This is a genomic window from Paenibacillus oenotherae (genome assembly GCF_019443105.1).
Lineage (GTDB): Bacteria > Bacillota > Bacilli > Paenibacillales > Paenibacillaceae > Paenibacillus_Z > Paenibacillus_Z oenotherae.
Genome location: NZ_JAHZIJ010000026.1, coordinates 1 through 57,671, shown reverse-complemented (window position 1 = coordinate 57,671; position 57,671 = coordinate 1). Strand labels below are relative to the sequence as shown.

The 57,671-nt window shown below is 50.1% G+C and carries 51 protein-coding genes and 1 pseudogene; 8 read left to right on the top strand and 44 right to left on the bottom strand.

Annotation, left to right across the window (positions count from 1 at the left end; genetic code table 11):
- Positions 1–59: 59 nt before the first annotated feature.
- The 4 genes from K0T92_RS22900 to K0T92_RS22885 all read right to left on the bottom strand — a co-directional run bounded on the left by K0T92_RS22900 (position 60) and on the right by K0T92_RS22885 (position 4,792).
- Positions 60–1,154: a sensor histidine kinase gene (locus tag K0T92_RS22900; RefSeq protein ID WP_246628374.1), complete on the bottom strand. Its 1,095-nt coding sequence runs from the start codon at positions 1,152–1,154 to the stop codon at positions 60–62.
- Positions 1,144–1,839, bottom strand: a complete 696-nt coding sequence (locus tag K0T92_RS22895) for a response regulator transcription factor (protein ID WP_219874861.1) — start codon at positions 1,837–1,839, stop codon at positions 1,144–1,146. The genes K0T92_RS22900 and K0T92_RS22895 overlap by 11 nt, the downstream gene beginning before the upstream one ends.
- 101 nt (positions 1,840–1,940) lie before the next feature.
- Positions 1,941–3,743 (bottom strand): ABC transporter ATP-binding protein, encoded by a 1,803-nt coding sequence (locus K0T92_RS22890; protein WP_219874859.1) that lies wholly within the window; start codon positions 3,741–3,743, stop codon positions 1,941–1,943.
- A gap of 125 nt (positions 3,744–3,868) precedes the next feature.
- Positions 3,869–4,792, bottom strand: a complete 924-nt coding sequence (locus K0T92_RS22885) for a serine hydrolase domain-containing protein (RefSeq protein ID WP_219874857.1) — start codon at positions 4,790–4,792, stop codon at positions 3,869–3,871.
- 195 nt (positions 4,793–4,987) lie between these two features.
- On the opposite strand from K0T92_RS22885, the gene K0T92_RS22880 reads away from it, so the two are divergent.
- Positions 4,988–5,794: an alpha/beta hydrolase gene (locus tag K0T92_RS22880; RefSeq protein WP_219874855.1), complete on the top strand. Its 807-nt coding sequence runs from the start codon at positions 4,988–4,990 to the stop codon at positions 5,792–5,794.
- A gap of 56 nt (positions 5,795–5,850) precedes the next feature.
- Here K0T92_RS22880 and K0T92_RS22875 read toward each other — a convergent pair whose 3' ends face one another.
- From K0T92_RS22875 to K0T92_RS22850, 6 genes are all read right to left on the bottom strand, one after another.
- Positions 5,851–8,031 (bottom strand): YhgE/Pip domain-containing protein, encoded by a 2,181-nt coding sequence (locus tag K0T92_RS22875; RefSeq protein ID WP_219874853.1) that lies wholly within the window; start codon positions 8,029–8,031, stop codon positions 5,851–5,853.
- 201 nt (positions 8,032–8,232) lie between these two features.
- A complete protein-coding gene (locus tag K0T92_RS22870) occupies positions 8,233–8,676 on the bottom strand; it encodes a GNAT family N-acetyltransferase (RefSeq protein ID WP_219874851.1) in 444 nt (147 codons plus the stop codon).
- A 38-nt stretch (positions 8,677–8,714) separates the two neighbouring features.
- Positions 8,715–9,248 carry a DinB family protein gene (locus K0T92_RS22865; protein ID WP_219874849.1) on the bottom strand — a complete coding sequence of 178 codons (534 nt, stop codon included), beginning with the start codon at positions 9,246–9,248 and terminating at the stop codon, positions 8,715–8,717.
- The gene (locus K0T92_RS22860) at positions 9,245–9,766 is read right to left on the bottom strand and encodes a hypothetical protein (protein ID WP_219874848.1); all 522 of its coding nucleotides are present in this window, start codon (positions 9,764–9,766) and stop codon (positions 9,245–9,247) included. The genes K0T92_RS22865 and K0T92_RS22860 overlap by 4 nt, the downstream gene beginning before the upstream one ends.
- A 138-nt stretch (positions 9,767–9,904) precedes the next feature.
- Positions 9,905–10,477 (bottom strand): GNAT family N-acetyltransferase, encoded by a 573-nt coding sequence (locus tag K0T92_RS22855; protein WP_219874847.1) that lies wholly within the window; start codon positions 10,475–10,477, stop codon positions 9,905–9,907.
- Positions 10,478–10,726: 249 nt separating this feature from the next.
- Positions 10,727–11,326, bottom strand: a complete 600-nt coding sequence (locus K0T92_RS22850; RefSeq protein WP_219874846.1) for a nitroreductase family protein — start codon at positions 11,324–11,326, stop codon at positions 10,727–10,729.
- Between the two features lie 180 nt (positions 11,327–11,506).
- On the opposite strand from K0T92_RS22850, the gene K0T92_RS22845 reads away from it, so the two are divergent.
- Positions 11,507–12,139 (top strand): PadR family transcriptional regulator, encoded by a 633-nt coding sequence (locus K0T92_RS22845; RefSeq protein ID WP_219874845.1) that lies wholly within the window; start codon positions 11,507–11,509, stop codon positions 12,137–12,139.
- A 7-nt stretch (positions 12,140–12,146) separates the two neighbouring features.
- A complete protein-coding gene (locus K0T92_RS22840) occupies positions 12,147–13,952 on the top strand; it encodes an ABC transporter ATP-binding protein (RefSeq protein WP_219874844.1) in 1,806 nt (601 codons plus the stop codon).
- 193 nt (positions 13,953–14,145) lie between these two features.
- Here K0T92_RS22840 and K0T92_RS22835 read toward each other — a convergent pair whose 3' ends face one another.
- From K0T92_RS22835 to K0T92_RS22780, 12 genes and pseudogenes are all read right to left on the bottom strand, one after another.
- Entirely contained in the window at positions 14,146–15,450 is a 1,305-nt protein-coding gene (locus tag K0T92_RS22835) for a hemolysin family protein (protein WP_219874867.1), read from the bottom strand.
- 195 nt (positions 15,451–15,645) lie between these two features.
- Positions 15,646–16,299: a DUF1266 domain-containing protein gene (locus K0T92_RS22830; RefSeq protein ID WP_219874842.1), complete on the bottom strand. Its 654-nt coding sequence runs from the start codon at positions 16,297–16,299 to the stop codon at positions 15,646–15,648.
- A 24-nt stretch (positions 16,300–16,323) separates the two neighbouring features.
- Complete coding sequence (locus K0T92_RS22825; RefSeq protein WP_219874840.1) at positions 16,324–18,267, bottom strand: tetratricopeptide repeat protein; 1,944 nt, start codon at positions 18,265–18,267, stop codon at positions 16,324–16,326.
- Between the two features lie 33 nt (positions 18,268–18,300).
- On the bottom strand, positions 18,301–18,954 hold the full coding sequence (locus K0T92_RS22820; RefSeq protein ID WP_219874838.1) for a DUF1266 domain-containing protein: 654 nt from the start codon (positions 18,952–18,954) through the stop codon (positions 18,301–18,303).
- 21 nt (positions 18,955–18,975) lie between these two features.
- Positions 18,976–20,880, bottom strand: a complete 1,905-nt coding sequence (locus tag K0T92_RS22815) for a J domain-containing protein (RefSeq protein ID WP_219874836.1) — start codon at positions 20,878–20,880, stop codon at positions 18,976–18,978.
- Positions 20,880–22,580: a molecular chaperone HscC gene (locus tag K0T92_RS22810; protein ID WP_219874834.1), complete on the bottom strand. Its 1,701-nt coding sequence runs from the start codon at positions 22,578–22,580 to the stop codon at positions 20,880–20,882. Before K0T92_RS22810 ends, K0T92_RS22815 begins: the two co-directional genes overlap by 1 nt.
- 185 nt (positions 22,581–22,765) lie before the next feature.
- A complete protein-coding gene (locus K0T92_RS22805; RefSeq protein WP_219874832.1) occupies positions 22,766–23,476 on the bottom strand; it encodes a DNA alkylation repair protein in 711 nt (236 codons plus the stop codon).
- 79 nt (positions 23,477–23,555) lie between these two features.
- Positions 23,556–24,551, bottom strand: a complete 996-nt coding sequence (locus K0T92_RS22800; protein WP_219874830.1) for an ABC transporter substrate-binding protein — start codon at positions 24,549–24,551, stop codon at positions 23,556–23,558.
- A gap of 157 nt (positions 24,552–24,708) precedes the next feature.
- A complete protein-coding gene (locus tag K0T92_RS22795) occupies positions 24,709–26,298 on the bottom strand; it encodes a helix-turn-helix domain-containing protein (RefSeq protein WP_219874828.1) in 1,590 nt (529 codons plus the stop codon).
- 42 nt (positions 26,299–26,340) lie between these two features.
- Positions 26,341–26,975: pseudogene (locus K0T92_RS22790) on the bottom strand (pyridoxamine 5'-phosphate oxidase family protein).
- Between the two features lie 37 nt (positions 26,976–27,012).
- The gene (locus K0T92_RS22785; RefSeq protein WP_219874826.1) at positions 27,013–27,891 is read right to left on the bottom strand and encodes an alpha/beta fold hydrolase; all 879 of its coding nucleotides are present in this window, start codon (positions 27,889–27,891) and stop codon (positions 27,013–27,015) included.
- Between the two features lie 384 nt (positions 27,892–28,275).
- The gene (locus K0T92_RS22780; protein ID WP_219874824.1) at positions 28,276–29,172 is read right to left on the bottom strand and encodes a phosphotransferase family protein; all 897 of its coding nucleotides are present in this window, start codon (positions 29,170–29,172) and stop codon (positions 28,276–28,278) included.
- Positions 29,173–29,280: 108 nt separating this feature from the next.
- Here K0T92_RS22780 and K0T92_RS22775 point away from each other — a divergent pair, with 108 nt between their 5' ends.
- On the top strand, positions 29,281–29,637 hold the full coding sequence (locus K0T92_RS22775; protein WP_219874822.1) for a hypothetical protein: 357 nt from the start codon (positions 29,281–29,283) through the stop codon (positions 29,635–29,637).
- 76 nt (positions 29,638–29,713) lie between these two features.
- On the opposite strand, the gene K0T92_RS22770 is transcribed toward K0T92_RS22775, so the two are convergent.
- From K0T92_RS22770 to serS, 5 genes are all read right to left on the bottom strand, one after another.
- The gene (locus tag K0T92_RS22770; protein WP_219874820.1) at positions 29,714–30,091 is read right to left on the bottom strand and encodes a hypothetical protein; all 378 of its coding nucleotides are present in this window, start codon (positions 30,089–30,091) and stop codon (positions 29,714–29,716) included.
- A 68-nt stretch (positions 30,092–30,159) separates the two neighbouring features.
- Entirely contained in the window at positions 30,160–31,452 is a 1,293-nt protein-coding gene (locus K0T92_RS22765) for a DUF4129 domain-containing protein (protein ID WP_219874818.1), read from the bottom strand.
- Complete coding sequence (locus K0T92_RS22760) at positions 31,449–32,543, bottom strand: DUF58 domain-containing protein (RefSeq protein WP_219874816.1); 1,095 nt, start codon at positions 32,541–32,543, stop codon at positions 31,449–31,451. The genes K0T92_RS22765 and K0T92_RS22760 overlap by 4 nt, the downstream gene beginning before the upstream one ends.
- A 49-nt stretch (positions 32,544–32,592) precedes the next feature.
- Complete coding sequence (locus K0T92_RS22755; protein WP_219874812.1) at positions 32,593–33,549, bottom strand: AAA family ATPase; 957 nt, start codon at positions 33,547–33,549, stop codon at positions 32,593–32,595.
- An 816-nt stretch (positions 33,550–34,365) separates the two neighbouring features.
- Complete coding sequence (gene serS / locus K0T92_RS22750) at positions 34,366–35,646, bottom strand: serine--tRNA ligase (protein ID WP_219874810.1); 1,281 nt, start codon at positions 35,644–35,646, stop codon at positions 34,366–34,368.
- Between the two features lie 381 nt (positions 35,647–36,027).
- Between serS and K0T92_RS22745 the strand changes: the two genes are divergently transcribed.
- Positions 36,028–36,723 (top strand): YukJ family protein, encoded by a 696-nt coding sequence (locus K0T92_RS22745; protein WP_219874808.1) that lies wholly within the window; start codon positions 36,028–36,030, stop codon positions 36,721–36,723.
- Between the two features lie 115 nt (positions 36,724–36,838).
- On the opposite strand, the gene K0T92_RS22740 is transcribed toward K0T92_RS22745, so the two are convergent.
- The 3 genes from K0T92_RS22740 to K0T92_RS22730 form a co-directional block, all read right to left on the bottom strand.
- The gene (locus tag K0T92_RS22740; RefSeq protein WP_219874806.1) at positions 36,839–38,647 is read right to left on the bottom strand and encodes an ABC transporter ATP-binding protein; all 1,809 of its coding nucleotides are present in this window, start codon (positions 38,645–38,647) and stop codon (positions 36,839–36,841) included.
- A gap of 43 nt (positions 38,648–38,690) precedes the next feature.
- Positions 38,691–40,439: an ABC transporter ATP-binding protein gene (locus K0T92_RS22735; RefSeq protein ID WP_219874804.1), complete on the bottom strand. Its 1,749-nt coding sequence runs from the start codon at positions 40,437–40,439 to the stop codon at positions 38,691–38,693.
- Between the two features lie 402 nt (positions 40,440–40,841).
- Complete coding sequence (locus K0T92_RS22730) at positions 40,842–41,357, bottom strand: ADP-heptose synthase (RefSeq protein ID WP_219874802.1); 516 nt, start codon at positions 41,355–41,357, stop codon at positions 40,842–40,844.
- 190 nt (positions 41,358–41,547) lie between these two features.
- Here K0T92_RS22730 and K0T92_RS22725 point away from each other — a divergent pair, with 190 nt between their 5' ends.
- A complete protein-coding gene (locus K0T92_RS22725) occupies positions 41,548–42,540 on the top strand; it encodes a YpdA family putative bacillithiol disulfide reductase (protein ID WP_219874800.1) in 993 nt (330 codons plus the stop codon).
- Positions 42,541–42,619: 79 nt separating this feature from the next.
- Here the strand turns inward: K0T92_RS22725 and K0T92_RS22720 are convergent, their stop codons facing one another.
- The 13 genes from K0T92_RS22720 to K0T92_RS22660 all read right to left on the bottom strand — a co-directional run bounded on the left by K0T92_RS22720 (position 42,620) and on the right by K0T92_RS22660 (position 55,607).
- The gene (locus K0T92_RS22720) at positions 42,620–43,141 is read right to left on the bottom strand and encodes a hypothetical protein (RefSeq protein ID WP_219874798.1); all 522 of its coding nucleotides are present in this window, start codon (positions 43,139–43,141) and stop codon (positions 42,620–42,622) included.
- Between the two features lie 50 nt (positions 43,142–43,191).
- Entirely contained in the window at positions 43,192–43,479 is a 288-nt protein-coding gene (locus tag K0T92_RS22715) for a hypothetical protein (protein WP_219874796.1), read from the bottom strand.
- 102 nt (positions 43,480–43,581) lie between these two features.
- A complete protein-coding gene (locus K0T92_RS22710) occupies positions 43,582–45,888 on the bottom strand; it encodes a thiamine pyrophosphate-dependent enzyme (protein WP_219874795.1) in 2,307 nt (768 codons plus the stop codon).
- Positions 45,889–45,927: 39 nt separating this feature from the next.
- A complete protein-coding gene (locus K0T92_RS22705) occupies positions 45,928–46,935 on the bottom strand; it encodes a 2-oxoacid:acceptor oxidoreductase family protein (protein ID WP_219874793.1) in 1,008 nt (335 codons plus the stop codon).
- Between the two features lie 239 nt (positions 46,936–47,174).
- Entirely contained in the window at positions 47,175–47,675 is a 501-nt protein-coding gene (locus tag K0T92_RS22700) for a ferritin-like domain-containing protein (protein WP_343223778.1), read from the bottom strand.
- Positions 47,676–47,817: 142 nt separating this feature from the next.
- The gene (locus K0T92_RS22695) at positions 47,818–48,252 is read right to left on the bottom strand and encodes a GNAT family N-acetyltransferase (protein ID WP_219874791.1); all 435 of its coding nucleotides are present in this window, start codon (positions 48,250–48,252) and stop codon (positions 47,818–47,820) included.
- Positions 48,253–48,805: 553 nt separating this feature from the next.
- The gene (locus K0T92_RS22690; RefSeq protein ID WP_219874789.1) at positions 48,806–49,723 is read right to left on the bottom strand and encodes a polysaccharide deacetylase family protein; all 918 of its coding nucleotides are present in this window, start codon (positions 49,721–49,723) and stop codon (positions 48,806–48,808) included.
- An 89-nt stretch (positions 49,724–49,812) separates the two neighbouring features.
- A complete protein-coding gene (locus K0T92_RS22685; protein WP_219874787.1) occupies positions 49,813–50,823 on the bottom strand; it encodes a phosphotransferase in 1,011 nt (336 codons plus the stop codon).
- 17 nt (positions 50,824–50,840) lie between these two features.
- Positions 50,841–51,518, bottom strand: a complete 678-nt coding sequence (locus K0T92_RS22680) for an MOSC domain-containing protein (protein ID WP_219874786.1) — start codon at positions 51,516–51,518, stop codon at positions 50,841–50,843.
- 247 nt (positions 51,519–51,765) lie between these two features.
- Complete coding sequence (locus K0T92_RS22675; protein WP_246628375.1) at positions 51,766–53,430, bottom strand: amino acid permease; 1,665 nt, start codon at positions 53,428–53,430, stop codon at positions 51,766–51,768.
- A gap of 73 nt (positions 53,431–53,503) precedes the next feature.
- Entirely contained in the window at positions 53,504–54,079 is a 576-nt protein-coding gene (locus K0T92_RS22670) for a response regulator (RefSeq protein WP_219874782.1), read from the bottom strand.
- Positions 54,080–54,172: 93 nt separating this feature from the next.
- Complete coding sequence (locus tag K0T92_RS22665) at positions 54,173–54,784, bottom strand: DUF3298 and DUF4163 domain-containing protein (protein ID WP_219874780.1); 612 nt, start codon at positions 54,782–54,784, stop codon at positions 54,173–54,175.
- A gap of 97 nt (positions 54,785–54,881) precedes the next feature.
- On the bottom strand, positions 54,882–55,607 hold the full coding sequence (locus tag K0T92_RS22660; protein ID WP_219874779.1) for a phosphonate ABC transporter ATP-binding protein: 726 nt from the start codon (positions 55,605–55,607) through the stop codon (positions 54,882–54,884).
- A 147-nt stretch (positions 55,608–55,754) separates the two neighbouring features.
- Between K0T92_RS22660 and K0T92_RS22655 the strand changes: the two genes are divergently transcribed.
- Positions 55,755–55,976: a hypothetical protein gene (locus K0T92_RS22655; RefSeq protein ID WP_219874778.1), complete on the top strand. Its 222-nt coding sequence runs from the start codon at positions 55,755–55,757 to the stop codon at positions 55,974–55,976.
- A gap of 95 nt (positions 55,977–56,071) precedes the next feature.
- Here the strand turns inward: K0T92_RS22655 and K0T92_RS22650 are convergent, their stop codons facing one another.
- Positions 56,072–56,209: a hypothetical protein gene (locus tag K0T92_RS22650; protein ID WP_219874777.1), complete on the bottom strand. Its 138-nt coding sequence runs from the start codon at positions 56,207–56,209 to the stop codon at positions 56,072–56,074.
- Between the two features lie 126 nt (positions 56,210–56,335).
- Between K0T92_RS22650 and K0T92_RS22645 the strand changes: the two genes are divergently transcribed.
- Positions 56,336–57,094, top strand: a complete 759-nt coding sequence (locus K0T92_RS22645) for an HAD family hydrolase (protein WP_219874776.1) — start codon at positions 56,336–56,338, stop codon at positions 57,092–57,094.
- Positions 57,095–57,671 lie beyond the last annotated feature (577 nt).

The following is a 57,671-nucleotide window of genomic DNA, read 5'->3' as shown; positions in this document are numbered from 1 at the left end:
ACGTTTCTATTAATAAAAATAACGCTGCCGCCTCCTGATATAAGAAAGCGGTAGCGTTATCAGCCTCGATGCTCCTTCAAGCGAATCGAGAACACCGTGCGCTCCAGATCGCTGAATGCGCCGATGGCGCCGCCATGAAGGTCAATAATTTGCTTCGCGATTGCAAGGCCGAGCCCCGAGCCTCCGGTATGGGCAGATCGCGACTTCTCTACACGATAGAATCTATCGAATATGTGCGGCAGATCGGATTGGGGGATGACCTCCCCATAATTAACAATATCTAGTGCAACGACGCCATTCTCAAGGTGGCCGGTAATATCCAGATATTCTCCGTCCTGACCGTACTTGATCGCGTTCGTAATGAGGTTCTCAAACACTCTTCGCAGCTTGTTGCCATCACCCAGCACAAACAATTGCGGGCTCGTGAAATGCAAGCGTGCCTGCAGCTTCGCCGACTCCAGCTGCAATTGGAACTGCTCTGTCATCTGATGAAGCATCTCCACGAGATTGATTCTGCTCGTCTGAAGCTTCATCTCATTATTCCGCAGCCTCGTATATTCGAACAAATCCTGAATGAGCTGGCTCATCCGCTCCGATTCCTCGTAGACCAGCGACACATAATAACGAAGCTCCACCTCATCACGGTACAGGTCCTGCTCAATGAGACCCAAATAACCTGTGATAGAAGTAAGCGGTGTCCGCAAATCATGCGAGACATTCGTAATTAGCTCGTTCTTGGTCTGCTGGGCTCTTCGTTCCTCATTCAGCGAGGTGTTCAGCCGCTCCACGAACCGGTTGATATTACCGGCCAGCTGGCCCAGCTCTTCATCAGAACGAACCGGAATTTTCAGCTCAAAGTCGCCTTCCGCGATCTTCTGCACATGCTGCGTAATTTGAACAAGATAACGCTCACTCAGAATTCGCTTGTCCCGCTTGAAGAAATAGACTGCAGCCATCAGAAAGATAGGAATTCCTGCAATAATATAGGTCTGCGGATAACCAATGTTCCGGTAGACCCACTGGAAGAACAGATTCGCGTTCACGGTAGCGAAGGAGGAGTAGAATAACAGCTTGCCCACCATAATGAGTGCAAAGAGTACAAATGTGGACGCTGCCACACTCCAGAAGATCGGAATGATCCATCTAAGCTTCAATTTTGTAGCCTACCCCCCACACCGTATGAATCAGCTTCTCGCCGTCCATCTCCTTGATCAGCTTCTCCCGCAATCTGCTCATATGTACTGAGACAGAATTGTTCGATTCGTAATACTTCTCCTTCCAGATCATCTCGAATATATCCTCTGAGCTGAATACACGTCCGGGATGGCTGGCAAGCAGATAGAGAATGCTGAATTCAATCGGAGTCAGCTTGATCGGTCTTCCATCAAATAGTACCGTGTGGGTAAGCTTGTCAATCTGCAGCGACTGTATCCGAATGAGATGATCCTGCTGCGACTGGGCAGGCGCCGCGTGGAAGTAGGCCCTTCTTAGCAGCGATTTCACACGCGCTACAAGTTCAAGCGGATTGAACGGCTTGATCATATAATCGTCCGCACCGGTCATCAGACCAGTAATCTTGTCCATATCCCCGTCCTTCGCGCTGATCATCAGAATCGGAGTCGTCCGATTCTCGCGAATCTTGATGCACACGCTAAGACCGTCCATGCCTGGCATCATAATGTCCAGTATAACCAGCTCGACGGTCTCGCGCTCCATAAGCTCCAGTGCCATTAGTCCATCACTTGCCTTGCTGATTGTGTAGCCTTCATTAGCAAGATAGATCTCAATCAGCTGCGCAATCTTGGGATCGTCATCGACGATCAGAATATGTCTGCTCATAATGCCCTTCCTTACTATCAAGCAATATCGTTCCATCTACTTGACGAAATAGTGATGCAAAGAGTTTAACGAACGGAAGAAATTTGTTCGGTGCGCCGGAATTACAAATTCACATTCTCCGGCAGCGCGGCTGCCAGTGATGTCGCCTCATTCAAGCGCAGCTGCTGTGTTGCGAATTCCCGGTACAGCTCATGCCTTTGCAGCAGCTCGGCATGTGTGCCGCTTCCCGTAATCGTTCCCTTCTCGACGAATATGATCTGGTCGGCATCAACAACTGTGGAGAGACGGTGCGCAATAACTAGCGTGGTCCGCCCATCCATCAGATTTTTCAGCGCCTCCTGCACAATAACCTCCGACTTGCTGTCCAGACTGGAGGTCGCTTCATCCAGCATAAGAATTTTAGGATTCCGCAGCAGTGCCCGCGCGATTGCAATCCGCTGCCGCTGGCCGCCGGAGAGCTTGACGCCCCGCTCGCCCACCTCCGTCTCATAGCCGTCCGGCAGCTCATGGATAAATTTATCCGCATAAGCCATGCGCGCCGCACGCTCCAAGGCCTCCTCATCGACCTTCTCGTCGATGCCGTAGCAAATATTGTCGCGTATCGTTCCCGCAATCAACGGACTCTCCTGCGAAACATAACCGAACTGGCTTCGCCATGAATGCAGCGTGAACGTATCGATGGCATCTCCACCTAGCTTAATCGTGCCTGATGATGGCTTGTAATAACGCTCCAGCAGGGAGAACAATGTTGTCTTCCCTCCGCCGCTTGGCCCGACAATTGCCGTGACTGAACCCGGATCAACCCGGAAGCTGACATCCCGCAGAACCGCTTCCCCGGTCTTGTAATGAAAGGATAGTCGATCGACTGTAATCGGCAGATCAGAGCGCTTGACAGCCACGCCAGTATCATGGTTCTCCTCTTCCCCGTCCAGCATCTCGATAATTCTCTCGGTTGCGCCGATTGCCTTCTGGAATTGCGTGAAGAAAGTGGTGATCTGGCTCATAGGCATCACAATCTGAATCAGATAAAGAATGAAAGCGACAAGCTCTCCCGCTGTCAATGCTCCCGATGAAACTCTCATTCCGCCGTACCCGACGATAATGACAAGCAGCATCATCATGACGAGGAACATGAGCGGCGCAATGAGAGCCTGTACCTTCGCTTCCCGCAGCCCAAAGCGGAACAGGCTTGTAATCCCCTTTTTGCCATTGTCGTATTCTCTGGCTTCCGCATTGGAGGATTTCACAAGACGAATCTCGGACAGCACTTGTGTGAGCACGGTGGTGAAGGATGCGGTCTCCTCCTGAAGCCCCTTGGAGATTTTGTACATTTGCCGGCCGAGCGGCACTAGAAACAAAGCTGCAAGAGGGACGACGCTAAGCATGACGACCGTCATCTTCCAATCCAGGTAGATGAGGACGACGATAGAGCCTACAACAGACAAGATGCCTGTAAAGAAGCTCGTCATATGATCGGAGATCAGCGTCTTGACGACTCCGGTATCATTGGTCATCCGGCTGATTGTCTCTCCGGTACGATGCTGATCATAGTAGCTGACCGGCAGCACGAGCAGCTTCTTCCACAGCCGGTCCCGCAGCTCTGCAACAATCCGCTGCCCGATCCGGTTCAACAAATAAATCGACAAGCCGCTCGCAATCGTCTGTACGACGAAAGTAACCGCGATCAGTGCGATCTGGCCCCAGCTCAGATTGCTAATGGAGAAGCCATCGACGAGATTCTTCGTAACTAGCGGGATGAACAGACCGACGAGAGTAGACGCAACACTCATAACAATGGCGATACTCATAATGAGGACCGATGGCTTGGTGCTGCGGATCATGCGAATAAACAGCCGCCAGTTGCCCTTTGATTGCTCTGTAATAACCGTGTTGGAGGATTCCATAACGTATTCCTTTCTGCAAGTAAAGTGGGATCGATAAACCTATAGACATCGCGACATCTACGATTACGGCACATCACTCCCAATAGTTGCATTCCATTGCAAAAAAGCTGCCTTGCAGCAGAAACTTACTGCTCTGGCAGCCTCACGGGCAGAACCGACAAGATCTGCTCGAAGAAGAGCTTCTTCGACAGCATGGCTTTGCTCTTCCCTTCCGGCTCCTTGCGGATGGCCGCGACCAGCTCCATCGACGGAACCACGAAGATATATTGTCCGCCATATCCCTTCGCAAAGAAGCAATCAGCTGCTCCGTTATGCGCTTTATCCGACAGCCACCAATGATAGCCGTATTCACCGAATATCGGTGGCTCATAATGAAGCAGTCCCTTATGGTGGAACTTGGTGGACAGCTCTACCCAGCTCTCAGGCAGCAGCTGTTCTCCGTTCCAATTGCCCCGCTGCAAATACAGCTGGCCGAACTTCGCCATATCCAGCGATGACAGATGAAGACCTGCTCCCCCCTCGCTTATGCCGCCAGAGCTGTTCCATCTCGGCTTGCGGAAGCCCAGCTTGCTGAATAGTTCCCGCTGCGCATATTCGAAGGCGGACATTCCCGTTGCTTTCGTCAGAACAGCTGACAGCAGATGGGAGCCGCCGGAGTTGTAGGTAAAGGCCTCTCCTGGCTCATGAGCCATCGGCTGGGCAAGAATATAGGATATCCAATCCTCGCGCCGCTTCATGCTCCAATAGGGCTTGTCGAAATCCGGCCAGTCCATTCCCGGAGTCATTGTGAGCAGATGCTTCAGCTTGATCGCACGCTTGCGTTCATCCGCTGACAGGCGGATCTCCTCGAAATAATCCGATAGCGGCTGCTCCACACTCTCGATTCGCCCCTGGGCCAGAGCAATGCCGATCAGCGCGGAGAGGATGCTCTTCGTACAGGAATAGACCGCGCCTACCCGATCGGTCTCCTTCTCATGCCATTCCCAGAGCAGCTCGCCGCTTTGCATAAGCACGACATCTTTTATTTTCCATTGCTTCAGATGGTCCATTGCTTCCAATAATTTGCGTTCGATGCCAATCGCCTGCCTTCCTCATTCCCAGTTATACACCAAGCAAAGGTGCAAAAGCAAAACGAAGCCGGCAGCGGCACTGTACTAAACTACAGCGTCATCAGGCTATATTTACCGTGGAATTATGCTATACTGAAGCCGTCAAACCAATGAAATCGGGAATCGGGAGGTTCTATGGAGAAGATAAGCGTGGCAATTAGCAATAAGGGTGCAGTACTGACGGGATATATACATGACCGTTCCACGGAGATGCCGCACAGGCACAACCGGCCTGCAATTATCATCTGTCCCGGCGGCGGTTACAGCTTTGTATCAGAGCGCGAATCAGATCCTGTAGCGCTGAGCTTTTTGGCCCAAGGCTATCAAGCGTTTATTTTACGCTATTCTGTTGAGGAACAGGCGCGCGAGCTGCAGCCCCTCATTGAACTCAGCACGGCTATGATGCTGCTTAGAGAGAATAATGAGCAGTGGAATATTGATCCGGACAAAATTGCGGTGTGCGGCTTTTCAGCAGGCGGGCATCTGGCAGGGAGCCTGGGTGTACTGTGGAACCACGAGCAGCTTCAATTGAAATTGGATACGAAGGGCGGACTGAACAAGCCGAATGCTCTGATCCTTGCTTATCCTGTCATCACATCGGGCGAATATGCCCATCGAGGCTCCTTCTACAACCTGACTGGCTATGACTATGATGAAGAGAACAACAGGTTCTACTCTCTCGAAAAAAGGGTATCGGAGCAGACACCGCCGACCTTCATATGGCATACGGGCGAGGACGATCTCGTGCCGATCGAGAACAGCCTGTTGTTTATCGCTGCCTTGAGAAGAGCGGGCATCCCCTTCGAGGCCCATCTTTATGAGAAGGGCCATCACGGGTTATCGATGTGCAACGAAGAGGTCGGGGAACGGATGAGCCATTGCGGGACCTGGTTCCAGCTTGCTGTCCACTGGTTGAATGAACAGTTCCAATTCTCTGCTTAGCATGTCCGTCTGCGCTTGAACAATCGGCTGTCCGCCGTCACAGCTGGACAACACGGCTATGCGGGCATCTGCTGCTCTTGCACCCGGCCCTCTCGCCGAATAAGAAAATAGACGAGTGTCAGTACGAAGAAGAACACGCAATAGATGGCCAGATGTCCGGCTTGCCTCCACAGATCAGAATAATCGCCGCTGGAGATCACATCCCGGAAGCCGCGAATGCTGTAAGTCATCGGCATCCACGGATGAATGGCTTTGGCCCAGCCCGGGAGCAGCTCTAGCGGGAAGGTGCCTGCGCTGGACACAAGTTGGAAGATCATCAGCAGCAGAACCAGAAACCGGCCCGGCTGGTCAAACCAGGTTACGGCAGCCTGACAGATGAACATAAAGGCGAAGCCTGTTATTATCGTGAATAGATAAAACAGTGGGATGCTCTGCACCTTCAATCCCAGAACAAAGGCAAGAAACGTGCAGACAATAAGCGACTGGGCCAGACTCATCATGCCGAAGGTTATCGCTTTGCTGACAAACAGCCGCATGCCAGCCGCATCCAAGGCGGAGGAGTTGCGCGGCGAGAACACCGTGGTGAAGATAAGCGACCCAGCGAATAAAGCGATGGATAGGAAGTAAGGGGCGATCCCATATCCGTATTTCTTAATATGACGATCATCGTTGGCCTTGACCTCGACAGGATGGCTGAACAGATTAAGGGTACGGTCATCAGCCTTTAATGCTGCTGTTTCCTGAGCAGCATGGCTTAATTTAACCGCTAATTCATCGGTTCCCTCCGTCAATTGAACAGCGCCGCCACTCAGCTTCACCCCGCCTGCATGAAGCTGCGTTGCACCTGCTGCAAGCTCCCCGCTGCCCTCGCTGAGCAAGCTCAAGCCCGCTTCAAGGCGCTGGCTGCCTGCGCTGAGCTGGCGAGCGCCTGCCGCAGCCTTGTCTATGCCTGTTTTGAGCGGAGTGAAGCTGGCGCTGTACTCTTTTAACCCGTCGCTCAGCTTGACCCCGCCGTTCTGCAATTGCCGGATCCCTTGAAGCAGCTCCGCTTGGCCACTGCTAATACTCTGACTGCCCTTCAGCAGCAGCTGCTGAGCCCGGTTCAACGTTCTGCTGCCATCAAGCAGCTTGGACTGTCCGCTCGTCAGCTCTTGTGAGCCTGCTGCCACAGCCTGGCTCATCTCAAGCAGCTTCTGGAGTTCCGAATCGCCCGCAAGCTCCGCATTGCTTTCAATCAGCCGTCGCAGTCCTTCTGCTACACCTGCCGATCCATCCTTCAGCTTCTCGCTTGCAGTGACGGAGGAGGCAAGTCCCGCTTCCAGCTGGCTGCTCCCTTTCGCAGCCGATTGCAGCCCTTCTGTTAGTCGATCAGCCCCATCCCTGGAATCACGAATGCCGGCTTCGAAGGCTTTAGTTCCCCCTACCAGCTCGTCTGCGCCCCTCTGAAGCTGCCCATTCGCAGCAGATAGCTTTGACACTCCATCGCCAAGTTTATTAGTGCCATTAACTAATTCCGAAACTCCGTTATGCAGCTTAACCGCACCGCTGTGAAGCTGGCTGACACTGCTGTTGAGCTTCCTGGCTCCAGCCTCCAGCCCATTCAAATTGTCAGCGACCTTCACCGCTCCATCTTTAAGCTCAAGAGCTCCTTTATTCAGCTTGGCTGCTCCTTCGCTGGCGTCGCCTAGCCCGCTTGATAACGTTTGAAACTGGGTAACGATACTTCGCGAATACGCTTCTGTCAAATGCTGCGAAAGCTTCGTCCGCAGCTCCTTCGTTGCATTCTCGCTAATTTGCCCTGCTACAAAATTATAATAGCTGTTGGACTCGTAGATAAGCTCCGCCTGTTTGGGCATGTCACCCGTCAAGGATGCCACATCCGCTGAAAACTCGGTTGGAATGGTAATGGTCGCGTAATAGACATTGTTGACCATTCCAGCCCGCGCATCCTCCTCGCTTACGAATCGCCAGCCGAAGCTGCGATTCTTCTTGAGCTCCTCGACGAAGTCCTTGCCGACCTCCATCTTCTCTCCCTCAAGGACCGCTCCCGTATCCATATTGACAACTGCTACAGGGAGCTCATTCAGCTTGCCGTAAGGATCCCATGCCCCTTTAATCAGGAAGCCGGCATACAGAACCGGGATACAGGCAACGGCGACAAAGGTGACAATCAGCATCGGGCTCTTGAGAAACAGACGGACATCCTGGACAAAAACATGAAACGGATTGTTACGCATACGTTAGCTCCCCCTCTCCTTCATTCATCGAATGCGAATATAAGCAACGCCTTCCTAATTCCACCATAGATTACCCAGCAATGTGCATTATCATGCGAAGGGTAGACCCCAATAACCGCAAGCAGCAGAAAGAGAACCATCCCTGGTCGGATGGCCCTCGCCTTCGCATTATCGTTCAATTTTAAGAATGTCGTCTACTATTCATAAATCCTTTTTCAGATAGAAGCGCTTAATACCGCCCGAGTATCCCTCTAATGTGCCGAATATTTGGAATCCGTGCTTCAAATAAAAATCCGGCGCCTGAAAGCTGAAGGTGTCCAGATGCAGCATTCCGCAACCCTTGCCCTTGGCTATTTCTTCTGCTGCATGCAGCAGCTTGCCCCCATAGCCGCCCTTGCGGTGGTTCTCATCAATCCACAGAATGCCAATGTACAGCACGGAGCAGAAGATCTGGCCGAGCACTCCCCCTTGAACCTGGCCCGTACGATCCTTCAACAAGACGTTGACCGTTTCGTAATCTGCAAGCCCCGTAGATGCTGGCGCCTGCTCCCGGTTAAAGCTGACGAGCTGATCACGTACATAGTTGACCTCTTCCTCGCACCATTCAGCGGTAATCCATAACGATGACCCGTCATCATGATTCATGCTGTTCAATCCTTTCAATTTCTGTTGAGCCGAGAAAGTTAATGGGCATATCCCGCAATATTCATGCCGCCTGCCTGCATCAGCTTGGTCATATATACGATTTGCCCGGTATGGTAGCCATAATGCTCCGCTACAGCGAACAAGTGATTCCGAATCGGCCTTATATAATAAGGCTCAGTCTCGGCGCCACTTCCAGCCATCATACGCTGCCAATCGTCCGCGTCATAATAGACCTGAACCTCCCGCAATAAATCCTCATTCGTCAACTGACCGAGGATGATTGCCGATTCTTCTCTAACAGCCTTGAGCTGATCCAAGATCTCCGCCTTTGACTTGCCGCCGGCAAGATTGAATTCCTCCGAGCGTTGCCGTATAAAAGGTTTCCCGCCAATTCCGCTGACGAAATGCTGGTATTCATTGCCCGCCAAATGGAAGCATAGATTGGCCACACTATTCGTATCAGGATGAAGCTTCCGCCATACCTGTTCTTCTGTCAGCCGGTTTAAGCTCGTCTCAATTCGGGCAAGCTGCTTATTCATCTGATTCAGTACATCATCCATTAATGTTGTCATATGGATTCCCCCAATAAGGTAAAGAATAATAATAGCGACGGGAATAATAAAACCGCAGTAGTAATGGCAAGGATCGTCTGCGCGACGGGAGATATACTGATCATTTGGTATATGTAATAGATCAGGGATACACATAAGCAGCCGATTAGCACGGGCCACAACTTATGATCAATATCGATAAATCCCACCCAAGGAGCGCACAACCCCATTAATAAATACAACATCAATTTCCAATACCATTGTTTCAGCTTGGCTACGGACAAAAAAATCTCAATGAGCAGTGCAGACAATAAACCATAGGTAAAAAAAGGAATCGCCAAGATAAAACTAGCCGTGACTATGAACAAAGCAAACGAGACATCGTTGTTACTCCAATAATAAGCGGTACTCAATAATAAAACCGTTATCCAGGCGCATCCTGTCCCAACGAATTGCCGCACTGCAAACTTGAAAAATTTGCTGCTCGTAACAGAACTGCCTTCTGCGCTCCAATCCGCCCCCGACACCGTCTGATTCATATATTCAAGACCACAGCTCCAGCAATAATCAGAATAATCGTTATGTACACATTCCGAGCAGAGATGCTTCTTGCATCCTAAACATTCCCGAATACTTGAATTATCCTCGTGATAGTAACAGTTCATAGATCTCCCTTATCAAATGGCCAGCCCCAGTCTATCATTCAAAGATTGCTTAACTCTGTCCCATTCCGAATCTATAATACTGTAAACAATATAATCCGTACGATTGTATTTCTGCCGGAACAGTCCTTCCCTGACCGCACCCAGCCGTTCAATCGCTCGTTGCGACCGTTCATTGTCAGGCGTTGTAATGATCTCCACCCGAACGACCTGCAGTGTCTCGAATGCGTATCGCAGCATTAAGTATTTGGCCTCTGTATTAACACTTGTTCGCCATACGTGAGGTATGAGCCAGGTAGAACCAATGTTAAGGTTGCGATTCTCTTCCGATATGCGCAAATATCTTGTCGATCCGATAATTCGCTGCAGCTGTTTGTCATAAACGACATAAGGAAATTGCTCTCCTCTTTCTCTCCCTTTCAGCGCCCCTTCAATAAAAAGGCTCATATCCTCCATACTTGCTATCTGGAGAGGATAATTCAACCATATCTCGGGATGCTTGGAGCATGCATACAATTCCGTTAAATGATCAGCCACAAGGGGGATAAGCTTGACTCTTTCTCCTTCCAGCTCGTTAAATTGCATCATAGATTCACATCCCGCTATCGTTGATATTCGTACCGTTCTATCTTGCTCGCAAGAGCATCTCTTGAGCAGCAGCCTGCCCGTTCATTTCAATCGTTCAACTTCTATATTCTGCTACTCCAATACTACCACGGCCGCCTGTCAACTTCCAGCTTATTCCACTCAAATTGTCCTATAAAATAACAAAGAAGCCTGATTGCTCAAGCTTCTTCTCCTATCATCGGCTTATGTGTTACTCGCGGCCGCTGCTCCTTACTTAAATACCTTCAGCCTCTTCTCCAGCGGCTCGAACGTTTTCTCTCCCGCCGGTGCGGTCGGCTTGCCGAATGGCATCTCTGCGATCAGCTTCCAGCTCGAAGGAATGTCCCATTCCTTGCCCACTTTCTCGTCGATCAATGGATTATAATGCTGCAGCGAAGCGCCATAGCCTTCCAGCTCCAGCGCAGTCCAGACAACGAATTGAAGCATGCCTGAGGAATGCTGCGACCATAACGGGAAATTATCCTTATAGGCAGCATACTGCTCTTGCAGACCTTGAATGACGGTCTGATCCTCGAAGAATAGCACCGTTCCGTATCCGCTGCGGAAGGCCGCCATCTTCTCAGCTGTTGACGCGAAGCTGTCCGCAGGAACGATCGCTTTAAGCGTCTCCTCAGTAATATCCCACAGCTTGTCATGCTTGTCCTTCAGGAGCAGCACTACACGAGCGCTCTGCGAATTAAAAGCAGATGGTGTATGCAGTACTGCCTCACCAACCAGCTTCTCCAGCTGTTCATCGCTAATAACGGAATCTTTGCTAATTCCATAGATGGTGCGCCGTTTCTTTACCGACTCAAAGAATGAATGGCTCATATGATCAATCTCCTTTGCCAAGATAATCAGACTTGTTCATGTTACCCTTTTCAGCAACATTTTAACCACCTATGCTCAGGCGAATCAGGCGATCGGGCTGCCGATTTGACACAATACGATATATCGTTTAAATTAGATAATACTTTACGATATATCGTATTTAATCTAGGAGGGTTTTCAATGTGGGATGGAACAAATGATCATTCCCGTTCACAACATAACCGTGACAGCAGCTCCTACGATCATGAGGAGCATGACTGCTCACGCGGACATTACCGTGGAGGAGGCCGTCGCAGGTATTTCGGCAGAGGCGGTGTCAAATTCGCGCTTCTTGAGCTTCTAACACAACAATCGATGCACGGTTATCAAATGATGAAGGCGCTGGAGGAGCAGTCTGGAGGCTTGTACATACCAAGCGCCGGCACGATCTACCCTACACTGCAGATGCTGGAAGATCGTTCGCTTATAACGGTTTATGAGAATGAGGGCAAGAAGGTCTATCAGATTACGGATGAGGGCCGCTCCCTTCTGGGGCAGAAGCCGGAAACGGAGGAATCCTGCGCTTATGACCGGAGACCTGCCAGGGGCGTTATCGCTGCGGATGACCTGTACAGGCATGAGCGAGTCCGAAGAAAGCTTGGCCTGTCGGCAGACTCCTATAAGCTGATCCAGCAATTAGCCGCTGCAGAGCATATGACGGAGGGTCAAAGCCATTCACAAGAGCAGCTCCGACAAATCGTGCACGATATTCAAATTCAACTGGCGGCGTTTCTTGAGCAGCATTCCGATTCGGGCCGCACGGAAGCGGAGTGAGCCCACGATGCAGCACGGTATTCCCAATTATCGCACGGTTCAAGGGCAAGCAAAGCCAAAGTCAGGCAGTATCTGGAACATGTACAAACGGATCTTCTTTCAAGTGCGCTCCCAGTGGGGACTGCTCGTTATTGCCGCCGTCTCCATTATTGCCGTGTCCCTGCTTGAATTTGTTATCCCGCAATTGTCCCAATATACCATTGACCGCCTTATCCCCGAAAAAAGGTATGATGGCCTTGTATGGATTGCGCTAGGTGTGCTTGGGACAGCGGTTCTGCTCGCCATCTTCAACTATTTAAGCAGCATAGTTATGGCAACCATTGGCCAGAATGCAGTGTACCAGCTGCGCAATCAGCTGTACCGGCATCTCCAAATGCTGGATGTCAGCTTCTTCGACCGCAACCGGACAGGCGATCTCATGTCGCGCGTTACTAGCGATGTCGGCATGCTTCAACAGCTCGTCTCTTCAGGCATGATGTCCATCGTAACCGATCTGTTCACCTTTATTGCTGTAGCAGCTTATATGATGTGGATGGATTGGCAGCTTACGCTTGTCGTGCTGGCGACCTTCCCGGTCATGATTATTACGACACGCTTCTTCTCCAAGCGAATACGCGCCGCATTCAAGAAAATTCAGGAGTCCGTAGCCGAGGTTACGAATCATCTTCAGGATACATTATCCTCCATCAGACTGATGAAATCGTTCTCCACGGAGGAATATGAGACGGAACGGTTCGCAGTCAGGAGCCGCAATAATATGAACGCAAATATTGCTGCCGTCAAGCTTCGTGCAGTCTACGAGCCCATTATCGACATGCTTATATTCGCCGGACTCGCCATCGTGCTTATACTCGGTGCCAAGGGAACTATGGACGGCAAGCTTACAGTGGGTACGATTGTCGCCTTTCTCGCCTATTTGCGGCTGCTGCAAAATCCGGTACGCCGATTCAGCCGGACCTTGAATACGATTCAGCAATCTGCGGCAGCGTATGAGAGAATTATGGAGATTTTGGAGACGAAATCAAAGGTTGTAGAGAAAGAGAATGCACTGGAGCTGGCCAATGTGCGGGGACATGTTCAATTTCACGATGTCAGCTTTGCCTACAATACGGGAGTACCTGTTCTCGACCAGTTCAACTTCGAGCTAGAGGCGGGCAAAGTGACTGCCATCGTCGGTTCATCCGGAGCGGGCAAGTCAACAATCACCCATCTAATGACTCGTTTCTATGACCCGCAGCAAGGATCGATCACCATAGACGGCCACCCGCTGACAGATGTCGGGCTTGCCTCACTGCGAAGGCAAATGGGGATTGTTTCACAGGATATTGTGCTGCTTAACGGCACGATACGCGAGAATATGGTGTATGGCAAACCGGATGCAACCGATGAGGAGGTCGAAGCTGCTGCACGGGCTGCTCATGCGCATGACTTCATTATGTCGTTCCCTCTCGGTTACGAATCCCCGATCGGTGAACGCGGGGTCAAGCTCTCCGGCGGCCAGAAGCAGCGGCTTTCCATTGCGCGAGCTATACTGAAGGATCCGCGGCTAATCATTCTCGATGAAGCGACCTCCTCCCTTGACACGGAATCGGAGAAAGCCATACAAGATGCATTAGTCCATCTATTGGCGGACCGGACTTCCCTTGTCATCGCCCACCGATTATCAACGATTCAGCGGGCCGACCGCATCTTTGTCCTCGACAAAGGACAGCTATTAGAATCCGGCACACATGAATCCTTGATTGCCAATGGGGGCAAGTACAAGCAGCTCTACGAGCTGCAATTCCCGCAGAAGCAATCCGAACCCGTATAACCCGCAAGCGAGGGGGTGATACCACATCCCGCGCGAGCATATATGCTCGCACAGATTGGTACAGGTTTGCACAAGTTCGGTACCGTACGCAGCTCCCACAGGACACAAAAATGCGAAAACGCAGGGAGTCTTCGAACAGTCTCCTTAGAACAGACGAAAGGGAGCCCCGCCATGGGAGCTCCCTTTCTCAACACTATTCCTCAGCGGACGTGTCGTCGTCATGCTTAATAATTTCGATTTTGCGAATCCGATTCTTATCCCGCTCGCGTATGATGAAGGTCAGGGAACCGTAACGCCATTCGTCCCCTTTCTTCAATTCAGACTGCTTGCTGTATAGCCAGCCGCCGATAGAATCAACATCCTCATGCTCCAGATGAGTGCCAAGCAGATCGTTAAGCTGATCAATCAATAGAACACCCTGCACCAAATAGTGGTTATCGCCCAATACTTCGAATTCCTTATTCTCGTCCTGGTCGAATTCATCCCGGATCTCCCCGACGATCTCCTCCAGAATATCCTCAATCGTAATAAGTCCGGACGTTCCACCGTATTCATCCAACAGCAAAGCGATATGGACCTGCTCCTGCTGCATCTTCTTGAGCAGCGATTTGACCGGCATGACCTCGGGTACGGCCATAACCGGCTGAAGCAGAGACTTGAAGTCGAAGTCCGGGTTGTTGTCATAGCGGAGAAAGAACTGCTTCGTGTTCACAATGCCGATAATATGATCCTTATTCTCAAGCGCAACCGGAAAACGCGTATACTGCTCTCTTTTAATAATCGCCAGATTCTCCTCCAGCGTTTTGTTCGCATACAGACAGGTCATATCGGTGCGGGGCACCATAATTTCGCGGGCAAGCAGCTGGTCAAAGGTGAAGATCCGGTTCACATAACCGTACTCCGTCTTGTTGATCTTGCCGCTCTGGTAGCTCTCTGACAGAATAATGCGAATCTCCTCTTCAGAATGCGCTTCCTCATGCTCGCTTACCGCCTTCATGCCGAACAACTGCACGAGCTTATTCGCAGATCCATTAAGCAGCCATATGAACGGATACATAAGCTTATAGAAGAAAATAATGAGCGGGGCCGTCAGAATTGAGATCTTCTCCGCTTTCTGAATAGCCAGCGTCTTAGGTGCGAGCTCCCCCAGAACGACATGGAGGTATGTAATCGAAATAAAGGCGATCCCGAAGGATAAAATATGGCTTAAGCTCTCTCCAACCGCCAGCTTCTCGAATAATGGATGCAGCATTTTCTCCACTGTCGGTTCTCCCAGCCATCCAAGTCCAAGCGCCGTAATCGTAATTCCAAGCTGACAGGCTGACAAATAACCATCCAGATTAGCAGTTACCTTCTGTACAGCAAGCGCATTCTTCTGTCCCTCCAACACCATCTGATCCACTCTGCTGGAACGAATTCGAATAATTGCAAACTCCGTAGCGACAAAAAAAGCGGTTAACACAATTAGCAGTGCAACCAAAAACAAATTAAGAACCATCATCTACCTTCCTTCATATCGTTATCATGATGACAATCGGGTAGTACGTATCACCTTATTGTATCGCATCCTGGCTGACGACACCAGGTTATGGAAGGACGACAGATGATTTTACACCACAAATTCGACAACTGGATGACAATATTGTGTCCAACAGGAGGCAGTTCCAATACGCCTTGCACTTTGGTATCCCGCTCAGGACCGCCATATATCCACACGGTTAAGGGGACTTTGCTTGGAGGATAACAGCTTGTGAATGGCAGCCTTGTTGCGCCGGACATAGTCACTCGACAGATTCGAGGAATTATATATGCAGCCAACAGCAAACCCGAGCATATAATCATGACTATTGCTGTAGCTTTTCTCAAGCATGTCATACACCTGAGCGATATACCTCCACTTGTCCGATTCTGTCAAGTAGCCTAATGTGAAGCCGGCGCAGCATTTGAATACAATCCAGGAATAGTCAAACGCCGCAATTCCGCCAGAGGGCATGCGTTGTAAATACTGGTGGGCAATCTCCAGCTTATGTCTGGCCAACGCATCATCCTTGATTGACGCTATAAAGGGATTGCGCTCTGACTCCTTCATGCGCGCCAAAGTATTGCAATTATGCCTGAATGACGCCCGATGTCCTTCCTCCACGAACCAATCAATATTGTCTGCCGGGTCATCATCCGTATCCAGACCCCAGCTGTCAAGCAGCTTGCCCAGATCCTTCGCATGATTCAAGATAAGCTCCGGTTGAATCAGATAATAATCACTAGTACTTTCGATAAAGAGCGGCGAGGCAAGCGCGTTGATATAAGGCTGCAATTTTGCCCGGATCTTGCGATCATCGTAATTCATTGTATGTGCACCTCTTGCGTTTTATCAATTATAGGCGATGAATCTCCACGCTCTCCGGAATTCCTGCAGAAACGCTTTATAGGAGATATAGACCAGGAACACAAGCAGCAGTGTCATCGTGATCTGGACAGCCTTGTCTCCCCCGGATTCCTGACTCTCTCTGGAGTCGATATAAACGTTCATTAACCGCTTGCCAGCGGAGCCCGATTTCATCACCTCATCGCGAAACGCCAAGCTTGCTTGATCCCATGGCATACTCATCAGCTCGCTGCGAACGAGACCTTCGAATTGGAACTCCGGCTTGCTCATCATGGCGTCCCTCTGCTCCTTGGTCATAATAACCATAACAGCCGTTTCCGGCTGAAGATTGCCAATGCAAAGGTAATCCGCTTCACCGCTGTCAGTATTCTGTGCTTCCATCCTGCTCAAGAATGAATTGACATCGTTAACGGTTTCACCGGTATCCCGCTCGCCATTTATCCGCTCGCTCCATTTCCCTTGATAGCCGGTACAAGCAGCTTCGGACAATGTCAGCCTCACAGCCTGCGTTTCGAGCGGCACTTTCATCAGTTCTTCACGATTCGCTATCACCTGCGTATCATCGATATAGCTCATACAAGCGATGAATAAGATGAATTTGAATATAATCAACAAGATAAGCGTCAGCCAGCTGCGGGAAATGAATAGGCGCACTCCTCTTAGAAACCGTACGGCAAAGGGTATTCTGCCAAGCTCTTGTCGCAGCCCCTTCAACACCTCACGCTTGCCGGGGCCTCCGTTCTTTCTAATTTTGCGCTCCTCTTGCGCCTTGAGCTGCATCAATGCAAGAATCGCAACGGCATCATCCCGATCGACCGCCAGGAGACGTTTGAACATTTCCTGAGCCTGTTCCATATCACCCATCTTCCAATAGCACTGCCCCGCAAGAGAGAGACCATCCCTATCATTAGGCCCAAGGTTGAGGATGAACCTGAGATCGCGCAGTGCTTCCGCTAGACGGCTGCATTCGTAGTAAGCAGCTGCCCGGTTGTAATAGCCGTTCAACGCATTGGGATCAAGCGCAATACGATGGCTGCAGCTGGCAAGCCATCGTTCATGGTCTCCCATGCGCTTGAAGCATTCGATCTGCAAGAGGACCAGCTCCAAGTCCTCGTTGAATATAGCCGCAGCCTGCTGCAGCGATTTCTCCGCCTTCTCCAGTTCATCATTCAACAGCGCCAGGCAGGCCGCTTCCCGGTGCCGCAAGTACGTCTCATAATCAATATTTCCCGCTCGCAGAAGATAGGAGTAATCCATATTCAGCTCATTGGATTTGGCAGACATATACGCATACACAGCAGGGAATTCATGAGCAAGCTCTTCATTCTGGCCCAAGTCCTGGTTCGACCAATGAAAGGTCCCGTCAAGCAGTTCCCAGATCGCCGCTGGCAAAAAATAATGGCCCTCCAGAAAATGCAGCAGCCTGTCCGAAACTGCAGCTCTCATGGAGGCATTCCATACAATATCCGCATTCAGCAGCTCCAGCCAATTGGCCTTGTTCATCCGGGATTGCATATCGTTGTAGATATGCTCCACCGTATGAATGAACAGGTTTAATTGACTCTCAGGGTCGGGCTTGTTATCCCATTCCAAATAATAACTGTTGCGAAGTTCGGCGGGAATCTCGTCTTCCGCTTCCGCTTCATAATCGGATGACCCCGAATAAGCGGCTCCCTGTCCGGCGTCATCGCCAGCAGAGCCTTCAATATCGCGGCCAGCTTCATCCTCTGAATCCTTGAGCGCCCTGGTGGAACTGCTGTGACCACTTTGCTTAGCCAGCTTGATCGCCAGATCATAAGCTTCTCTTAGCCGTTGATATCCCTGCGGATCATCCTCGGGATGATGAATTTTCAACAGCCTGGCATAGGCTCTCTTGATGCTCTTGACATCGTCCGTCGGCTCAATGCCAAGGATATTCCATACCCTCATTGGTCGTCACGTCACCTCTCGAACTGGCTCATTCTAATGCTTCTTATCGATACTGTTCAGCGGATTCGCACTGGAGTTCAGCAGTCTGGCAAGCAGAGCTTTATGATCACTGATGCAATTCCAGGATAGATCGGCTGCGTTGTACACGGCTCCAATACTGTAACCGATGATGTAGTCCTTCCAACTGATATAGCTGCCTTGAATCAAATCTACAGTATCGGAAATGTAGTACCACATCTCTGATTCCGTTATAAAGCCCAGCTTGTGACCCGCGCAGCTGAGGAATACAATCCATGAATAATCATAGGCCTTAATTCCGCCAGGCGGCATGCGCCGCATATAGTAATGAACCACAGTCAAGCGATGCCTTTCTCTGTCACTCTCGCTGCTGGTCTCGATGTAGCCTCTCCGTTCTGACCCCATCATGCCTGTCAGTATGTTGTGCGCGCTCTCAAATTCCTGTCGTGTTCCTGTACCCATCAGCCACTTCATCTTTTGAATCAATGCAGTGGTATCCCTAATCGCCCATCGGCTCAGCATCTCATAAATTTGACGGTCAGCATTCGTAACCGAATTTAACAAATCATACTGGCAATGGTCAGCACCTACATAACAGAGCTGCGTTAACGGATTTACATAGGGCCGCAATGAAGCTGGCCGTATTGGACGATTGCTGCTATTCATCATGGCATTATTCCCCGCTCTCCATCAGCTCCACCGCAATCGGCTCCATAGAAACAGAAGCTTCCTTAAGATCATAAAAATAAGAACAAGCACGGCAACAATTAGAATAAACTGGACAAAGGAAAGGAAGCCGCGGCTCTTGCCCGCCTCTGAAGAATCGATAAAAGCATCTGTTGCGAAGAACTCCCCATGATCCTGGGCATACATGCCGGACAAAGTCGTATCGGATGACTCCAATTCCCAAATAACCGTCGGCAGAAATTCACGAACAGTTCCTGTTACTTCAAGACTGTAGCGATGAAGACCTTTTATTCCCTCTACCAGCTCTGAGCTTGCGTTAAACATAATCCCGACACCATCCAGGTAGCCTACACAAATATAGCCTTCATTCGGCCTCGGCTCCTGATCGGAAGGGGACTCAAACATATTGCCGTCCTTAAAATATACTTGCCTGTCCGTCTGCTTTAATGTTGTCCACTCTACATCCCGCAGTGTTACACGAATCAATGGCTCGCTTTGCAGATATGCGATGATATTATAGTAATCGTCAATCGTTCTGATCTCGGTTTCGGCCGGAAATGCCAGAGGTGACCGCGGGCTGTTAAGGAGCACCAGAATGACAATAATGACAGCAAAGCTGAGCCATTTGCGCAGAAGCAGCTGGAGAAAGGCCTTTCTCCCCATCACCAGCATTCGTCTCAACCGCAGGTTCCTTTCACGCTTCTGACGGATTGCCTCCTGCTGCGAATGGTGTGCGCCTTCATAATTGTTCATCTGCACCTGAGACAGAAAAGCGCCGATATCATTCTCATTCAAGGCAAGGATACGGTCAAACATCTCTTGTGCCTGCTGCTGCTTCTGCAGACTCCTGCAGCATTGCCCTGCCAGATCCAGCACATCAATATCATTCGGCAGACGCGCAAGAAGCTCTTCGATAACCGGCAATGCCTCCAACCATTGTCCGCTCTCGTATAAGAGACGCGCACGATAATAGCAGGCCTCATCATAGTGATAGACTTCCAGCACGCTCAGATTGCAGTTCGCTATAGCAGCCTCGGCATCGCCCAGCCTCCGATAATATTCAAGCTGCAGCCTGACAAGCTCGCCATCACCTTCGAATATTGCGAAAGCCTGATCCAGCGCTCCCTTCATTGCCTGAAGATCTCCATCCTTCAATGCCCGGTAAGCGGCCTCGCGCTGGCGGAGATAAGCTTCATAATCAATATTGCCCCCACTCCGCAGGTAGTCATATTTCATATTGTGGCCGTTGCAAGCGATACAAGCGTATACTTGGGGGTATTCAGCCAGGAAGTGCGCAGTCTCCTCCTTAGCCCGCTCCTTCCAATGATACGTCTCATCCAGCAGCGTCCATACCGCCTTAGGCAGGAAATAATGCTCCTCCAAAAAGGACAATAATCTCTCCGATACCTCCTGCTGCAGGCTTGCATTCCATACCAGATCATCATTCAGCAGCTCAGACCACTGGTACGGATCAAGTCGGGCAGGGAAATCCGAATAGACCGATTTCACCTTCTCCATAAAGCCGTCGAGCCCGCCTCCAGAAGCCGAACGCGCATCCTCTTCTTGCTCGCTGTGCGCCTCATGCTCCATTGCCGATCGCCGATTGACACTTTCAATTATTCGATATGTATAGGAGGCCGGCTGCTGTATCTCTTCATCCGGCCCCTTAGCCGATGATTCAACCGATATCAAATCGTCTTCATCCAGCAGCCTTCTACTGGCAGAGGATCGTTCCTTCTGCGCCTTAACCTTGACCCCCTTCATAACCTGGTCATAAGCTTCGCGCAGTCTTTGATAGCCTGCCGGATCGTCTTCGGGATGATGGAGCTTCAACATTTTCGCATAGGCTCTCTTAATTGCGGCCGTATCATCCGTAGGCTTAATGCCCAGATAATCCCATGCTCGCATTAATAATCACGCCATCTCTCGAAATGCTCAAGCTGCTTTCTCAATTCTATCGCCGCTCTCTTAATGTCATTCTCGTTCTGAGTGGCAAGCACGCTTTCAAACTGATGCAGCATGAACTCCACCTCAGCCCGTTTCTCGCCCAAAGCCTCTTCATAAAGACGCTCCCCCATCGCCAGCAGCAGCCTGTTCTCGCTTCGCTCCCTCGGGTGGATCTTAATGTCCTTCAATTCATTCAGCCTCTGCTCGATCTCACCCTGCGTAAGCTTGCCGGGGTTCTGCTCAATAATGATCTTCTTCTTCATTCCTGTGTTCACGATTGTAACCTCAACCTCCAGAATGCCGTTGATATCATAAGTGAACCTGACATCAACCGTCTGCTTTCCGGCGGGATCCGGAGGCACTTGCAGACTTAATTCCCCCAGCTTCACATTATTCTCGACCCTCCGGCTTTCGCCTTGAAAGATCTCGATATGAATCTCCTTCTGCTGATCATGCAGCGTGCAATAGCGCTCCACCTTGCTGACTGGAATCGGTGTATTGCGTTCAATAATCGGGCTGAAATGTCCCCTGTCGAAGCTGCCGTTAGCCAATTTCTTCGTAATGTCCGTTCCAAGCGTGAATGGACACACATCCGTCAGAACGACCTCCTGCAGCGCCTCATTCCTTTCCTTGAGCGCGACCTGAATGGCGGCGCCGAGGGCAACCGCCTCATCCGGATTGATGCCTGTATAGGGGAGGCGTCCGAACATGCGGCTAATAATGGATTTAATAATCGGCATCCGGGTTGCTCCGCCGATAAGGATAATGGCATCCAGATCATCCGGCGACAACGCAGCATCCCGCAATGCCCGCTCGATCGGATGACGAAGGCGCAGCACAAGCTGGCTCGCAATCTTCTCGAAATCGGCGCGGTCAATAATAAGCTCGCAGGTCCGGTCCCCCCTGGTAAAGATCATCTTCCCTGCATTCTCGCGTCCAACTGTGCGTTTGCACACCTCAGCCTGCTTGTAAATAGAGGAACGCTCCTTGAAATCAAGCGATACCGGATCAATGCCCTGGGAATCTATGAAATGATTAAACAGCAGCTGAGTGAAGTCTTCCCCGCCCAGGTAGTTGTCGCCTGCGATCGATTTGACCTCCATAACCCCTTCGAAAAACTCCAGAATCGACACGTCAAAGGTGCCTCCGCCCAGGTCGAAGACCAGAAACTTCGTATCCGATTGCTGCTGATGCAGCCCGTAAGAGATAGCTGCGGCCGTCGGCTCGCTAATGAGGCGTTCCACCTTCAAGCCTGCGATTTCGGCTGCGCGCTTGGTTGCTTTTCGCTGGGTATCATTGAAGTAAGCGGGCACACTGATAACCGCCTCTGTGACCTCAACTCCCAGATAGGCCTCTGCATCTGCTTTCAACGATTTCACTATAAAAGAGGACAGCTCTTCCGGAGTAAAGGAATGGCGGCCCAAACGGTAGATTTTCTCCGTTCCCATATAGCGCTTGAAGGTCGCTACAGTGACATTCGGGTGAGTGATGAGACGCTCCTTGGCAATCTGTCCAATCAGAATCTCTCCATTCTCATCCAGACTAATGACGGAAGGGGTTAGCAGTTCCCCGTGCACATTAGGTATTATGGCTGGGCCATCCTTCGTCCAGTGAGCCACCAGACTGTTTGTTGTGCCCAAATCGATCCCGATCATCATCATATCGTCAGCCTCTTTCCGGCAATTTATGATTAACTCCATTAATTATTGCTTTCTGTTACGTTTTCCATAATTTATATTATCATCAGTTTTACTTCTATTTGTAAAGAGGAATTTCAACCTTATTCAACAGAAAAACCGCTCCTTCTCTAGGGAAGGAACGGCTCGTCCTATGATTCATCCTTATTTTAACAAATACAGGTTTTCTTCTTCATTCCGATTCTGCCCATATCTTTAACCTTCTCTATATAGGCGGTCGCCAGCGGTACTTTGCATGCGGTCTGTCCCACATTCACATGAACCTTGCCAATCCTCTCGGCTGCCGCCGTCGCTTCTTCATGAAGAGGGGTTACATAACATCCGACAACGATTACAAAATTGTTCATCGTGTATCGAACACGATTCCGCTCCTCATGTATGGTCTCCTCCACCCGGTGCAAGAGCTGGCGTATTTCTGCCAGATCCAGCTCCTCATCCGGCGTAAGCGATATATAATTGGCGATCGTGCACCAACCGCTCGTAGCGATACCCTCATCCGGCGATTCGATCCACTCTCTTGCCAGCTCCAGCGCGTACGGACTTTCACCAGCAACGCCGGCAACTGTGAACTCCGAGATCATCGACCAGTACGCTTGCTCTACCCATGCCTGCAGCCGCTCCTTGGTCATAATTTGCGGTTTGACGGTTAATCCGGCCAGATACATCGCATCACTGATGCCAGTATCATAGAGAGCCAGCGCCAGCGCCTGATCCTTCTTCACATCCTTGACCAGCTTCTTCAGATCTCCGACCTTGACTCCGAACAGCCGCCCCTCCTCCGCCCCATGGCGGATGAATGTTCGTTTCGTCTGCTCAGTTCCCAGCTCTTCCAGCTTCCTTATCACTTCATCCAGTGTCATATCTCCACCGCCTGCAATTGTTGATTTGTACACTATATTATCACAATTCGGGTCGTGGAGTCTCAAGCAATCCGATTCCTTATTCCAGCTTCAATAAACGGAACAAATCGTCCAGCATCGACTTTGCTGCGATCGGCCCTGCACCGAAATTCCACATGATGGGGTCTACTTGATAATATCGGCCCGCTTTGACCGCATTTAATTCACTCCAGAGCGGATGTGACGTCCACTCCCCGTACAGCTGTGGAATATTCTCTTGTCCCTCCAGGCTCGATGCCGTTATATCGAATATATAATCAGCGTCAAATTGCGGGATGTGCTCCTTGGACATAATATCAAGGCCTGACCCATTAAATTCCACTCGCTGAGATTCAGGGACAGACAGTCCGATATCCTTCATGAACAGCCCCGGGAAGCCCGCCAAATATACTTTGACACTGCCATCCCGTTGAATCCGGATAACGGAGACCTCCGTGGAGCTCAGCTTGTCCCCCATCTCTTCCTTAAACTTTGCGACCCTCTCGTCCCAATCCGACAGCAGCTTCGCTGCCTCCTCCTCCTTGCCAAGCGCTTCACCAGCAATCCGCAAATTGCTCTTCCAATCAGCCAGATCAGCCGTTATGATCGTAGGCGCGATAGCTTGCAGCTGCGCATATATTTTCTCATGGCGAACTTTCGTTCCAATGATTAAGTCCGGCTTCAAGGAGACAATCTTCTCCAGATTAGGCTGGCCTTCTTCGCCCAGATTCTCAATGCCGCTTCTGTCGCCCAAGTATTGGAACCATGGCTTTTGATCCGTCGATTCAACGGCTCCTACAGGCTTGACCTCCAATGCGGCGCCAATATCATTCATCCCCTGGAACAAATAGACCACTCGCTCCGGCACCTTCTGCAGAATTGCCGTACCCATCTCATGCTTGATCGTCTTCCCGCTTGCAAGGGTGCCCGTCGAATCGGTGGTGGTACCATCCGCTGCTTTCACACCGTTATTGCTGCTGTTCTTGCCCGCGCTGCCGCAGCCTGCCACCAGCAATAAAACAAATAATATCAAGCCCAAACTTTGAATCTTCTTCATGACTCTCTCCCTTTCATCTCTCTTTCGTTTATGATGATAATGGGAATCATTATCAATGATAATGTATTATAACCCGCCTCTTTCTGTCCATGTGCTCATTTGCCAGAAAACCTTCGTTTTTTCGCAGCAGCAGCCTTCTGGCATCTCGCTTCATCCATCAGCTGTCTGCCGCTTCAAGCAATTCCAGCATAATCCTGTCCCGTCCGGCAGGTGTCCAGCTCAGCCGGAACCAATTCGGAATGATCGTTACAGTTCCCCTCTGAACAGCGTTGATGGACTGCCAGGCATGTGTCTGGCGCATCCGTTCATAGATGGCTTCACTGCCCGCTCTCCGGTGATTCATATGAATGAAGAGATGATCCGCTTCCAGCTGCGGCAGCCATTCTGGCAGGTATTCCATGAACGCCAGCTGCATCGGTATATTTTTCCCAGGGGGCAGTTCCAGCTCGCGATAGATCAGTTCATTCAACGGATGGCCGGTCATCCCCTGCACGCGGATACCAAGATGAGATACCTGTATGATAGCGACCGATTGATTATTCCAGTTCTGCTTCAATATGCCCTTTGCCTCGTTAGTCCGTAAGGACAATTCATTCATTCTCGTGTTCATTCCATCCATTGTTCCGAACAGCTCAGCGAGCTTGCGGTAATTCGCCACCCAATCCATATCAACTGCATACACAATCTGGCGGGTAATCGCCTTGAACCGGTCCTCAAGACTCAAATGATGCCGGTCTCCGATAATAACATCCGGTCTGGCCTGCACCAGCTCTTCCAGAAGCCGAGTAAACAAATGCTCGTATTCTTCATCCGCCATTCCCGGATACCGGAAGCAGTTCACACAGGTAACGGGCTGAATACCGAGCGAGACCAGACAATCCTCTAATTGCGTACAAGAGGCAACAGCTACCCTCAACTGGCTTCTCTTCCTGTACTGAGTGGGCGTGATGCCAACAAATCTGTGGAAGGCATGGCTGAAATAAAATTCATCCTTATAGCCGACAGCCGATGAGACCTCCTTGACTTTGTATTGGTTCTGCTTCAACAATTGCTGGGCGTTCTCCATCCTAAGCCGGGTCAAATATTCGGTTGGCGTCTCGCCCGTAATTTGCTTGAACAGACGCGAATAAGAGCTCAACGTTACACCAGCAATAGCGGCCAGCTCTCTCATATCCAGCTTCTCATGGAAATGCGCCTTCATGTAAGCGATGGATTGGTCCAGACAATGGCGCGAACCATCTCTTGCTTGTTGCAGATCGCAATCCTGTGCCATCATTAGCAGCAGCTCCTGGAACCGGAGCATCATCCGTCCATCATCCAGGCCGCTTTGGCTATCCTCATATAACCGCTGGACAAGCTTCATTGCTTGCTGTACCCTGCTTATTTGAAGCACTCCCGGCTCGAACAGCCCAAGCGGTTCATTGCGGAATTGAACCCTGGCCGCTGACCTGCCAACAGCATCTGCAACCAGATGGGTGAAAGCGATCAGATAGTAGTCCAGATTCTTTGCCGGACAGGAGACGGTGATCTGCATGCCTGGCGTCAGCAGCAGCACAGTGCCTGCCACAAGCTCGACCTTCCGGCGATCTATGAGCGCTGTGCCGCTACCCCCAATAATGAAGATCAGCATCGTAGTCTGCACATGGCGGTATCGGATCGTTCTCTTCTTTCTGATCGTCCTGAGGTGCATCGATTGAATGACACACACCGGAGCTTGTGCAGCCCGATACGAGCCCTTTGTTGCCATCTTATGGCCTCCTATTCTATCGTATGTAATGGTTAACTAGCATTAATAAAGCCGCTGCTTATAGCTTTCCTTCAATGCCCGGTCCACATCTGCTTCGGTTATACCGAGATTGCTGGCATGATCCGCTATCATCTTATTCGGATTCGGCAGCGTTTCTTGCTCAGGCCATGACGCAGCATCCCACAATCGCGACCGTTTGAACGATTTGGCGCAATGGATGAAGCATTCTGACACCTCAACGCCGATACCAACAAGCGGAACCTTCCCGAAGGCCTCCATCTGCGCCAATATAGACGGATCTTCATAATGACAGCTTGTCCATTGATCCTTAAAGTGACTTCAAGACCAGGAATGATAAACAGCAGGCCGATGTGCGGATTCGCCATAATGTTGGTCAATGAATCAAAGCGCCGGTTGCCGGGACGTTCAGGTATTACCAGATGCCTGTCGTCCAGAACATGCACGAATCCCGCTGCATCCCCGCGTGGAGAAGCATCGCAATGCCCTGCCGCATCACTTGTAGAGATGACAACGAATGGCGACCGGGATATAAAATAACGGCAGTGCCCATCAAGAATCCCGATCGTTTTATTCATTACAATATTGCTCGGAGTTCCGTATAACGCGACCAATTCATCCGCTGAATGAATGATTTCACTGAAGACTCTGCTTCTCATCACTGCACATTCCCCATTCTTCTCGGCTTTATATGGATCATGAATAATTTTCTGACAGGAACGCTTTGATATCTTCATTCATTAATTTCACATATTGTTCGGATGGGAAATGACCCATTTCATAGCTGGTTGTAATCACATTAGAGATGATTCCCTTCGCTTTCTTAATCACTTTCTTATCGGGGAAGAAAATATCCTGTTGTCCCGCCACAACCAGTGTGGGTGAAAAATAATTCAACAGTTCTCGTTTCTCAGTCAACTTAGGCATATTTTGCTCCAATTTTACATGAGTAAAAATATCCCCGATAATCTGTTTATCGATTTCTTTCATGCTATTAAATGACATCGCATCCGCAATGCCTTGCAAATGTTTTTGTGAGGCATTCATTTTAAACAGGAGCATTGGGAGCAGTATTTTTCGTATCATGATTAATTTCGAGCCCAGTTGCAAACCTGATGGCGCAACGAGCACCGAACAAGCAATTTTTTCCGGCATATGAGCAGCTATTCTGAGAATGATGCCAGCGCCATAAGAAGGGCCGACAAAAGCACTTTTCTCAATATTAAGAACATTCATTATATCAGAAATCCATAAAGCATAGCTCGCGTCTTTTGCAGAAACTCTTGTTTCAGCACTATAACCGGGATGCCCAATTGTGTCTGGCGCATAAATTCGATATTTCCCAAACAAGGAAGAGAACCAGGATAATGTAATCGGATTGATGCAGTTGCCTCCTTGAAGAATAAATAACGGTTTGCCATCCGCCGGTCCTGTCGTTAATAGATGCGTACTGCCGAAGCAAGTTTCTACATACATTCTTTGAAAATCAACATTAAGCAAGCTTAAATAAGATTCATAATGATTGAGGATTGTTCTCTTTCCTTCTTCACTCTTATATATGGATTGTGCACTCATAAACAATATCCCTCTTTATAGTTATTAATATTAAAATATGGATTAATAATCATCATTGACCCTTGTATGCAATGCCATCTATCATAATTAGACAATCGGAATCAATAAAATCAGTAGTCGTTGTCATTCGCGCAGGGAATTTATTTTCTTCAAAAAACTCGAAAAACACCTTTTCCATTTCAGGCAAATCGGCAATATTTTTGAGATATACATGTACTAATTGCCAACTAAATTATATCATAGAACATACGTTCCATTATTGCAATATATTCTCAGCCCGCATTTCTCTTTATTCATTTGCGCCAGCTGCTCCAAATCCGCTTCCACTGCCAGCCGTATCGAATATCTCACTATGAATCACCACCATTTACTTCTAAATCTATGTTATTTATAAGACGGCCCGATGCTGTCGAACCAGCGGGGCGATGAGAGCCAACTGTTGTAATCAACTGCTGGCCCCTTAATTTCTAATAAACAAAACAGGAATCGATACACATCGCGAACTGGCGATAAATCTGGAAACGGCAATACGGCAGCGTATCCTTTCTTGAAGGATGCGGCACCATTTTTATCCAGGGAACATTCGATGGCCACCAGATCGAGTTCTCTCGGTCCGAGCACATAGGCTTCTGTATCGACAATTGCAGTAACTCTATGATTTGCTGCAAGAAATTGTCTTGCGTCCATATCAAGCATGACATAAGAAGCACTTCCAGGGAGAGGTAAATTCTCAGCTAGTGAACAATAATATTGTAATTTACTGGTGATCTCAATGTTGGAATTGTAATAACGTGAGGATAATACACTAAGGGCATTACTGAGGTGTTGCGGGAATTGCTCTACAGGATTTCTATAAGTCCCTGCCGGTGCACCATACTCCGAAAAGCCATGGGAATGAATATCCGCTATTGCCATCCCGAAGCCCTCCATCATTAGAGGAGGCATATCCAGAAAACGAAATTCCGTTCCATTCATTTTTTCGACTACAATAAACTGCCTTCCATCAATGATTCCCTTTTGAATCACCCGAGGGACATCTATGTTAGTACTCATTTGTCCAAGTTGATCGTTCACATATTCGATGTCATAAGTATGTTGCAGTTCAATTCCGAACAAGTTCCTGCATGCCCATAAGAAAGGAGCATCCGAGTTTTCATTCACTCCCGATGATCTGACAACATACTCGCCATTCTCCGTCTTCACCTGCCACACATCGCTTGCACGGCCACCCAGTGAAGTTTGCGAAATAATTTGTTCCGAGAATAATGATTGTAGATTCAATTCATATCACCACTTTCAAATTGGACACTTATAAAAAAGTTGCATTGTGGAAACTTTATTAGCAGTACGCAAAACCTTGGTCCAATAGGGGCATTACTGGAGGTCACGATGTATTACTTGTACAGCTTCTCTCTGCTGCTTACGGGGCTGCTCATTGTTAATCTGGTGTTTTCTTACCAGAGCAAGCATATTGATCCCCACTTCTGGTCAACGCTCAAATTCCAGCTCTGCGCACTCCCGTTATTCCTGATTGCGAATCTCTGCATCGGCTACGGGGTCAAGTTTGGGTTTAGAGCAGTCGGCAATCTGATCTTCGTTCTTATCACATCCAAAGGAATCGAAATGCTGATTTCACTGCTCATGGGTTTTATGTTCTTCAAGGAAACTGCAACGTGGAGAACATGGGTCGGTCTAGGTATCGTTCTGGTTGGATTTGCAGTCGCAAAGGGGAAATTCCAGCAATAGCCAGCACAAGCCAGAGCAGTATCACGAAAAAAAGGAACAAGGATCTCCTCCCTGCTCCCTTTCCGATTCCTTGCATCTACTGGTAGAACTGTCCTTGCTGCCCCTGCGGCGGCTGCAGATCCGAGCCACTCGCCGCATTCGTATTCGTATTCGCACCAAATGTGCTCTGGACATGGGTTACAGCCTGCTGAAGGCGCTGCTGCAAGCTTTGAATTTGCCGCTTTTGCGCATCCATTTGCATCCCAATCTGATTCTCGGCCAGCTGCAGCTCGCTTTGAATACTTTGCAGCTCGATAACTACCTTGCTGATTTGCTGTGAGCGCGGATCCAGCCCTACATTGCGCAGCGCTTGCTGTGCCTGTATTCTTTGCTGCTCCTGCTGCTGCTGTACCTGCGCTTGAAATTGCTCGTACGAAAGCTGCTGGCTGTTAATCGGTTGGCCTTGGTTCTCCATATTTATCCCTCCAAGTGATCATTTGAGCTCTACTTAGAATGACCGCTTTGATGGATAAATATGTATGGCTATTGCTCCGGCTTTTCGTCGATCAACTGCTGCAGCTTCTCATCTTTAACCTTCCTCGCGCCATAACGGACACCCATATATTGCTCCAGCAATGTCTTCACCCATACAGCATGCCCGCTGCTTCCGCTTGTGGCGATCAGCTCTCTGCCATTCTCTTGCGGTGTAAAATGAGGCTTGAATACATATCCGCCCTTGATTGCCCTGCCCAGCCATTGTCGGTACAGGTAGCGGATGCGGGATTCATTATCCTGCAGATCCTTCCACTTTATCCGCGGCTGCTTATTTCTTCCCGACAGCCATACACGTATTCGCTTGGGCTTGCTAATATCCTCGATCTCATCCACGTAGCCAGCCGCAACAGTAATACGCTCCCGCTGCAGCATCTGCTTCCAAATGTCCTTTAATGCCTTCCATAGCTTAGGCAAGTGACGAATGTAGCGCACAATAATGAATAGCAGGACTAGAGCGAGAATTCCCGTGAAAATATACAAGATCAAATCCCATGGTATGTTGAGTGTCGTTCTATTCTCAGTGGGCAGCTCCAGCTCTTGCCGGGGCATAGGAGCAGGAGTAACCTCGGCCGGAGGCTCCTCCGTTGGCTCCATCAGTTGCCAGCTATTCAGCCAATTCTGAAACGCATTCCACAAAGCCGTAAACAACCACTGCAACTGGTACGTAAACACAATAAGGACTGAGACAACGATTATGATAGCGACGAACAGGCGATTCTGCCTTTTGACCGTTTTCTCCACTCTGGGCATATGCTCATTCGTAAGCGATTCCGTATTTACATAGCTCTTGTTGATCGCATTTAGAGTCAATACGAGCGATAACAAGCCAAAGCCGAGCAGCGGCCATTTGAAAGGCTGAAACGGCTCCATCCAGCCGAATACGATCGATACCGTAAAATAAGTGAACAATCCCGTTCCGTACTGCCACGGATAGAATCGGGTTGACCATAGGTGCACAGCCATCATTTGGCCCCGATACATGCCAGCTGCCGCTGTAATGAACGTTACAATTCCGATGATCGAGATTCCGTATACAGACATTCCGTACAGAGCAGCAGCAACTATGCTAATCAGCATAATTGCCGCCGGATGATGGAGCGACAGTAGACGATTCAACCGATAACCGGCCGGATAAGCGATCAGCATCGGAAGCAGCCACAGCCATCCCTGATCGGCAGGCAGCAGATAGACCTGCAGAAGTATCGCAATCGGCAGATAGAGCACCATTTCTATGGAGCCGCGTACCATTACGAGCGCGCTTTCGCGCATGACTCCCATCATGCTGCACCACCTTCCTGCTGCGGAATCGGGAGCAGATCGACGCCATGCCCTGCGCTTCTTAGCTTGTCGATCGCCAGCTCGATCCCCTCCGATACGAAAGCGGACACAATAACAATGTCATACCGTTCCCTGTAACGTTCAGATATCTCGTTCAACAGCTCAGAACTAGTAATAACTGGTGATATGACCAGCTTCGCCATTTGCTCGAAAATATAGAACATATGGTCTTGCCCGGACTCCATATCCACCATAACAGTCTTGCCGGGAATATCCATATGATGGCCATTGGTGGCGAACCCCGTCTCCATCCCTTGCTGGGACGCATACTGGACTAGCGCTGCCGCATATCGTATGCCGCGTTCGATTATTGCTGTATCCTTGACCGTCGTCCATACATTGGGATGATCCTCTACATTAAGAACAACGAGCAGTTTATAATCGGCTGTATAATCTCTTCTGTGTACCTGAAGCTCGCCTGCACGCGCGGTTGCGCTCCAGTTGATCGATTTCATCGAATCGCCTGGCATGTAATCGCGGACACCCGTAATATAGAAGGGATCGTCGACAATCCAGCGGCGAACGGACACATCACCCTGCCAGCTTCTGGAGGGCAGATTAAGATCAGAAAGGTCTGCCGGCCTTGGATAGACCACTATCTCCTCTTCAAGGGGGATTCTGATCCATTTCTTATATAATCCGAACAAATCCCCGAATGTTAAAGCCGTGCTTTTCAACCGGTAACAGCCCCGCATGTTGCATTGCACATTATGGCGGCGGGTCAACTGCTTATTCCCCATCAAGCTGAAGAAGCTCTTATGATTCTGATAATAGCTCCCGTCACTGACATCGAAATTATGCTGGCTTTCGAACTTGAGACCTGTATGAATCTGGGATTCTACACGCAGCCATGGAATGGGAAGCATCTTGCTGTTAACGAGACGCTCCACCATTTCGACCCGGTCGCCTTCGAAGCAGTAAGCTTTATTGAATGACCGCTCATATGCAAAGCCTTTCAAGCTGAATAGACGGAATATAAGAACCTGAATGAGGATCACAACTATTGCACTAATAATAAACCAATGAATATTCATGAATCGCTCCCTCTCCTTTCTCTCATCAGACTTCTGATCGATGACAGGTTTATCTCAGAGGGGCATCGGCAGGAACCTCCACCGACCGCATGACAGATTCCAGCAGGCTCTCTGCCGCATCCGACCTAAGCCGCTGCGAGCTGCGAAGCGTGATACGGTGAGCGAGAGCGGGCACAACCATTGCTTTCACGTCATCAGGTATGACATAATCGCGGCCCTGCAGCGCTGCGTATACCTGGCATGAGCGAAGCAGCGCCTGGCTCCCGCGCGGACTTACGCCTAGTGCGGCATCCGGATGTGTGCGCGTCGCCTCTACAATGGCGAGTATGTAGCGAAGCAGATCCTCGCTCACTTGAATTTGGAGAACGGCCTTCTGCGCTTCCGCGATATCCGCAGCATTCGCAACGGGCTGGAGCTGTTCAAGCGGATTATCCGACATGAAACGCTTCATAATATGGAGCCCCTCTTCCGAGGAAGGGTAGCCCATCTTGATCTTGAACAGGAAACGGTCTAGCTGCGCCTCCGGCAGAGGGAACGTTCCCTGCTGCTCGACCGGATTTTGCGTAGCGATGACGAGAAAAGGCTTCGCCAGCCCATGCGTTGTCCCGTCAATCGTCACCTGGCGCTCTTCCATACATTCCAGCAGACTGGATTGGGTACGCGGGGTTGCCCGGTTGATCTCATCTGCAAGCACAATGTTCGTAAATAAAGGCCCTGGACGGAATTCAAATTCCGACAGCTTCTGATTATAGAAATGAATGCCGGTAAGGTCGGAAGGCAGCAGGTCGGGCGTAAATTGTATGCGCTTAAATGAACAATCAAGTGATTTTGACAGCGCTTTCGCTATAAGCGTCTTTCCAGTGCCCGGAACATCCTCAAGCAGGACGTGGCCGGAGGCAATGATAGCTATAAGCAGCTTGTCGATTATATCTTCTTTCCCTACGATTACTTTACTGACATTCGACCGGATCTGGTCCGCCAATCTATGTACCGATTCCAAGCTCATTTCCTGATACCCCTCTCTATTTCGCATTAATGGTATGAAATGTAATTACATAAACCAAAGTATACCCGTTGATAAAAGAAAAGGCTAGACTCATTTTTGACAGTTCAATTGTAATATATTGATGGAGTATGGACTGCTCGCGGTCATCCGCGCTGCCGCTGACCTATGAGAAAATGGTACTGGCGTGACTAAAAATTTAGGGGCTGTCCGAAAACGAATGTCGAAAACACACCCCCAAATCTTATAAAGAAGCCTCCAATTCTGAAATGCAGACCAACTGTTGGACGGTGTCTAACAATTGGGCTGCATTTCTTCCTGAGTCAATGAGGTGTGGAGGCTTCAATTTTGTTTAAGACGTGGTTTATTAGACGACGAACATGCCTGCGTAAATGCAGCTTTTCTCTCGTTCCAGCCTGCTAAATGCGAAATGCCTGCCACAGTGCAGGCATTTCGCCGTAATTGGCTCTAGTGGGTCCATTCGGTCAATTATTCCTGCTCCAACGCAGGTATTTCACCTCGTAAGGGTACTTTTAACCGAAATTCATGCACTTTCGCAGGCTTCCTGCACTTCACTGCATTTCACTGCACTTCACTGCATTTCACTGCACTTCACTGCACTTCACTGCATTTCACTGCACTTCACTGCACTTCACTGCACTTCACTGCACCTTACTTCACTGCTCCGCAGTGGCCAACCACCGTCATGCAGCGCCACGCCAGAGCTGGGAGATACATATAGAGCGATACCGAATCATGAAGTCATTCACTGCCCCCAAAGATAGAAAATCTTATGGAGCAGCCTCTAATACAAGCCCCCTAACGGCAGTGCAGTTCCTTTATTCCGTTCATATATGGCCTGAGCGCTTCCGGGATATAGACCGAGCCATCCTCCAGCTGGTGGTTCTCAAGCAGTGGAATAAGGATGCGGGGACTCGCGGCAATGGTACAGTTCAGAGTAAAGGCATATTGCAGCCGTCCATCGTCATCCCGATAACGAATCCCGGCGCGTCTTGCCTGGAAATCCAGAATCGACGATGCCGAATGCGTTTCTCCATAGCTGTTGCGGCTGGGCATCCAGGTTTCAATATCGTACTGCTTGTAATTTTTCTGCGACATATCGCCTGCGCATACTGCAACGATGCGATAAGGCAGCTCCAGCTTCTCCACAAAGGTCCTGGCATTCATCAGAATCCGCTGCAACAGCTCCTCCGCCAGCTCCAAATCCGCTCGGCAAATAACGACCTGCTCCACCTTGGCAAAGGCATGAACTCGGTACAAGCCATGCACATCACGGCCTGCCGAGCCAACCTCGCCCCGATAGCAGGCACTTGCCGCTGCCAGCAGTTCTGGCTCGCTCAAGTCAAGCGTTTCACCGCTGTAATATGAGACAAGCGGCACTTCCGATGTGCCGGCCAGCCATTTGTCCTCGCCATCGATCGCATAGGTTCCTTCACGGTTGTCCGGGAAGAATCCGGTAGCAACAAGCGTCTCCTCCCGCACCATGATCGGAACATCCAATAAGGTAAAGCCTTGCTCCTGGGCGATATCAGCGGCAAGCTGCTGAACCGCGCGATGAAGCAGCACCCCGTGATTTCGAAGCACATACTGCCTAGTTCCGCCAATCTTGACACCACGAACGAGGTCAATCAGATCAAGCGTCTCTCCCAGTTCAATATGACTCCTAGGTTCAAAGTCGAACACAGGCGGCTCCAAATATTTCATCACTTCCACATTATCATGATCAGATGTCCCCTCCGGCGTATCGGGCGAAATCAGATTCGGAACGAGCAGCAGGAGTCTCTTATACTCTGCTTCCAGCTCCCTCAGCTCGGCTTCCTTTCCCTTCAACTTCGCAGCCAGCTCTCCGTTGATCCTCTTCTCCGTGTCCGCTTCGCCCCTGCGTCCGTCTCTTAACAACTGTTCAACGGCCGCCGATCCCCGATTGCGCTGAGCGCGAAGCTCCTCCGTCTCTGCAAGCGCCCTTCTTCTTCGCTCATCGACCGCAAGCAGCTCCTCTACATCGAAGGTCAGTCCTTTGCGGACAGCCGCTTCTCCAATTTCCTTCCGCCTCTGCCTGATCATAGCAATGTCTAACATGGTCAGCACTCCTCCCGAGTATATAACAAAATACGCGCTCACCCATCCCATATAAGGGACGAGGAGCGCGCTCGCGGTGCCACCCAAATTAGCCGGCAGCAAGTGCCAACTCTCTTGATCCGCCTGTAACGGTGCGGTTCCGGAATACTTAGAGGACTACTGCTGCCTGAATCAGCCGAACAGTCCCGATCGCAACGCCTCCGAGTTGGATTCTCTTCACAGGCATGATCGCGTATGCGGTTATTAGTCGTATTGTAGCAGAGCTTCCGGCTATCTGCAATCCCGAATGTTAGTTCCAGAATAATTTACCTAACATGAATCGCACGAATCTAAGAAACAGTATTAATGTTTGAATTCAAAACAAAAACAGGGGGTACCCGTATGCCAATTAAAGGTTATGGTGTTCTAAAAGGAATAGCAATCGACGGTAAGGATGAACGCGACAATTCCACACCTCATTATCAAATTAGAATGATCGGAGAAGATAACACTGACTATAGAATTGCCGTTAATGTCATGTCGAGCTCTCATGAATCTGAAGTATTATACTTGGTCGACGAACAATATGATGCTTCCTCGATAACCATTTTGCCTACAATGAGCAACGGGTTTACCAGAATCACGAAAGACAATAGAGATATTGCGCTGGATTATGTCAGAGGGGAATTGTTTGACCCTTCCAAAATGGTGCCGCTCCCGCATGACAAATCAGGCCCGGATAATGATTTGAATGATAAAATCCAGAAGTATATTGAAAAAGCGATTAAAGAAAAAGCCATCTGTTATGTTTATGGATCAGAATGGGGACCAGAAAACAACAAGCCTGATAAAATATTCGGTTTTGAACCCGGCCGCGGTGTCCACAATGTTCATATGAATCAAGGAAACGAGGGACGTTGGAAGGGTGACAACGGTTCGTGGCAAGATGGTGGAATACTGATCCAATTTAAAGATAAATGGGTGGCTATATTCTTGGCATTCTTATCGCAATCATGGTGCACGAATGAGAAAGGGCATTCTACAGAATCATGCAGCCATACGGATGTTAAAAAAAGAGAAGCCGTTCCCGCTAGATAGAAAATTCAGTAAAGCGAGTGCAGCCTATCAATATCAGACAACTCGCTTTACTTTTTTTTGCTCAAATTCGGACTCTCTCCCCCAACTTCCGAGGCCGCCAGCCCATTCCTCCACCTTACGCCCCTGTCTTCACAGCCAAAGACTGCTGCATCTCGTACTGCGTCATATACAGCTTCTTATATACGCCATCTTGCCCCATCAGCTCCTCATGACTGCCCTGCTCGGCGATGCGTCCATCGCGAACGACAAGAATGAGATCGGCATCGCGGATCGTTGATAAGCGGTGAGCGATAATGAAGGCCGTCCGTCCTTCCAGCACTTTGTTCAGAGCGGCTTGAATATGCTGCTCCGTCTCTGTATCGACGCTTGACGTTGCTTCGTCTAGAATCAGAATTCGCGGATCGGACAGAAGCACCCTGCCAAAGGCAAGCAACTGCCGCTGGCCTACGGACAGCTTGGAGCCGCGTTCCTCCACCTGAGTCTGATATCCATCGGGAAATTGCGACACAAACTGGTCGATGCGAACATGATGGGCAGCCAGCTTCAAAGCTTCGTCCGTGGCATCTTCATTGCCGTAACGCAAATTCTCCTCAATCGTCCCTGAGAATATAAAAGAGTCCTGCAGCACAATGCCGATCTGCCTGCGCAATGATTCCAGCGTCACTTCCTTAACGTCCTGGCCATCGATTCTAATCCTGCCCCCGGTCGCATCGTAGAAACGCATCAGCAGATTAACAATGGTGCTCTTGCCCGCGCCCGTCGGCCCGACGAGAGCTACGCGCTGCCCTGGCTTCACATGAAGCTGGATGCCGGATAATACTTCCGGTTTGTCCTCCCCGTACCGGAAGGACACGTTGTCAAAAACAACCTCGCCCTGTATAGGATCCATTGCCTTGGCGTTGGAGCGATCCTTGACCTCAGGCTCGGTGTCAAGCACCTCGAAGATCCGTTCCGCCGAGGCCATAGCCGACAGCAGCTGGCTGTATACCTTGGACAGTGCGCTGATCGGCCCCCAGAAGCGCCATAGATAATTGATAAAAGCCATAATAAATCCCAGTGTCAGCGTCTCGTCCATTACTCGCATCGCACCGAACCAGACGACGATACAGGTTCCCAGCATACCGATCAATTCTACGAGGGGCCATACCGTATTCTCCAGTGTAGCCGCCCGCATATAAGCCTGCTTGTTATTCGTATTCAAGGTATCAAACCTGCCGTTGTTCACCCCTTGCCTGGAGAAGGCCTGGATGACCCGAATGCCTTGAATCGTTTCATTCAGATTGCCGTTAATGGCTGACATCGTCCTGCGGGAGCGCGAATACGCGCCTTCAATTCTTGGCTGCAGCTTGACGACAATCAGATAAAGAAAGGGCATCGTTGCAAAAGACAGCAGCGCAAGCTGCCAATCCATCCACAGCAGAATCGCTACAATCCCGAACAGATGCGTAACTTCCATTACGATTGTAATCAGTCCGCCATTAATCAACTCGCCGATCGCATTCGTATCATTCGTAATCCGCGACATAATTTTGCCTGCCGGCCTGCCGTCGAAGAAACGAAAAGACAACGTTTGCAAATGATTGAACAATTGCTGTCTCAGGTCGAACAGAATACGCTGTCCGGTAAAATTAATAAACCGCGTATGCAAATAGCCAAGCAGCCAGCTCACAAGCCGAATGGCCAACAGGCTGAATCCGATCCAGTGTATGACGGCAAAGTTCCCTTCCCTGATCCCCTCATCGATGATATAACCGAGCAGCAGGGGCTCCGCGAGACTGAGCGCCATATTAACCAAGACGATGACAGCCACAAAGGCCAGAACCTTGCGATACGGCAGCAAATATCGAAACAGCCGTTTCATGTATGCTTTATTAAAGGGCTTCTCCTCCAGCTCGTTGTCGGAGTCCCATTCCACCTGACTCATGCCTATCCCTCCTAATCAACCAACACTTGCCTTTATATGAGCACTATCTCGCAGCAGCGGCATCCTGCATCTGGAACAGATTGCGGAAGAACCCATCCTCCTCGAACAATTCCTTATGTGTTCCTTGCTGCACAATTCTGCCATTGTCGAGCACGATGATGCGATCTGCCCGTTTCACAGAGGACAGCCGCTGCGCAATAATGAATGTTGTACGCCCCTTCATGACTTCCAGCAGCTCCTCATGAATGGCCGATTCCGTCGCTGTATCTACGCTTGCCGTCGCCTCGTCGAGCACAAGAATGGGCGGATTCATCAGAATCGCCCGTGCCAGCGCGACCCGCTGACGCTGCCCCCCTGACAGGCCGACACCGCGCTCGCCGATCAGCGTATCATAGCCGAACGGCATCGTTTCAATGAACGCATGGATTTGGGCTTTGCGGGCTGCCCACTCGATCGCCTCCTGCGTCGCATCCGGAGCGCCATAAGCGATATTGTCGCGGATCGATGCGGAGAACAGGAATGTTTCCTGCGGAACGATACCGATCTTCCGGCGCAAGCCGTCCAGATCATAATCGCGGACGTCCGTATCATCGATGAGCAATCTTCCTCCGCTTACATCATAGAAACGGGACAACAGCGCTATCAAGCTGCTTTTGCCAGAACCGGTTGCCCCCAGCACTGCGACCACTTCACCCTGCCGAACCTTCAGGCTAATGCCTTCAAGCACCCCTTTGTCCTTGGTGGCATCCTGATCGGGAAAATGAAAGGAAACCTCCTCGAACACAACATTCCCTGCAATAGAGTCGGCATCGGCACCGCCACCCGCAGGAGAGGCGATTTCGACGGAGGAATCAATCACCTCCAGCACTCTCGGAGCTGCTTTGATGGCCTGCTGCATAATGTTGATCTGCCAGCCGAGCATGTTCAGCGGCCATATAATCCCCCATACGTACCATTGAAATGCCATGAACGTACCCAACGTCATCTCGCCGCGGGCTACAAATATAGCGCCGAGCCAGATCATAAGCAAGAAGACGAGGCCGCCGTAGAAGCCCATAAGCGGAAACGCATTCGCCTCCAGCTTTGCACGCTGCATATTCGTCTCAAAGTTCTGCTCATTGCGATCCTTGAACTTGCCTTCCTCTTCCCGCTCCCTGGCGAATGCCTTCACGACTCGAATACCCGATATATTCTCCTGGAGAGTAGTAGTCAGCCTTCCCATCTGCTCGCGGATCTGCCCCCATGCCGGACCAACCTTGCGATTGAATTTCCACAGGACGAACAGCAGCAGCGGTATCGTTGACATGCTGATCAGTGTGACCTTCCACTGCATGAAGAACATGACAATTATCGTTCCAATGAATGTCAGCAGACCAAGAAGCATCATAATAGCTCCGAAGCCGATAAAATTTTTGACGGCCTCAATATCGCCGGTCATGCGCGACATAAGCTGCCCCGTCTGTGCCTTGTCATAATAACTGAAGGACAGCCGCTGCAGATGGTTATACAGATCCTTGCGCAGCGCGAAGACGACGTTCTGCCCCACCAGCTCTTGCGAGCGTCCCTGAATGAACATACCGATGCTCTTGATTACCTGTATGCCAGCCAGCGACAGCGTTAAGGCCAGAATGACGCTAATATTTTTGTTCGCGATTCCCTTATCGAAGATTTCCTTCAGCAGCCAAGGCGCCAGCAAATCGATAAAGGTCCCGAGCAGCAGCAATCCGAATGCGGTCGCTACCAACTTGGCATTGGGCCGCAAGTACTTCGTTAGACGAAGCATAACTTTCATTCTCTCTCTCCTCCTCAAAGTCCAGCCAAGCAGCCTCGCCACCCGGAATGGGAGAACTGCAGCGAACTGATGTTGCAAGCGGCGGACATATTGCCCTGCACTGGCAATAGCCGTACTCATTATTCCAGCAACAAAAAAGGGAGACTCCGAGCCAATAGGCTCAAAGTCTCCCTGTACATGCAATAACGCAGCACATAGCAGCTACGTCTTGCGCAAGAAGTTGGGCCGATGGAATGAATAATGACGTTGATTGCGTACATCAAAAGTGAAATTAAACATATCCATCGTCCCTCCTTTCATTGTTTGTTTTCTGGAACATCCAAAGTTTATCACTACATCCAATAATTGCGCAAGGGGTCGTGAGAAACTTTTTTCGGCAGCATGCCTCTATTCCCGTCACATCTACATGTCCGTCGAAGCAATGCCTTCCTCGACCGCAAACTCATAATCCTCAATATCGTACACCTGAACGGGAACCTCCGCTTCGATCAGCCGATCCTGAAACTCGAACTGATCCGACAGCAGCGGGACATTCAGCTTCAACGACGTAAGCAGCAATTCCGTCTCGATCGGGTCGAAATAATCGCCGTAATGGGCATTGTCTATCGCGTGCACGACTGTAAATTGTATGGTGTCGCTCAGCAGCAGCGGCGAGCTTTCCCGCCACGGCATTTGGAGCGCGCGCTCGATCTTTTTGCGGTTGAAGGGATCTTCGAAGAAGCCGATCAGCTCCGCTATCTTGAGCTTCACATGCTCGTTGTCCTCCGGATCGTCCATTACTGGATCTGTACCTTCCTTCATCTCATACAGCTCCATAATCGTTGAATACGGCAAGACAAAATCGACTGGACGGCTTGGTACGAGTAAATGTCCATAGGTGGCCACCATTACGGCTTCAATAACAAAACGTCGTCGCATTCTATCTCCCCCCTATACCATACTAGCAATATCAGCTTATTATACATCATTCTGCCGCTCGTACACAGAGCCAATTGCCTGTCCTTGCATAATAGAGGTGCAGGAACTGACCGGACGAGTATGGTAGAATAGTGTTGTCTGCTGTATAGGAACGACTTGTGATTACTGAAGGAGGCGCAGAATAGAAGCTATGAATACCGAACAAATTATCATCATCGGCGCAGGACCCTGCGGACTTGCCTCTGCCATTGAATTGCAATCCATTGGGCTGAATCCGCTCATTATTGAGAAGCGGAACATCGTCCATTCCATCTCCCAATATCCGACTTATATGCACTTCTTCAGTACGCCTGAGCTGCTGGAGATCGGCAATATTCCCTTTACTACCGCCAATGATAAGCCATCCAGGCTGGAAGCACTTAATTATTACCGCAATGTTGCTCTGCGCAGCAAGGTGCGTGTCCATGCCTACGAGACTGTCAAGCATGTATCACCGCTTAGCGGCGGCGGATTCCAGCTTATTAGCGAGGACCGTTATGGCGAAGCATTAACTTACCGCGCACCCGCCGTCATCGTGTCAACAGGCTACTTCGATCATCCCAACGAGCTCGGCATACCGGGCGAGCAGTTGGATAAAGTAAGCCATTTCTTCCGTGAAGCCCATCCCTATACCGGTACGAAGGTTGCCATCATCGGGGGCAGCAATTCCGCGATTGACGCTGCGCTTGAGCTGGAACGGGTCGGCGCGGATGTTACCGTTGTTTACCGTGGCGACAGCTATTCACCGAGCATTAAGCCTTGGGTGCTGCCTACATTCCAAAGCCTTGTCGGCAAAGACAGAATCGCTATCCGCTTCCAGTCGCGAGTAGTCGAGATCGGGCCACGCACCGTTACAGTTGAGAACGGGGATGGCCGGGAGCAGCTTGCGAATGATTTCGTGCTTGCGCTGACCGGATTTCATCCTGACCGTGATTTTCTCACTGCAATGGGCGTGACGATAGAGACTGAGGGCTATCCAACCTTCAACGATGCCACGATGGAGACCAATGTGCCCGGTATCTATCTGGCCGGAGTCGTCGCTTCGCGCCGGGAAGCGAACGAGATCTTCATCGAGACGGGCCGTTTCCATGGCCGGAAGATCGCTGCTCATCTCGTGGAGTCAGGATATGTCCTTCCCGAATAGATCAGGATGCCAGCCAAGCTTAAAGAGGCTTTGACGCCCCCATTGGGTGGGGCATCAAGGCCTCTTTAGCAGCGAGCCGCTATCCACGGCTCGCAATAGCTGTGCGATCCGCACCGCTGAACGTGATCACGGTGTCCACCTTCTGCAGTCGAATATATTCGTTATTCTCCAGTTCCGTCCGAAAGTAAGCGAACATATAGACGGCTTCGTAGAAGGACAAGCCAGGATAAACAGCGATACTCTGATTGGAAAATTGATTATCAAGCAGCACCTGCCATTCCCCGTTTCGCCTGCCCTTGTCGATGTCGCTCAGAACGTGGCGCTTGGTGCTCATAATGCCATCGAATTCCTTCCATATGTACGTCCATGATGGACTAATCCTTCCCGGATCTGGCAGCATTATGCGCGCCTTGTGCAATAACGCTTCTGCCAGCTCGCATTCCTCCTCCTCATACCTCCGCAGATACTCACGGCATTCATCCAGGAAACGGCGTACGGCCGTAAATCCCTCCCGGCGCAGCTGCTCTCCCAATGCGGCCGCTTCATGCTCAGAATCCAGCTCGGCTAACTGCACGAAATATTCACTTTGGGTCGTTTGCAAATTAGAGCCTCCTTCCGGCGGCGGAGCCAATGTCCGGTTGTTGACACGGGTTATCCTTTATGAACCGTGATCGTTCCATCACGCTCCAGCGTCAATTGCCGCCTGGGATCATTATTCAGCTTCACGTTGAACAGCTTCAGCCGCTCCTCCCTCACCTCAAGAGCCTCCCAGCCCGCTGCCTGCTCCCGCCCGGCCGCAGCTAAAGCATGATCCATCATACGCTCCGCTGTTTCCTTATCTTCCCACCAAAGCGCTCCATAATACGCAATATCGTACACGTTGCGCAGTGTCCCGCAAGCAATCTCCCCCGTAGTACGGTGCCTCAGCACAATTGGCATCGCTTGTTCACACTCCTCCTTGTCATCCGCCGCAGCAAAAGGGGCGCAAGCCTCTTGCGCCTGCACCCCGCCCGCTTGCCTTGCCGCAGTAGATGAACTGCTCTATAGATATGGATTCTCGTGCTTCGCTTTCAGCCGCAGCCATCGGCGCTCAACCTCGTCCTCGAACGATTGCAGCGCCTCCGCATATTCCGGACGGGTCATATGCTTCGTTTTGCCCATATTTTTGAGCCAGTCAGCCATTGGAATTCGCTTGCCCTTCTCCTCCGGATTATACGTAATATTCGTTACGCCCTCCTCCACCTCGTACATGGGGAAGAAGCATGTATTGACAGCCTCATCGATCAGCGTCTGCCCGATCTTCTCCTCGGACAGCCAGTTGAGCGGGCAGGAGATCAGAATTTTACCATAGACCAGACCGACATTCTGCGCATAATATTGCGCCTTGGCAGCCTTTCTAAGCAGATCCTGCGGCAATGACTCCGAGCCAGTGAACACATAAGGAATGTTCGTCGCCGCCATAATTTGGGCAGTATCCTTATGGTGGAACAGCTTGCCGCCCTGATGCTTGCCTACGTTCGAGGTAGATGTACGGTGCCCGAGCGGTGTGGAATAGGACAGCTGCGCACCAGTGTTCATATACCCTTCATTATCATATTCCAGAATAATCATCTTATGGTTGCGAAGCGCACTGCCGATAGCCGGGCCCATGCCGATATCCATGCCGCCGTCTCCGGTAATCATGACGAAGGTGAAATCATCCTTCAAGCCGTAAGCCTCCAGCTCGCCGCGGCGCTTCCGCTCCCAGAACATCTCCACAACGCCAGATAGCGTAGCTGCGCCGTTCTGGAACAGATTGTGAATATAAGTCGCCTTATGCGAGGAGTAAGGAAATCCGGTCGTTACGACCATAGCGCAGCCCGTCTGATAGAGGGCCACGATGTCGCCTTCAATCCCTTTGAAGAACAGCTCCAGGCCGGAGAAAATTCCGCAGCCCGGGCAAGCGCCATGACCAGGGGCAAGTCGCTTAGGCTTCTTGGTCAGCTGCCGTACAGGCGGAACCTTCACCTTGAGCTTGCCAGTTGATGCGTCGCGATCTACCGTTATAAGTCCTGTCTTGAGCTCCTCGTATTTCATCGGCTCCAGCACACGCTTAGGTGTTTTATCCGGATCACCTGCAGTATGTCCATAATAATCGAACGGCCTGTCTACGCTGCCCGATTGTGCCGCCTCAATAGCAAGCTCGAAGAAATGATGGCCATCCTCGGCATAGAAGTCCTTGCCGCCGAGACCGAAGACGCGGCTGATCACAAGCGTATCCCGCACGTCATGCGTGAACAGAGCCGATTTGATCTCATTGGTCATATTGCCGCCATGAGCGCCATACGAATCGGCACGGTCGCCGATCGTTACCGCCTTCACACCGCGCAGCGCCTCGGCGACCTCCTTGGCAGGGAACGGACGAATCATATTAGGGGCGATTGAGCCTGCTTTAATACCCTTGGCACGGAGCTGGTCAACCACATCCTTAATGATTTCCGAAGCTGAATTCATAAGAAATACGGCTACCTCAGCATCCTCCATCCGGTAGAGGTCCAGAATCGGGTAGTCCCGGCCTGTCAGAACTGCGTATTCCTGCCTGATCCGGTCATATACAGCCGAAGCATTGTACATCGCCACCGACTGCTGATAGCAGTTGTTAATATAGTCCGGCTCATTCATATAAGGCCCTACAGTAATCGGATTATTCCGGTCCAGCACATGAGCAAAGCCTTCAGGCGGCCGCTCTCCGGTAAAGGCATGCACATCGGCCCGATGGGCAAAGGTCTGTACACGGCGCTTCTGATGCGATGTGAAATAACCGTCGGAAGCAACAAGCACCGGAAGGCGGACAGAAGGATCCTCCGCAAGCTTGATCGCCATAATGTTCATGTCGTATACCGCTTGCGGATCACGGCACATCAGAATCGGCCAGCCCGTATTCAACGCAAAGTACAGGTCGGAATGGTCGCCATGAATATCCAGCGGCCCCGACACAGAGCGGCAGACCAAATTCAGAACCATCGGGAACCGTGTCCCGGACTGTACCGGCATCTGCTCCAGCATATACAAGTAGCCGTTGGAGCTCGTTGCGTTGAACACGCGGCCGCCTGCTGCCGAAGCCCCATAACAAATACCGGCAGAGCCATGCTCGCCGTCAGCGGGAATAAGCTTAATATCATGCTGTCCGTTCGCCTTCATCAAGTCAAGAAATTGTGCAACCTCGGTCGAAGGTGATATCGGAAAATACCCCATCACATGATAATTGATCTGGTGTGCGGCATAAGCTGCCATTTCATTGCCGGATTCATATACCATGCGCTGCTCGACTGTACCCCGGCTCACTTCCTTATTGATCTCGATTGCCATCGTTTCTTATCTCTCCTCTCCTCGCGCTTAATCGAACATTCATGAGCTTGCCCACTGAAAACGATGCGCAATGCGATGCGTCTCCCCGTATCCATCCGTCTCCCTCTCCGAAGAGAGTGCTTCAGTCGGGCAGGCGACAACACACTTCAAGCAGCCCTTGCAGTATTGATAGTCGATTCCTTGCAGGAACATCTGGGGCCGCCCCTTCTTGTCCTCCTGCTCATCCCACACGAAACAGAAATCCGGGCATGCCGTATCGCAAGCGGCGCAGTGGATACATTTCTCCTCGTCGAAATGCGGCATCATCCCTTGGCGTGAAATACTTAGATCCTTCAGTATGCTATTCCCGGGATTTACAATCATGCCTCCCATCGGCTGCGTCGCATAACCAAGTGTTGGAATATCCCATCGCGTAGGCAGCGGCATCTCAATGCCTTCCGGCAGATCGAAGGTCTGGAACTGCACCTCGTCATAGCCCCGTTGGAACGTCCGCAGCGCCGGTTCAACCGCCTGGGGATATTTTTTCTCCAGCGATTTGCGGATAATGCCTTTCATATGTTCAAAATCCAGAAAGCTGCAAAGTCGAAACAAGCCGCCCAGCATCGCCATGTTGACCCGATTATGCTCCTCCAGCGAGATGCCCGTTGCATCTACGACCGCCATCGTACCGCCGAGAAGTTTCATCTTGTCCTTAAGCTGCTGAGGCGACTTGGGGGAATTAACCAGCACCACACTATCTTCATAAATCCCGCTGATGACATTAACCGTCTTAGACAAATTCTCATGAAATATGCCTACAATATGCGGTCTTTCCACTGGTGTCGTATCTCGGATGTTCGTATCCAGGTCGCAAAACCGGATATGCGCTTTAACAGGCGAGCCCTTCTTCTCTGAACCGTATGAGGAAAAGCTGACACCATTGAAACCGCTTCCAACTACGCCCGCTTCAGCCAGCATCTTGCCAGCCAAGTTAGCGCCCAAGCCACCAATCGATTCCAAGCGAATTTCGAAGAAACCCAGTTCATTCTGTTTCGGAAGCACTGTCAATTGTTACACTCCCTTCGCGACTTGTCTGAATAATCGTTAAATTCACAACTATCAGTATACCATTACTCCCCAGTCGCGAATAGAGGTTCTTTCGTTGGATATGCAGAAATATTGAAAGTCGAACAAAGCACATTTCAGCCCCCCGCACCTGAAGTGTGCTTTGTTGGTTCAAACCGATCCTCAGTGCTACGTTAAATTCTGCCACAGCAGGGACTGGCCCGTGTCTCCCTCTGTCAACCTTATTTGCCTATAAGCCGCCTTGTATCGAGATCAAGAATATAATTGTATTTGGTCGCATGCTTCAGCTCATCGGTCAAAATTTCAAACACCATGTCACGGTAATATCGGCTCTGCAGCCCGGCACGAATATCACGATATCGCTCTACTGCAGACAATTCTCCGAATAATGCCTTTCTGATCCCGTCAATATAGGTTTTGGGCTTCTCGAATTCGACTTGATCCGGCGCCGGTATCGTTTGTCCCGTCAGGCCCTGGTAGATGCTTCGAAACATCCTGTTATGCTTGCGTTCGTCGTTGCGGATGCTCGTAATAATATCCTTCTCCTCCTGAGAAGGGGCCACAGAAATCAAATAGTCATAGAACAATTCGTCCTCCCGCTCACCCTCGACCGACTGCCTAATAAGTCTAAGCGCTTCTTCAAGCGATTTGTACGTCATGGTTCCCTGTCTGCTGTAACCATAGTAATAAGGAACAGACATACTGTAATAACTGTTGTACACTGCTCTTCCCTCCACTGCGTATCGTCTTTGCTAAACAGTATATTTTTAGGCATCGGCATTTGTACCATGTCCACTTGGACAGCATTGTGGACGAACAAACAGCGCGTGCTGTGGAGGGCAATCTGTCAGCAGAGCCAGAGTACTACGCATTACCGCCTGATCCTTCATTCTCCCAGTAAGGAAGACCTCGAATACACATGGCTGTAAGTCCATTCATTTGGGTCTCAAACCCGAATTTCCGGTAGAACGACACATTCCCTGGGGTCGCTACCAAAGTAGGCATAAGCCGATGCTCGCCCAATAACCGCATTAATTCCTTCATGACAGCTGTCCCAATGCCTTTATGCTGATAATTCGGATGAACAAGAAGGTGCAGAATATAGGCGTGATAGAAACCATCAGAAAATACGCGGACAAACCCTGTCAGTTCTCCCTGCTCATTCCTTGCCGTTATCCATCCCCACGTAGACTTCATGGACAATTCCAGCTTATCAAGCGGCATGTCCCATTTCTGAGTAGCCAGCAAAGCATTTAACTCTTCTGCACTAACATTCGCATTTCGTTCAATTAGCATCATGATCACTACCCATCTGAACTTGGATTTTACCAACCTTTTGAATATAAAAAAGTTCATTATCGTACGTGAAATAACTTACCATCTATATCCTAAAATACCATCTAAAATTGTAAATAACTATCGAAAAAGAACCTTCAGCTCCACTTTTATAGTGGTTATGAAGGTTCTCTTGTGTATTTTATGTGTTTGACATGCCTGCGATGATGGGACTGCCCACGTACTCCTCGCCAGAGGACGAGCCGTAATTCAAACGCCGAAACATGTGTGATGCGAGCTAGACGAAACATGCGAAATAGCTGGTTTTTTCCCATTTCTGGCCCCATGAAGGCGAAATGCCTGCCAGAGTGCAGGGATTTCGCCTCCATTTCCCCTTATTAGCCGATTTTTTCTCCAATAGATGCATGTTCGCAGGAACTTTACTATATAAGGCATCTTGTAACCAAAATACATGCCCATTCGCAGGCTTCTTACTCTGTTACTCTGTCACTCTGTGGCTTGCACTTGCCCATAACCTGCTCAGTGGGCGAGCATGAACCCTGATCATCCACCTGCATTAAGGAATCATCAAGCCGCGCTGCAGATCACGAAGCTGACGCCAGCGAACCGGAATTAAGCTTTCCTTCCGAATCGTCTCCTGAATGTCCGGATCGCGAAACAGCTCCAGCTCCATCCCCCGTCTCGCTGGAGCATCATGAAAGGCCCTCAGCTCATCCGTTACGAAGGAGGGATGAATAATGATCTCGGATACGCCGGCATGAAGGTTGCCCAGCAGTGCTATCATTTGTGATTTATACATATCGAATGTATCGTTCCCCTCCGACCGGAACGGAAGTCCGAGCAAATAGTCGAGTACGACAACACCTTTGGCATCCGCTGCTTCAGCATGCTTGCGTGCTTGCTCCGCCAGCTCGGCCGGAGCGACCTGGCCATTCTCCAGCAGCAGGTTGCGCGGCAGCCGGAACGGCAGTCCGTACTTGGCGCACACGTCCAACGTTTCATTCAGAAAATGTCTTCCCGTCTGCAGGCCGTAAAGACTCCCCATATGATTATCCGCATGGGTCAAGCCGACACCGAGCGTTATTGCCATCCGCACCTGGGCTTCCAGCTCGCCGCGAACCTGTTCTGGATCAGCTTGGCGTTCGAAGCTCTTCACATCCTTGGGGAAATATCCCTCATGGGTAACAAGTGTATCGATGGCGCCATGCCGGTTAACGGGTCCCCATTTCATCATGTCCCACTCGCTCGTAAAGGTGAAATGCACGCCAACGTCCATATGGGCATGCCGCGCACTCCACAGTGCTGCCTCCCTTGCCCAACTGCATGGCATCATTAAGGTAGCGGACGAAATAACACCGTCGATAAGCAGCTTCTGAATGCCTGTATTCGTGGAATGACATAATCCGTAATCATCCGCATTAACGATGAAAAGACGGTCATCCGCACTGTAACCGAGCGCTTGTGCCACGTTCATCGCAATCGCCTCCAGCCATATGTTAACCCATTGCTGCAACAGTATCCGGCATGATTCCTTACTTGATTATATGGCGCCGGCGTTATCGTTTAGAGCAGAAACTTCAGGAACAACTCCATGAGCCTCTCCCTGTTCCGATCTACCCAGCCGCAGACGAACGAAGTGCGGACAATTTGCTTATCCCACACCTCAGCAGCATCCAGATTGGATTCATAGCGGCCGGCGAAATGCAGGAATACATCCATCATACGGAGCTTGATCAGATCAGGAAGATGATGCAGCTCCTCGCGGGTTAATTGGGCCGCCGAACCGTACCCCTGGCACAATAAACCGATTCGCCGAACGGCTTCATCCGTATCATCATGCGGGAACTCAGCCAGTACTACAGCAAGCTCCATCACCCGAATATCCTTCGTGCAGAATTCAAAATCCAGAATGCCGACAATTCGGTCGCCGGCTGCCAAACAATTGGAAAACACGAGGTCGCCATGAATCCACTGATGCGGCAGCTTCATAAAATGCGTGCGCAGTTCACTCAATCGTTCCCGATGTCCTATAAGCTGTTCAAGCTCGTCCAGATGATAATTGAGCAGCTCAGATTCATTGACCAACTGCCGCAGACGATCATTCGGTACGGAAAAATGCGTTTTCTCCCATTCATAATACGGCTCGTATAGCGGTTTATTAATGACGTTAATCCTTTGCAACGCATGAGCAAGCATGCCGGTCGCCCAGCCAAGACCTTCGATATGCGAATCATTGTCAGGCGATGAGCGCTCGCCTTCTATGTAATGGTATAACGCCCCAAGCTTACCGCTCTGATGAACTGTTATCGTCTTCCCTTCCCTGCTGAAGACTGGCTGAGGCACATGGAACGGCAGCTTGGCAAGCTGCAGCTCTTTTAACAAATGATGTTCAAGCTCTACGATTCCCGAATCCTGGTGGTTGTCATATATCCGCAGCACATACCTGACGTCTCCCGCATAGATCATTCGCGTCGTATTGTTCATGCCGCTCTCTTCCTGCACTGCACGCCATGATGCCGGAAGCTCATAAGCTGCAAGATAGGCGCCGACGTCGACACCTGCTTCTCTAGTCATCGTGTCCGACCCTCAATTCATTCATCAGCCGCTAACCTGGCAATTCTGCTCTGGAACGTGTGCCGCCAGCTCTCCGCCAGCTCAGGAATCGCAAGCAGACGCTGCATGCTGTCAATGCTTGTCTTCTGCTCATACATGACATGATTCGCCGCCGCGATGGTGACTCCAGCAGCATGTCTTGACTCCAGATAGAGAGGATCGCCTGCGGCAACAACACCTTCTTGCAGGACGCGAAAATAAAAGCCCGTGTAGCCATTCTGCTGAACCTGCTGCGGAAGCTCCGGAAGATTGTGCTTCATGCCTAATTTAAAGCAAGGCTGGCGCGGCTGGCTTACTTGTACCCAAGCATGTCCGGCGCGGACAATGTCTCCGATGCATAAGGTCTCCTCCGTCAGATCGGACACGGTAAAATTTTCCCCGAAGGCTCCTGGCTCCACCTCGCGCTGCCACTTCGCTGACCAATAAGGATAGTGACGGGCCGAGTAAACGCATACCGCTTTATCCGGCCCTCCATGATTGATCAGATCCGCTTGCCCATCACCTATTAACCCCGTAAACGTCAGCATTAACGGCTGCCCTGCTGATTTTTTGAAAATTCCGGTTTCGATTTCCTTTGTTCCATGCAGTACCGCGACTGGCAGCGATACATTAAGGGAATTGATTTTGCCGAGCAATGTCACGCCAAATTCCTCCATCCATCATCTTCTATGGTCATTATATGATGTCTTCCGGCTGCGAAGCAATCGAACGCTTCAGGCATACCAGCAGCAGGCTTAACCTCATCATCGGTCTATATTTAACATTATAAAATTTTCATATTATTAATTTTATTATTTCATGCAGCGGCAGTTCCACCCCGGCAATTATTATGGTGTCGAAAGTCTGCTTTTTCTGTTGTTTTCTGCGCTTCCCCGGGAAATAATTCGGAGTATCGCCGGGAAATTATTGTTGCGGAAATTTTCTCTCAATTCGGATCATTTCATCCATCTTCATTCGCGTGAAAGCAATCGTATCTCTCGTTCTAAGTGTGCCTTTCAGCTTCATGTTATTAAATGTGGCCTCCACATAGACTATAAACGCAATGAATATTAAACATGCAGCTGCCAGCATTGATCCATTCAACAGCCATAATGCTCCACCTGTGCTTGCAATAAACCAAACCAATGAAACCGCATCCATGACAGGCGACAATTTCCCAAGCTGCCAAGGGCCAATAAGTGCAGCCGTTATTATTCCCTGTCTCCTGGCACGAATTTTCAAGGCTATCGGAATGGCACAAGCAAGCTGAATAGCAATTATGACAGCAAGCATAAGCTGCACTGCCAGCCCTTCGCCCGATCCCCTCCAACCGCTGGACAGTACCACTGCAGCAATGACAATTGCAGCCAGCGCCGTACATACAACCGACCCGACAGGCGCGCGATACCGCTCCGAGATGTGAGACAGCCACTTTGATACAGGCACTGCCTCATCCCTGGCCATAGCGAACAGCATCCGGGCTCCTGTATTCATAGCGCCTAGTCCGCTGCTCCAGCAGATCAGTACGATAATTGGCGAGAGACACCACAGGAGTGCTTTGCCCCAGCCCATCCAGCTATCCATGATCCAGATTGAGAGCACGCCATAGGAACCGTAGCCCGCGGCACCAAGGGGAAAATGCAGCAGCAGAACAACAAACATAACAAACCCGAATATAAACACATAAACAACAGACAAATAGATCGACCAGGGAACATTGATTTTCGGATCAACCGTCTCTTCGGCCAATTGCGCTGCCGCATCTGAACCCACGAATAACCGCTGAAGCAGCAGCAAGCCCACTATGAATGGCAGCGAAGAATCTGAGCTTGCAGGAGCAATGCCGGCAGTATCATATAGAAGTTCCAGCGGAAAAATACCAGGCCAGGATAGTGTGATAAGAGAAGCTACTAGTCCGAGAACAAACAATGCATGCAGCCACGTCATTGCGCTCCATATTCGTCCGAGCGAGGTTGCGCCCTTCGCACAGGCTGCTGCCTGCGTCAGGAACATGAGCAGCGCAATGCCTCCCAATGACCAGCCTGTGCTGTCGAAGCCGAGCAGCCTCCCGACCATTTCATTGATCCAGTCTGCACAGAACAGATTGGTTACCACAGTAAGAAGAATATAGCCGCATAGATGGAGCCAGCCCGCCATAGCCGCCAACCGTCTGCCGCCGCAGGCCGCAGCCCAGTGATAACAGCCTCCTGCAAGTGGAAATGCCGAAGCAAGCATGGCAAGCGAACATGACGTTGCGATTGCGAACAGAGCAAGCAGCGGCCAGCCGATGCCCACTATTGCCGGTCCGCCCGCAGCAACTGCCGGCCCGAGTATAAATAATGCTCCCCCAAGAACGGACAGTGTGGAGAAAGAAGCTCCAAAGGCCGAGAACGCCCCGGCATATCGGGTCAGCTGCTGCGCATACCCAAATCGGTTCAGCTCATGTTTGTCCTGCATGTATCGAACATATGAAGAGTGCTGAGCCAGTGACTGATGAAGAGACTGACCGGATTTCCGCAGTGCGACAGCACCAATATATACCGACAATACACCAACGATAAGAAACAGCAACAAGCCCAGATACACCATAAACAAAGCTCCACCCCCATACATGACTGTATGAAGGTGGAGTGATTGTCAGCACAACATATTAGGAATAGCCTTAAGTATGATGCAGATGGGACAATACGAATGATTTCACAATTTCAATATCGAATGGTTTCGTAAAGAACGCAAGCGTACCGAGCTGCTTGGCCTGCTCCATCCTGTCCGAAGCCCCATATGCAGTGATCATTGCTACCTTGACTTCAGAATTGAAGCAGCGAATTTGGCTTAGCGCTTCGAAGCCATCCATATCCGGCATCTTCACATCCAGCAGAATGAAGTCAATCCGGTTCTGCCGAACCTGTTCAATGGCACTCATTCCGTTCGCGGCCTCATATACGAAAATCCCTTCCAGCTCAAACATCTCGCGAAGCAGCATCCGTATTGCCGCCTGGTCGTCCACAATGAGAATCGCAAACGGTTGATCGCTCGCTTCGGCCAGTGAAGAATAAACGACCTGCTCTTGCACCAGTATCGATTGCTCAGGTACACGATGTAATGAAAATTCCGAAATTGATTTCGGCGGCGCTCCGTCAACGGGACTTCGACTTACACGTTTAAGTGACAACTTGCTTACTGCTCCAATAATTACGGCAATCGCAACGATGGATAGCAGTATGAGAAAATACTTCATGAGAATGCTCCTCTAAATCAGGCTTTCCCATACCACTTTTCGACGTCTGCTCGAAAATCCCTCTATTACATGTAAAAAAAAGATTGACATCACCTAATAATTCACAGTCATGGGTGCGAGTGGTCCATTGGGGTTAATAATGTCGGTCAAATCATAGACGGATATAGGGAAATAAGGGAAACCAAAGGCATACGGAGTTAACTCGTATAAGGCAAAATAAATGACCAAAGCACGATCAGCAATATAGAAGGATTGATCCGGACTGATAGCATTGAAGGGATCAAGCGTAGCGATTTCCCGCTCTTCGATTTGCTTCTTGATGATATCCGATAATCTGCTTACGTATGGGCTGCCCGGCTTGAACATCTCTGACAAGGAGTAGGCTTTGCCTGTTCCGGTATCGAAGGTTAACGATCTCTGCAGCGTCAAGCCATGAGCCCCTCCTGTGTACGCATAATTGAACAAGGAGAGGCTGAGCACATTTTTTTCATTGGTCTTTATTTCGAAATAGCCTTGCATCTCCGCTCTTGGATCGTCCAAGGATCCTTGCTCGGTTACGAGCTCTCTCACCGTCCGTCTGATCGTCTCGTTCATGGCGTTGCGTGCAGCCGCGTTGTGCAGTCCGCTAATTACGGGAACCCACAGCTCTGCTTTGGGAAAGGTAATGCGTGACGCATGGATGACAGCCGGGAATTGGAATGCCATATATGGACACCTGCCTATTTAGGTTGATGCTCCATTATATGCCGCGAGCTCGGTTCCCATTTCTACATTTCTACTTCGCGCTATTTCTCCTCTTCGCTTACAGCAGCATTTTCTCCCGTTCTGTCAGCCGTCTGCCTTTAATGTCGAGTACAAGCTTGCCGCTACTGAGCCCAAGAATACGATCCGCGTAGCGTTCCGCCCAATCGCCCTGGTGCATGACCGCGATCACCGTCACCCCTTGCGACTGGCACAACCCCTTCAGATCAGCCAGCACCTGTTCTGCCGTTTGGGGATCCAGGCCTGACACCGGCTCATCAACGAGCAGCGTCTTGGCTCCGTGCACTAGCGCACGCGCAATGGCTACACGCTGCTTCTCTCCACCGCTTAGCTTGCCAGCCATCAGGTGGGCCTTGTCCAGCAGCCCCCGCTTCTCAATCATATCCATTGCGCCCATATGATCATCGTTCCGAATCATGCCCGTCAGCCTTCGCCACATTGGGGTCTGGTAGGAAGCGCCGATAAGTACGTTTTTCAGCACCGTGCGATTGGGCTGCAGCATCGGTTTCTCTTCCAGATAGGCCATTTCACGGCGGATTTGAAGCCTGCCTGCAAGCCCTTTATCAAATACATTGGCATCATCGACTATATAGGTACCGCTGTCCCACTTCTCGCGAAGGGCCAAACAGCGCAAAAGCATGGATTTGCCGCTTCCGCTTGCTCCTTTGATTGCGACGAATTCTCCCCGCTGGACTTCAAAGCTTACATCTGATAGAACAACCGGTCCGCCTGGTATTTGCTTCGATAGTTGAGTTACTCTGATCATGTAAGGCGCTCCTTTATTACTGGCTTCAGTAAAGTCTATCAATCTAGTTTAAGGGATTAAAATAATTGTTTCCACACGAACAAATGTTTGGTATAATAGAAACAAGAACACATGTTCCAAAATTTATTTCTGAGGAGGCTGATCATCATGAGAAACTGTGAAAACTATCGATTCATCGAAAGGCACCGCCCGTGGCGCGATTTGACGTTTAAATTTTACTCCGACGGCGCATTGACCATTATCGACAACACAGCGGATGAGGTGATCACACCTCGGGAGCTGAAGGGCGAGAGCTATGACTTCTATGTCCGGAGACGGATTGCTTTTATTAAACAGGATTTGAATGCCAAGCAGAGCAAGTATGCATAACTGCCCGCTTTATGCGCCTCCCGCCCCTTGATCCGCCTATGCGGGAGGCGCGCATCGCTTCGGAATAACTGGCAGCTGCGCCCACCCGGCAATTCTTATGGCAGCTGCTTGTTAATGCCGTTCAGGCTGGACGGACGTTGTGCTGTTTTCTCCGGGCTGGTGGTAATGGAATGTTCTCTGAAGCTTGATTCGTTGCGCTGATTGTCTTTCTTCTGACTTTTATTGAATGGCATGGTTAGACTCACCTCCGGATAAAGTATTTGTTAATGACAGCATTCTTATTCGATTTGACGGACCGTCCTCATGTGCGGTAAATTGTTCATACAGCCCGCATCCGCTCAGGAAGGAGTCCCGTCTAGATGAAACAGAATATACTCTTCGATCTTGATGATACACTCATATATTGCAATCGATATTTCTATCTTGTCATTGACCAGTTTATTGATTCCATGGCTTCTTATTTCCATGGTTACAATATTTCATCAGATATCATCCGCAGCAAGCAAACTGAAATCGATATTGCTGCTGTCCATGCCGTGGGCTTCAAGAGCGATCACTTCCCGCAGTCATTCATTGACACCTATCGGCATTTCTCGAATCTTGTTGGCAGGACCCGTTCTGTTCTTGAAGAGGATCTGCTATGGAAGCTCGGCCGGAGTGTGTACGAGCATGAAGTCGAGCCTTATCCCTTTATGGAGGAGACATTGGATCGCCTGGCGTCCAGCGGTCATGAGCTTCATCTCTATACGGGCGGCGAGTTGCTCATCCAACGGCGCAAGATAGAGAAGATGAGGCTTGAGCGCTATTTCGGCAATCGGATCTACATCCGCTCCCATAAGAATAACGAGGCGATGGAGAATATACTGCAGGAAGGCGGCTTCGACCGCAGCATGACATGGATGATCGGCAATTCTATGCGAACCGATGTCGTCCCCGCTCTCACTTCCGGTATCCATGCCATTCATATGAAGGCTGACTCTGAATGGGTCTACAATATTGTAGGGATTGATATTGTTCCTAAGGGAGCATTTTTTACGCTGAACAAGCTGAATGAGATACCTGATACCATTCACAGTTATCTGTTTGAACGATCCGGCGATAGCATTATGGGACTGTAAGCGACCAAGAACAACAATGGGGCTGTTCAGAAAGTCCTTTTTGGAAATCTCATCTCCCACTGTAAGAAGCTGTACGATGTGGAGTGCCTGCGATCATCAGACTTCTGACGTACTCCTCGCCAGAGGACGATCCGTCATTCAAACGCCGAGACATGCAAGATACGAGCTAGGCGAAACATGCGAAACGGCATTTATTTGTTCGTTTCTGGCCCCATGAAGGTGAAATGCCTGCCAGCGTGCAGGTATTTCACCTTTGTTTCTCCTAAACAGCCAATTTTTTCTCAAATTCATGCCTGATCGCAGGAATTTAACCATTATGGCGTCTTTCAACCGAAATTCATGCACATTCGCAGGCCTCCTGCTCCGTCACGCTGCCTTCAAACTACTTGGAGAAGAGCTTGTCCAGAAAGTTGTTTGATGATTTTAGACAGAGTCCCCACTAAGTCTCCCTATACAATGAAACCAGCTAATGTTTGTCAAGCATTGATGACTTGGAATTTGAGAAAAATGGTGCTATACTTTTTGTACATGCCAAAGAACCTCCGGTGGTGCGGAGGGTATTGGTTAAATATGGAAT

What these genes read in the sequence shown, in the direction of transcription:
- K0T92_RS22895 (WP_219874861.1), bottom strand. Translation starts at nt 1,839, where the DNA reads ATGAGCAGACATATTCTGATCGTCGATGACGATCCCAAGATTGCGCAG.
- K0T92_RS22890 (WP_219874859.1), bottom strand. Translation starts at nt 3,743, where the DNA reads ATGGAATCCTCCAACACGGTTATTACAGAGCAATCAAAGGGCAACTGG.
- K0T92_RS22885 (WP_219874857.1), bottom strand. Translation starts at nt 4,792, where the DNA reads ATGGACCATCTGAAGCAATGGAAAATAAAAGATGTCGTGCTTATGCAA.
- K0T92_RS22880 (WP_219874855.1), top strand. Translation starts at nt 4,988, where the DNA reads ATGGAGAAGATAAGCGTGGCAATTAGCAATAAGGGTGCAGTACTGACG.
- K0T92_RS22875 (WP_219874853.1), bottom strand. Translation starts at nt 8,031, where the DNA reads ATGCGTAACAATCCGTTTCATGTTTTTGTCCAGGATGTCCGTCTGTTT.
- K0T92_RS22870 (WP_219874851.1), bottom strand. Translation starts at nt 8,676, where the DNA reads ATGAATCATGATGACGGGTCATCGTTATGGATTACCGCTGAATGGTGC.
- K0T92_RS22865 (WP_219874849.1), bottom strand. Translation starts at nt 9,248, where the DNA reads ATGACAACATTAATGGATGATGTACTGAATCAGATGAATAAGCAGCTT.
- K0T92_RS22860 (WP_219874848.1), bottom strand. Translation starts at nt 9,766, where the DNA reads ATGAATCAGACGGTGTCGGGGGCGGATTGGAGCGCAGAAGGCAGTTCT.
- K0T92_RS22855 (WP_219874847.1), bottom strand. Translation starts at nt 10,477, where the DNA reads ATGATGCAATTTAACGAGCTGGAAGGAGAAAGAGTCAAGCTTATCCCC.
- K0T92_RS22850 (WP_219874846.1), bottom strand. Translation starts at nt 11,326, where the DNA reads ATGAGCCATTCATTCTTTGAGTCGGTAAAGAAACGGCGCACCATCTAT.
- K0T92_RS22845 (WP_219874845.1), top strand. Translation starts at nt 11,507, where the DNA reads ATGTGGGATGGAACAAATGATCATTCCCGTTCACAACATAACCGTGAC.
- K0T92_RS22840 (WP_219874844.1), top strand. Translation starts at nt 12,147, where the DNA reads ATGCAGCACGGTATTCCCAATTATCGCACGGTTCAAGGGCAAGCAAAG.
- K0T92_RS22835 (WP_219874867.1), bottom strand. Translation starts at nt 15,450, where the DNA reads ATGGTTCTTAATTTGTTTTTGGTTGCACTGCTAATTGTGTTAACCGCT.
- K0T92_RS22830 (WP_219874842.1), bottom strand. Translation starts at nt 16,299, where the DNA reads ATGAATTACGATGATCGCAAGATCCGGGCAAAATTGCAGCCTTATATC.
- K0T92_RS22825 (WP_219874840.1), bottom strand. Translation starts at nt 18,267, where the DNA reads ATGAGGGTATGGAATATCCTTGGCATTGAGCCGACGGACGATGTCAAG.
- K0T92_RS22820 (WP_219874838.1), bottom strand. Translation starts at nt 18,954, where the DNA reads ATGATGAATAGCAGCAATCGTCCAATACGGCCAGCTTCATTGCGGCCC.
- K0T92_RS22815 (WP_219874836.1), bottom strand. Translation starts at nt 20,880, where the DNA reads ATGCGAGCATGGGATTATCTGGGCATTAAGCCTACGGATGATACGGCC.
- K0T92_RS22810 (WP_219874834.1), bottom strand. Translation starts at nt 22,580, where the DNA reads ATGATGATGATCGGGATCGATTTGGGCACAACAAACAGTCTGGTGGCT.
- K0T92_RS22805 (WP_219874832.1), bottom strand. Translation starts at nt 23,476, where the DNA reads ATGACACTGGATGAAGTGATAAGGAAGCTGGAAGAGCTGGGAACTGAG.
- K0T92_RS22800 (WP_219874830.1), bottom strand. Translation starts at nt 24,551, where the DNA reads ATGAAGAAGATTCAAAGTTTGGGCTTGATATTATTTGTTTTATTGCTG.
- K0T92_RS22795 (WP_219874828.1), bottom strand. Translation starts at nt 26,298, where the DNA reads ATGGCAACAAAGGGCTCGTATCGGGCTGCACAAGCTCCGGTGTGTGTC.
- K0T92_RS22785 (WP_219874826.1), bottom strand. Translation starts at nt 27,891, where the DNA reads ATGAGTGCACAATCCATATATAAGAGTGAAGAAGGAAAGAGAACAATC.
- K0T92_RS22775 (WP_219874822.1), top strand. Translation starts at nt 29,281, where the DNA reads ATGTATTACTTGTACAGCTTCTCTCTGCTGCTTACGGGGCTGCTCATT.
- K0T92_RS22770 (WP_219874820.1), bottom strand. Translation starts at nt 30,091, where the DNA reads ATGGAGAACCAAGGCCAACCGATTAACAGCCAGCAGCTTTCGTACGAG.
- K0T92_RS22765 (WP_219874818.1), bottom strand. Translation starts at nt 31,452, where the DNA reads ATGATGGGAGTCATGCGCGAAAGCGCGCTCGTAATGGTACGCGGCTCC.
- K0T92_RS22760 (WP_219874816.1), bottom strand. Translation starts at nt 32,543, where the DNA reads ATGAATATTCATTGGTTTATTATTAGTGCAATAGTTGTGATCCTCATT.
- K0T92_RS22755 (WP_219874812.1), bottom strand. Translation starts at nt 33,549, where the DNA reads ATGAGCTTGGAATCGGTACATAGATTGGCGGACCAGATCCGGTCGAAT.
- serS (WP_219874810.1), bottom strand. Translation starts at nt 35,646, where the DNA reads ATGTTAGACATTGCTATGATCAGGCAGAGGCGGAAGGAAATTGGAGAA.
- K0T92_RS22745 (WP_219874808.1), top strand. Translation starts at nt 36,028, where the DNA reads ATGCCAATTAAAGGTTATGGTGTTCTAAAAGGAATAGCAATCGACGGT.
- K0T92_RS22740 (WP_219874806.1), bottom strand. Translation starts at nt 38,647, where the DNA reads ATGAGTCAGGTGGAATGGGACTCCGACAACGAGCTGGAGGAGAAGCCC.
- K0T92_RS22735 (WP_219874804.1), bottom strand. Translation starts at nt 40,439, where the DNA reads ATGAAAGTTATGCTTCGTCTAACGAAGTACTTGCGGCCCAATGCCAAG.
- K0T92_RS22730 (WP_219874802.1), bottom strand. Translation starts at nt 41,357, where the DNA reads ATGCGACGACGTTTTGTTATTGAAGCCGTAATGGTGGCCACCTATGGA.
- K0T92_RS22725 (WP_219874800.1), top strand. Translation starts at nt 41,548, where the DNA reads ATGAATACCGAACAAATTATCATCATCGGCGCAGGACCCTGCGGACTT.
- K0T92_RS22715 (WP_219874796.1), bottom strand. Translation starts at nt 43,479, where the DNA reads ATGCCAATTGTGCTGAGGCACCGTACTACGGGGGAGATTGCTTGCGGG.
- K0T92_RS22710 (WP_219874795.1), bottom strand. Translation starts at nt 45,888, where the DNA reads ATGGCAATCGAGATCAATAAGGAAGTGAGCCGGGGTACAGTCGAGCAG.
- K0T92_RS22695 (WP_219874791.1), bottom strand. Translation starts at nt 48,252, where the DNA reads ATGATGCTAATTGAACGAAATGCGAATGTTAGTGCAGAAGAGTTAAAT.
- K0T92_RS22690 (WP_219874789.1), bottom strand. Translation starts at nt 49,723, where the DNA reads ATGAACGTGGCACAAGCGCTCGGTTACAGTGCGGATGACCGTCTTTTC.
- K0T92_RS22685 (WP_219874787.1), bottom strand. Translation starts at nt 50,823, where the DNA reads ATGACTAGAGAAGCAGGTGTCGACGTCGGCGCCTATCTTGCAGCTTAT.
- K0T92_RS22680 (WP_219874786.1), bottom strand. Translation starts at nt 51,518, where the DNA reads ATGGAGGAATTTGGCGTGACATTGCTCGGCAAAATCAATTCCCTTAAT.
- K0T92_RS22675 (WP_246628375.1), bottom strand. Translation starts at nt 53,430, where the DNA reads ATGGTGTATCTGGGCTTGTTGCTGTTTCTTATCGTTGGTGTATTGTCG.
- K0T92_RS22670 (WP_219874782.1), bottom strand. Translation starts at nt 54,079, where the DNA reads ATGAAGTATTTTCTCATACTGCTATCCATCGTTGCGATTGCCGTAATT.
- K0T92_RS22665 (WP_219874780.1), bottom strand. Translation starts at nt 54,784, where the DNA reads ATGGCATTCCAATTCCCGGCTGTCATCCATGCGTCACGCATTACCTTT.
- K0T92_RS22660 (WP_219874779.1), bottom strand. Translation starts at nt 55,607, where the DNA reads ATGATCAGAGTAACTCAACTATCGAAGCAAATACCAGGCGGACCGGTT.
- K0T92_RS22655 (WP_219874778.1), top strand. Translation starts at nt 55,755, where the DNA reads ATGAGAAACTGTGAAAACTATCGATTCATCGAAAGGCACCGCCCGTGG.
- K0T92_RS22650 (WP_219874777.1), bottom strand. Translation starts at nt 56,209, where the DNA reads ATGCCATTCAATAAAAGTCAGAAGAAAGACAATCAGCGCAACGAATCA.
- K0T92_RS22645 (WP_219874776.1), top strand. Translation starts at nt 56,336, where the DNA reads ATGAAACAGAATATACTCTTCGATCTTGATGATACACTCATATATTGC.